Source organism: Bradyrhizobium sp. I1.14.4, assembly GCF_050435825.1.
In the GTDB taxonomy this organism is placed as follows: domain Bacteria; phylum Pseudomonadota; class Alphaproteobacteria; order Rhizobiales; family Xanthobacteraceae; genus Bradyrhizobium.
The window spans coordinates 224,829-280,314 of the sequence record NZ_JBNDLA010000009.1 but is presented as its reverse complement, the minus strand read 5'-3'; the positions used below and the strand labels follow the sequence as shown (position 1 = coordinate 280,314).

Sequence of the window (55,486 nt, the reverse complement as noted above, 5' to 3'; positions counted from 1 at the left end):
CCCTGCGAAAGCAGGGACCCATACTCCGCGGCGGGTGTTGTGTGAGCGCGACTCGTCGTTCCAACATCGCTCAACATGACCATTTGTGGTTATGGGTCCCTGCTTTCGCAGGGACGACACTGAGTTTGTTGCATGGCCTGTGAGTCATACGTCCGCATTCTCGCGACACAATCTGTCCGAGCTGTGCTCTTCGTTCCGCCCTCTCTTCAAACAGAGGGCGCAGGGAAAGCCGGGTGCCGATCGCACCGATGGGCCCCGAGCAAAGGGTGGAAAGCTCGGGGATAGGACCACAGGTGTAACCGGAGTAATCCGGCTTTCCCTGCGCGATGGTTACGGCTTACTTCGCGCTCTCCCCGGCGAGATTTGGCTTTTTTGTCACCGCCTTCGCAAGACGCTTGCGCGCTTGACGAAAGCACACCTGCCACCAGGGCGTCAGGCCACACGACTTCACCGTCCGCTTCCCATGCCCTCGTCAGTCGCATGCTCGGCGTCCGCCGTATCTCACCGCAACACCCGTGACGATCGCGAAGCGCCCCTCGATCGGGTGAGATGGCCGCTTCTATATCACTAAGCGTCCTACTCCAGTGTGAAGCCGACGCGCAGCGCCACCTGATAGTGCCGGACCTTGCCGTCTTCGATATGACCCCGGGTCTGCACCACCTCGAACCATTTCATTTCCCGGATCGTCTTCGACGCACGGCTGACGGCGTTCTCGATCGCCGCCTCGATACTCTTGTCCGATGATCCGACCAGGTCCAGGATTTTGTAGACGTGATCCTTGTCGTGCGTCGTGGGCATGTCGACCTCCTTGAGTGGATGCGCGATCCGGACAATTTGCAGTTCAATCCGGACAGTCCGTCGTCCGATGCGGACCGGCGGTTGGCGAATGGACCAATGCTGCGCGGCAACACACCGGACGAATTGAATCAACGTGTCCGGGCGCCTTTGGTGCCAGCATGCATTTGGTGCCAGCTGTGCACCCGCCCTTGTCCGCGCGGTCACCTATGGTAGCATGGTTTGGCCAAGCATTCGGGAGCGATATGATGTCCACAGCGTCCAGCTCACCCGCCACACCTCCTCACAGCCTCGGATCCGGGCTTGCCCACCTTCGCGCGAAGTGGGGCTGGATCACAGCCCTTGGCGTGATCTACCTGATCGCAGGCGTGCTCGCCTTCGGCAGCGTGTTGTTCGCCACCGTCGTCAGCGTGCTGTTCGTCGGCGCCATGATGATCGTCGCGGGCGCCGCCGAGATCGTGAACGCCTTCCAGTTCAAGACCTGGGGCAAGTTCATGTTCTGGCTGCTGCTTGGCGCGCTCTATGTCGTGGCTGGCTTCGTCACCTTCGAAAACCCCCTGCTCGCCGCGGCGACGCTGACGCTGTTCCTCGGCATCGCGCTGGTGGTCTCCGGCATCGTCCGGATCTTTCTGGCGTTCGGCATGAACTCGGCCGCGCCGTGGGGCATGGTCGCGATCTCCGGCCTGATCACGCTCGTGCTCGGCGCCATGATCCTGGCGCGCTGGCCGGTGTCGAGCCTCTACGTGCTCGGCATCTTCCTCAGCGTCGACCTGATCTGCGCCGGCGTAAGCTGGATCAGCATGGGCATGGCGCTGAAGCGGAGAGCGTGAATTCGCAGGGCTCCGCGCGATTGTAGGGGCGGGTTGGCGTTAGCGTAACCCGCCATGGCTTTGTCGGCACAGGGACGGCGGACTACGCCTTCAGCTAGGCCGCCCTGCAGTTCTCAGGGCTGCGCGAGGTGCCAGGCGCCGTTGAGAAAACCGTCGCCGGTGATGTCGCCGGCCTTCTGGTCCTTGGCGAAGGTATAGAGCGGCTTGCCCTTGTAGGCCCACTGCTTGGAGCCGTCGTCGCGGGAGATGATGGTGTAGCCGCCTTCGGCCTTGTCGCCGGCTTCCGCCTTCAGCACCGGCCAGTTGGTCGCGCATGGGCCGGTGCAGGCCGACTTGCCTTCAGTGTCCTTGTCGAAGGTGTAGAGCGTCATGCCCTTGGCGTCGGTGAGCACCGAACCCTTGGCGGTCGAGCCGGTTTTAGTCGGCGGCGCCGCAAAGGCGGCAGACGCGAGTGCGAGCGATATGGCGATAGCGAGCGTTGTCTTCATGATGTTCCTCTTCGAATGCAATTGGCTTGCATGCGTAGGACGCCCGAGGCCGCACTATATTCCGCGCCCGGCGCGCGAAGAATTTTCTCAGCGGTCTCTCATCGCAGCGGAATAAAACGAAAGGCACGTATCAGTACCGGCGGTGTAGCCGGAGATGCCCCGGATACCGTTTCGCTCATCCGGGCTAGCGCTACCGCCTGATCTCCTCGGCCGCGCGCACCAGCGGCCGGTCGGAAAGCTGGATCGGGCCGGAGAACGGCGTGCTCATTTCGAGGATCAGGTAGATCGCGGCTGAGATCAGCGCCGCTGCGGCGATATAGGTCGAGACCACGACCGCGTTGCGCGGCGCGCGAAAGCCAAGCGTCGCGAACATCAGCGTCAACCACCCGACCAGGATGCAGATCAGCGGCGACGGAAACGAACTGTCGGACTGCTCGACAAAGGTCCAGCGCTGCTGCACCGCCTGCCGATAGACGGATCGGGCATCATTCCACAGCGCGACCTTCTGCTCGTCGTCGAACCGCAGCTCGCGGAGACTGTTGCCGACCTCGTCGAGCAGGCGCTCGGACACCGCGCTGGCCCGCGAGATCGGAACATCCTTGAGTGCCTGCTCGACATAGGCGAGCAGCCGCCGGCGCGGTTCGTCGGCGCTGGGGCCGAGCGGCCGCATGCTGCGGTCGAGCAGGATGATGTCGGTGGCGAACACATGCATGTTGCGGTCAACCGCCACATAGGTGTTGGCCGCACTGTTCATCATCAGGCCGAGCAGCAGCGACGGCATGGTGACGAACAGCGTCGCCACCAGGCGAACCGAAGTATTGGTCTCGTCGCTGCGGTGATGTTCCCCGAGCCGGACATGGACTGCCATGGTCGCAAGCGCGGCGCTGCTCAACAGCATGAAGATCAGGATGGCGACGACGAATGCGACCACGGCTTGCGAAGACCTGCGAGAAAAGAAGACCTGTGAGAGAATCAGTCCGCAGGATAGCAAGTGCCACGCAGCGGCGCATGTCCGGTTGACTGGCCTTCCCCACGCGCTATCCAGTTCGGACCGTTTTTTGGGCCTCCGGCGCCCGAGGCGGAGCGCAAGGGCGCCCGAGGAGAGAAACACGTGCATTTTGTCGACGACAGCGAGGTCAACCGCGTCCTGACCTTTCCGATCCTGATCGAGGCGATCGAGGCCGCGCACCGGCGGCCGAAGATCGCGGTGCGCGACGGCTATCTCGGCGACGACAACGGCCAGCAGCTGGTGACGCGCAGCGCCGTCGATGCCGGCCGCTTCATGATGACGAAGCTCTACACCAGTTTCCCGGGCAATCTCGCGCACGGCAAGCTGCCGGCGGTGCAGGCGGTCTGCGTGCTGTTCGATGGCAATGACGGGCGGCCGCTCGCGGTGATGGACGCCGCCGAGATCACCCATTGGAAGACCGCCGCGGACTCCGCGCTCGGCGCCAAGCACCTGGCGCGGCCGGATGCCGAGACGCTGCTGGTGGTCGGCGCCGGCGAGATGGCGCACTGGCTGGTGCGCGGCCACCGCGCGGTGCGGCCGCAGCTGAAGCGGGTGCGGATCTGGAACCGGACGGTCGAGCGCGCGCAGGAGCTCGCCACGCTGCTGGAAGGCGACGGCATCACTGCGGTGGCCGTCACCGATCTCGACGCCGCGACAAGCGAGGCCGACATCATCACCACCTGCACCCGCTCGCGCGAGCCGCTGGTCAAGGGCGCCAATTTGCGGCCCGGCACCCATCTCGACCTGGTCGGCGGCTTCACGCCTGACACCCGCGAGTCCGACGACGACGCGGCACGGCGTTCGCGCATCTTCGTCGACCGCCGCGAATCCGCCTTCGACGGCGTCGGCGACATCCTGCAGCCGATCGCAAGCGGCGCCATCAAGGAGAGCGACGTGCTCGGCGACCACTACGACCTCGCTGGCGGCAAGGTCAAAGGCCGGCAGTCGGAGGGTGACATCACCTTCTTCAAGAACGCCGGCGGCGGGCATCTGGATTTGATGACCTGCGAAACGGTGTTTCGGCAGTTGGGGAAGGAGTTAAGGTGAGCATCGCTGCCCTGTAGGGCGGGTTAGCGTCAGCGTAACCCGCTCGACACTAGACTCCTCCGCTCAAGCGCTTCAGCGACACCTCTAGTGGCTCAGCACTGGACAGAGTGCTCACGATGCCCTCGCGATCGACAAATATCAGCCCGTTTCCGGCGAGTGCAAAACCAAGATCGCCGGATTCGACGTACTGCCTGCTGTTGTAGAAGAACACCCAACCTTCGGGGGTCTCGATCGTCTCACGATGAATGATTGCAAATTCGAGGTCTGATCCAGATTCGGCGGCGATCGCCGTCAGCTTCCTTTCCGCCAGCGAGTTTGCGTCGTTAGATGAGATCGTCATCAATCCGTTCCAATAGTGCCGTGAGGCGGGGCCGAGCGCAGAACCGTAGGGCGGGTTAGCGCTAGCGTAACCCGCCGCAGCTCGATGTACGGAAAGATGGCGGGTTACGGCTTTCGCCTAACCCGCGCTACACTCTCTACTCCGCGGCCTGCTGCGTCGACGCATCCAGCTCCGCAACCACCTTCGGCGGCGACATCGGCAGGCTGTAAAAGCGCTTGCCGAGTGCGTTGTGCACGGCGTTGGCGACCGCGGCCATCACCGGCACCAGCGGGACTTCGCCGACGCCCTTGACGCCCTGCGGGTGCTTCGGGTTCGGCACCTCGACCAGCGCGCAGTCGAGCATCGGCAGGTCGGAGCAAACCGGCATGCGATAATCGAGGAAGCCGGGATTATCGACCTTGCCGTCCTTGTTGTAGATGTACTCCTCGTTCAGCGCCCAGCCGATGCCCTGCGCGACGCCGCCCTGGAGCTGGCCCTCGACATAGCTCGGATGCACGGCGCGGCCGACATCCTGTACGGCCGTGTAGCGGATGACGCGCACGATGCCGAGATCGACATCGACCTCGACGTCGCAAATATGCGTGCCGAAGCCGCCCTCGGCGCCTTGGGTGTTGAGCTGCACACTGGCGCCGATGGGGCCGCCCTGCGACGGCGCCTTCTCGGCAAGGTCCGCAAGCGTCAGGGGCTCGAACTGGCCGGCATTCGGGCTCACCGGATGCGCAGCCCCGTTCTCCCACTTCACCGCCTCAGGGTCGATCTCCCAGATCTTCGCGGCGCGCTCGCGCAAGGTCGCGATCACCTTGTCGGCCGCCTGCGTCACCACCATCGAGGATGCGAACAGCACGCGGCTGCCGCCGGTCAGGTTGGAGAAGCCGACCGTCTGGGTGTCGCCGATGATGACGGAGACGCGCTTGTAGTCGATGCCAAGCAGCTCGGCGCAGATGTTGGCGATGCCGGCGCGCGAGCCGCCGATATCGGGATGTCCTGTCGTGACGACGACATTGCCGTCCTCGGTGATGTTGACCTGCGCGGAGGATTCACCGCCGGCGTTGAACCAGAAGCCGGAGGCGACGCCCCTGCCCTGATATGTCCCGAGCGGCGCGGCATAATGCGGATGGGCCTTCGCGGCTTGCAGCGTCTCGATATAGCCGATGCGCGGGAACACCGGACCGTGCGCCGCCTTGGTGCCCTCCTTGGCCGCGTTCTTCAGCCGCAGCTCGAGCGGATCGATCTTGAGTGCCTCGGCGAGCTCGTCGAGCACGCATTCGACCGCATAGGCACCGATCGGCGCGCCGGGCGCGCGATAGGCCGCGACCTTGGAACGGTTGGAGCAGACGTCGAACCCCTCCGACAGCACATGCGGAATGTCGTAGGGCGCAAAGCTGCAACCGACCGCGCCGCGGATCGGCGAACCCGGGAACGCGCCGGCCTGCAGATAGAAGCTGCCGTGGGCGGCAACGATGGTGCCGTCTTTTTTGGCGCCGATCCTGACCGTGCTCTTCGAGCCCGAGGTCGGCCCGGTGGCGCGCATGACCTCCTCGCGCGTCATGACCATCTTCACGGGCCGGCCGGACTTCCTGGCGAGCAAGGTCGCGAGCGGCTCGAGATAGACGATGGTCTTGCCGCCGAAACCGCCGCCGATCTCGGCGGGGATGGCGCGGATGTCGCTCTGCGGGATGCCTGTCAGCATCGAGCTCATCGCACGCACCATGAACTGGCCCTGGCTCGACGACCAGATCGTGGTCTTGCCGTCGGCCGCAACCGAGATCAGGCAGGCGTGCGGCTCGATATAGCCCTGGTGCACGGGGCGCGTGGTGAAGGAGCGCTCGACGACGACCTCGGCCTCCTTGAAACCTTGCCCGATGTCGCCCTTCCTGGATTCGATGCGGCCCATGATGTTCGAGGGCTTGCCGTCGAATCTGTTGAACTCGTGCAGGATCGGGGCGTCAGGTTTGAGCGCGTCGTCGATCTCGATCGCCCAGGGCAGCACCTCGTAGTCGACCTCAATCAGCTTGCAGGCCTCCGCCGCGATCGCCTCCGTGGTTGCAGCCACGGCGGCGACGGGATGGCCCGGAAACAGCGCCTTGTCGCGCGCCATCACGTTGCGGCACATCCAGCGCATGTCCTGGATGCCGAGCATCACCGCGCCCTTCTCGATCGGGAAATCGACGATGTCACGCGAGGTGACCACCGCCTTCACGCCGGGCAGCGCTTCGGCCTTCGCGGTGTTGATCGACTTGATGCGGGCGTGCGGATGCGGGCTGCGCAGCACCTTGCCCCAGATCATGCCGGGCATGGTGGTGTCGGCGGCAAACGCCGCGCGGCCCGTCACCTTGTCGACGCCATCGGGCCGGATGGTGCGCTGGCCGATCCATTTGTTGTTGACGACGTTCATGGGCGAATCTCCTGGATTCCTTGCCGCATTTCAGCCGCGGTCTCCATCACCGCGCGGACGATCTTGTCGTAACCGGTGCACCGGCAGAGATTGCCGGCGAGCCAGAAGCGGACTTCCTCTTCGGTCGGATTTGAATTCTCGGCGAGCAGCGCCTCGGAGGCGACCAGCATGCCCGAGGTGCAGATGCCGCACTGGAGCGCGGCGTGCTCGAGGAATTTCTGCTGCAGCGGATGCAGCTTCTCGCCCTTGGCCATGCCCTCGATGGTCCCGATCTCGTGGCCCTCGGCCTCGGCCGCGAGCATCAGGCAGGAGCAGACCAGCCGGCCGTCGAGCGTGATCGAGCAGGCGCCGCAATCGCCGGACGCGCAGCCCTCCTTGGAGCCGGTGAGCCCCAATTGCCCGCGCAGCGCGTCGAGCATGGTCTCGTAGGGCTCGCACAGGAATTCGACCGGCTCGCCGTTGACGGAGGTGGTGACGTGCAGTTTCGGCATGGTGCTAATGTCCTCCGGCGCGCTGGGCGGCGATCGCGGCGGTGCGCTTGAGCAGCACGCCGGCAATCTTCGTGCGGTAGGCAATCGTGCCGCGCTTGTCGTCGATCGGGCGGCAGGCGGCGCGGCACGCTGCAGCGGCTGCTTCCAGCGCGGCATCCTCGAGCTTCGAGCCAACAAGCGCTTGCGCTGCCGGCGCAACCAGGAGCGCGGTCGGCGCCACCGCGCCAAGCCCGACACGGGCCGCGGTGCAGACTCCATCTTTCAACGTCAGGCTGACGCCGATGCCGACCACCGCGATGTCCATCTCGGTGCGCGGGATCATCCGCAAGTAAGCGTCGCTCGAGCCCTTGGGCCGCGGCGGCAAGGTGAAGCTGACCAGGATCTCGCCCGGCCTGAGGTTGGTGCGGCCGGGTCCGGCCGGCACATCCTCGACTTTCATCTCGCGGCGGCCGTTCGGGCCCTGCACGGTGACGACGGCACCCGCCGCGATCATCGCCGGCACGCTGTCGCCGGCAGGCGAGCCGTTGCAGAGATTGCCGCCGGCGGAGGCCCGGCCCTGCACCTGCTTGGAGCCGATCAGGTTCACGGCCTCGAGCACGCCGGGCCAGACTTCGCCGAAGCGCGCGTGGTCGGCGAGCTCCATGCCGGAGACGGCGGCACCGACCCGGAAACCGCCATCGGCGGTTTCGGCAATCTCGGTCATCTCGCCGATCTTCTTGATGTCGACGATCAATCCCGGCCGCACCAGGCCGGAGCGCATTTGCACCAACAAATCGGTGCCCCCTGCCATGATGCGGGCGGCACTCCCGGCGGCAGCAAATGCGCCGATCGCTTCATCAAGCGTGCGCGGTGCTACGTATCGGATATCGGTCATGACGGTTCTCTTGGTCTCCCTCGGCTGCTTGTTCCCTCGGGGGATATGGCCTTGTTGCCGGCCGGCAGGACCGCAAGCCTACACGGCGGATCAGGGTCCGAACAGCCTGTGAGGTGCGGTGGAAAGCGCAGGCTCCTATGCAGGATGCGCGCTTGTGCAGTGCCGACGCAGCCCGCGCGACGGTTGCGGTCATCGAAAGTTCACGTCACCGGTCCAGGCAAACCCGCCACCGGAATCCTGCAGATTGGCGGCATGGCCCTTGCTTGCTTTCAACAACAGATTGGTGAAGCATGCCGGTCGCTGTGGCATGCGTGCCGGCGCAACGACAAATCGGGAGACGGCGAATGGTCGATGTTTCGCGCAGAACGCTCCTCAAATTCGCGGCCAGCATGCCGCCAGCGATTGCGGCCCCGGCCATCTTCTCGCCGCGAGCCATCGCCGCGGCCAAGGGCAAGACCATCACGGCGGTGATGCATTCGGACCTGCGCATCATCGATCCCGGTTTCACCACCGCCTACATCACCCGCGACCATGGCTACATGGTCTACGACACGCTGCTCGGCATCGATTCAAGTTTCAAAGTCCGGCCGCAGATGGCGGACTGGACGATCTCGGACGACAAGCTCACCTACACCTTCACACTGCGCGACGGCTTGAAATGGCATGACGGCGTGCCGGTCACGGCGGAGGACTGCATCGCCTCGCTGAAGCGCTGGACCGTCGTCGACGGCATGGCGCAGAAGCTGGCCGAATTCACGGCCTCCCTCGAGGCCAGCGGACCGAAGACGATCGTGCTCAAGCTCAAGGAGCCGTACGGCCTGGTGTTGGAGTCGCTGGCAAAGCCCTCCTCCTATGTCGCCTTCATGATGCCGAAGCGGCTGGCGGAGACGCCACCGGGCAAGCAGATCGCCGAGCAGGTCGGTTGCGGCCCGTTCAAGTTCGTGCAGGCCGAATTCCAGCCCGGCGTGAAGGCGGTCTACGAGCGCAACGCCGACTACGTGCCGCGCAAGGAAAAGCCGGATTGGCTGTCGGGCGGCAAGGTCGCGAAAGTCGATCGCGTCGAATGGATCACGATGCCCGATGCGCAGACCGCGATCAATGCGCTGCAATCCGGCGACATCGATTTGCTGGAACAGCCATCGATCGACCTGGTGCCGGTGCTCGAGGCCAATTCCGATCTCACCGTGGCCGTGCTGAACAAGTTCGGCTTCCAGATCGAGGGCCGGATGAACTTCCTGCATCCGCCGTTCGACAACGCCAAGATCCGCCGCGCGGCATTCCTGGCGATGAACCAGAAGGATGTACTCGACGCCACCGTCGGCAACGCAAAATATTACGAGATCTGCGGCTCTTATTTCGCCTGCGACACGCCGCTCGCCAGCGATGCCGGCGCCGAGACGCTGATCAAGGGCAACGGCATGGCCGAAGCCAAGAAGGCGCTGGCCGCTTCGGGCTATGACGGCACCCCCGTCGTGATCATGATCCCCGGCGACGTGCAGACGCTGAAGGGGCCACCGACCGTCGCGGCGCAGCTGTTGCGCGCGGCCGGCTTCAACGTCGACGCCCAGGTGACCGACTGGCAGACTGTGGTGAGCCGCCGCGCCAGCCAGAAGCCGCCCAAGGACGGCGGCTGGAACCTGTTCTTCACCTTCACGGGCGCGACCGAGGTGATCAACCCGATCGTCAACAACCAGATCGCCGCCAACGGCAAGCGGGCCTGGTTCGGCTGGCCGGAGAACGCCAAGATCGAACAGATGCGCGACGCCTACGCGCGCGCGACGTCCGCTGAAGAGCAGAAGAAGCTCGCGGTCGAGATTCAGAAGGAAGCCTACGAGCAGGTGATCTACATCCCGCTCGGCCAGTTCCGCGCGCCGAGCGCCTGGCGCAAATCGCTCACCGGCGTGCTGGAAGGCCCGGTCCCGACGGTGTTCTGGAACATCGACAAGACTGAATAGCAATCGCCACCGCAGGAGGGCGCACTGCCAAAATATCGAAAACAACCCCATGCACAGTAGCCGTCGGCTGCCGGCGTTCGACTTGGCCACTTGACACGTCGGGCAAATCAGCGGCACAATTCCATTATTCCGAAATTGGCAAGCGCCCTCTCACCCCGCTGTGGCCCGAGTGGCGCACGACAATCACCTTCTCAGGAGCAATGTCGATGTCAACAATTATTGACGCTACCGTACAGAATCCAACGACCGGGGTAGTCGACTTCTTGCGCTTTGACGGAACGTCCCTCGTCGCCAGCTACGCTGCAGACTACGGCCTTGGCTCACATTGGAAAGTGGTCGGGAGTGGAGACTTCAACGGGGACGGGAAACCTGATCTGGTCGCTCAGGAGCGGGGCGGCGGAATGATCGACTTCCTGTTCCTTGACAGTTCTGCTCATATGATAGGAAGCTTTATGACGTCGAGCTCTGTTCCTGAAGTACATGGAACGGGCAACTTCGGCTTGGCGAACGGCCAAGTTGGTCCGACTCTCATTAGCCAGACTGCCGACGGCTCTTTCGATCTTCTCGGATATAAAGCCGGCGAACTCATATGGTCTGATTTGATTGCCGGTACGGCTGGCGCAGCACCTGTGGTTGGGGCGGGGGACACAGGAGTGCCTGTCCAGCACTCCGCCTCTCCGAATACTCAAGGGGGAGGATCTTTTGGTTCCAATTTCGTCGTTACGGGACCTGTAGACGACATCATCACACAAGCATCCAACGGAGAGTTGACTGTCTACGGGTTCGACGGAAGTTTCGCAGCGTCTCCGGGGCTAATCCTTGCAGGCAGCAGTGTGGTGCCGGACACCGTTGGTTATCCGCACATCGGAGAGGTCAATCCGGCCGGGAGCAACTACGGCAGCTTCTTTCTTTTGAATACGTCTCCGTTTCCCGGCGGGCCGCCAGCAGGTTATTCCGAGTTGACCAGCGGCGATCATGTCGAGCTAATTGCAGGTACTCCGAACGGTCTGATCGATGGGGTGTTTCTGGATGCCACTTCCTCGTCGCCGACCGTCGCGTATACGAACCTCGAAGACACTCTTATCCCGGGCTGGGAGATCGTCCCTGGTGGGCAGGTCGCAACTCATCTTTTCTTCGACACGTATTTGACAGCTTTTCTCTAGAGCATGATCCGGAAAAGTGCGAAGCGGTTTTCCGAAAAGATCATGCTTTGACAACAAGCTAGAGCGTGATGACGATTCAACCTAATCTCATCGCGCTCTAGTTGCGCGATTTCGAGAGAGCCGCCGAGCGGTTTCAGTGCGCGCCGAGGCCGCGCCGGCGCCCTGGTTTGGGATCACCAGCACGTCAAAGCCGGCCTCCCGGATTGCGCGCCGTCGTGCGGCAGGATCAGTGCCGCCTATGTCGAAGTAGGCCCGGGTCTGCATGAGCGGGTCGCGCGGGACGAACGTAATCCGCCCTGCTCTTACCCTTCGAGCAGGCCCTTGGCGTAGTACGCGCCCTCGACCACAGTCCGAAAAACGCCGTTCCAGACCCAATCGTATTGGCGCGGGTGGCCATTTCGCTGGCGCTCGTGGTCGCCGCCCCAGACTCTAATTCGGTAGCCGGCTCCGTTTGACGTTGCGGCGGAAGCGGTGTCTCAAGGCATGGACGCCAGTCCGTATCAAGAGCGCACCGCTTCCGGTTTACCAATGTGCTTCAGTTCGTCACTGGCCGTTGGTCCGGCGCGCCGCTTTCGGCGCCTCGTCCTTCAGCTTCTCCAATGCGCCGGGCATCATCTGCCCGAACATCGAGCTCAGCATCGCGGTCGGGATCAGGCCCGCGCTGTTGCTCTCCGTCCCCTGCCCGCCGGACATCAGGAATTGCGGCACCAAGGGCTGATTGATCCGCGTCAGGGCATCCGCGAATTTTGCAAAATTCTGCTCGGCCAGCCGGTACTCCGGCCCGCCATAGGCATCGACCGACAGCTTGGTCGCCTGCGCGTTGGCGGCGCCGACGGCCAGCACCCGGTCGGCCTCGCCCTGGCCTTCGAGCCGCGACTGCTCGCCGACCGCGGCCGCCGTCACCTTCCTCGTCTCGGCATCCTTCTGTGCACGGGCGAATGCAGCTGCGCCCTCGTTCTCGTTGACCTTGACCTGGATCAGCGACTGCGTCAGCGCCGTCTGCGCCGCCGCCGTCGCCTTGGCTTCGTTGAGCGCGCGCTCCTGCACCGCGGCCTTCTCCTGCTCCTGATAGGTCTCGATCTGCTCGCGCGCGATCTGGCGCGAGCGGAGCTGGATCAGGATGTTCTCGATGGTGTGGTCGCCGGCGGCCGCGCGCGGCGTGCCGATCAGGACTTCCTGAAGGTCGAGCGAATAACCCTCGAACTTCGCCTTCATCACGGCTGCCGATTCCTCCTGAATTGCGGCGCGGTTCTGCAGCAGCTCGATCAACGTCATCTTCTGCGCGATGTTCTTGAAGAACGCGCTGACCATCGGGTCGAGTGTCTGCTCGACCAGCTTCTTCACGTCGCCGAAGCGCTGGATGATCATCGGCGCCTTCTTGTAGTCGATATGCATCACCACCGAGAGCGGCAGCGTCGGCTCGAACGCATCCTTGGTGATCAGCGAGATCTCCGACAGGTTCTCGTCGAGCTTCATCGCGCCGACCTCGCCGCGCACCCATTTCAGGATGAAGTTGACGGTCGGGATCACCTCGATCTTGCCGGCATAGGTGTTGAAGGCGTACTTGCCCGCCAACAGCGGATCTTTCCAGACGCCGCGGCTGCCGTTGAGCACCAGCTCGCCATGGCGATACTGCTCGCCCGAGACGTCGTCGGTGCGCGGGCCGGTGTAGAAGATCACGACGCCGACATTGCCGACCGGGATCACCGTCTTCGGCACCGCCTCGACGGTCGCGAACAGGCGGTTGATGTACCAGGTGCCCTCGACGATCACCTGGAGCTGCCGGCCGCGATAGCCGCCGGCGCTCAGGAATTTCTCGGGCTCCTGGAAATTGTTGTGGAAGGTCGCCGCGTCGCGCAGATCGATACCGACCTCGGGCGCGATGATCTCGCCCGGAGGCAGCGACGGGCCGTCATGCACCGTGACGATTCCGACCAGGTCGTGATCGGCCGCCAGCACGACGGGCGCAAAGCCCCAGCGCTCGGCGATCGTGAGCTGCATGCTCTCGAGCACGCCGCGCTCGCGCTCGCTCAGCGCGTGCCCGTAGACGCGCTCGTCGGTGATGACCGCGAACTGCGTCGTGTTGATCGCATAGGTGCCTTCGCGCAGGATCTTGCGTTGCGGCCCCTTCTGGCCGCCGCCGAGCAGGAAGCGGCGCGCGTCCTGGAAGTCCGACTTGTCTTCCGTGTCGTTGGCGCCCAGAACTTGCGAAGGCTCCAGCGCCGCGCCGTCACGTGCGAACACGTAGGCGATCTTGCCCTGGCCGACGGTCACGAGGTCCGAGCGGTGGATCCGGTACATGAAGGGAAACATCACGTGCAGGCCGCCGCGCAGCACCTCAGGCTCGTAGCCGGCTTCGCCGTTCAGCGCGATGAAGCCGCCCTCGATCGAGCCCTTCAGCGCCCACAGCTTCTCGACGATGCCGACCTGGTTGTTGGGAATGTAGCGAAATACGTTCGATATGCGCAGCAGGATCACACATGCGACCGCTGCAGCGATCCAAATGGCAGGCTGGGTTAAACCTGAACCATTAAGAAAACCGAGGAAGTCCATAGTCCATCTCCACAATTCGCAACTGGGCGGTTTGGGAGCCCAAACCTGCACCCAAGAATTGCGGTGCGGAGATGTGGTGCGAGGCCTAGGAGCCGCAAGGCGTGAACATTATTCGCGCTGCCAATCTTTTTTTGATGACAGCATGAACCGCAGGACTAGTCCCGCGACATTGATGCGCGCGAACAATTGCTGCGATTGCACATCATTCGCAGCACCGCCGCGCGAATGACTTGCGCGATGACTGGGCTGTGGACTCATCAAGGGTCCGCTTTCTGAGGGTGAAGTGGCAGTTGCTGGGGTCGGTTGCCATCGACGCCTTTTGACCCACAGCGGACGACACGAGAACCGGCGAATCGCAGCGCCCCGCACAACGATGGCGTCGAGACCTGCGCCCTCTATCAGACCTTTTTTACGCCGGGAGGCTTCCACGTCCCTTCGCCCGCCGGCAGGATCGAAGGTGGCGTAGGCTTCGGCCAGTATAGCCGCATCACGAGATAGATTTTGTCATCCGGCGCCGGAAGCCAATTTGCTTCCTTGTCAGCGCCGGGGTTGTCTTTTTGAATGTACAGCGTCAGCGAGCCGTCCGCGTCCTTTTTCATCGCCGGCAACATCGGAGAGTTGATGAGGTAGCGATTGATCGGGTTCTTGACCAGGAGCTGGCTCTTGCCGTCGTACATCGTAACGGACCAGAACGCATTCACTGGCGGCAACTGGCCGGGTGCGAAGGTGATGGTGTACTTGTGCTTGCTGCCGTCGAGCAGCTCACCGGTCGCGTCCGTTCGGGTATAGGGGTACATGGCTTCTACGCCATCGTTGCCATAGATGCCGCCCTTGGCAGCTCCGGCCCGCATCAACCAGTCGCCGTTGTAGAAGGCCTCGTCGCCAAAGAACGAGCCGACGCTCCAGCCGTTGATGTTCTTATTTCCGCCGGCCAGCCATTTGTCGACCTTGTCGTCACCCTGTTTCATGGCCACCAGGATTTCGGCTTTGTGTTCGAGCGATAGATCCTTGAACTCGAACGTCTTGCCGGGACCGATGCCAATCTTCGCAAGTTTCGCGCGAATCGCCTTGTCCTTGGGCGTCTCAGGGACGAATTGCAGGGCCGCGTCGAGATATTGGAAGAAGTTATCCTTGATCCCGGCCGTGGTGGCGGGCAGGAAATCGATCTTCGGCGCGGCGGGCGGGGCGGGTTGTTTAAGGAAGCCAGAAAGCGGCTGCGCCTTGTAGCCGGACTGAATTTTCTCGACATTCGGCATGTCGCCGGGATTGAGGAGTTGAGTGCGGACCACCGCGAGCGTGAACGGCGTCGTCGATCGGAAGACCTTCTTGATCCCGCTGGGCGTTCCACCTTTCCAGTCGGGGCCGACCACCAGATAGTCGCCCGGCTCGGTCCCAGTGGCGCGCACGCCGATGTAGCCGAAATTGTAGGTGTTGCCGTCGATGAGCTGAACCGAGTAGTAGCGGTCCTTCTCGATCGTCGGCACCGAGATGACCATCGGTTCAGCGCGCAAATCCAGCCAGAGCACCGAGTAAGGGGTATCGCTGTTCGGCGTGATGACTGCCGTATCCTCTGGCGTGGCGACGTGGTGCAGATTTTTGATTTCGTTGAACGGCGCCTTGAACTGCCCCGAATTCTTGTCCACGGCATACTCTTGCATCACCGCATAATTCATCACCAGCGGTAAGCCGTAGATGAAGCCTTCCTCCGCGATGTCCTTGGCCTCCAATAGCCTGGGCCAATCGACTTTGTTCTGCGCAAGTGCCGCGGACCTCGCCGTTGTGACGGCGAGCAACGTCATGGCAGTAGAGCGAAGCAGATCGCGTTTCGTAAGCATCTGAATGGCTTCCTTCCGGCTCGAAACTCGTGATCGATCCCGTGTGGGTAGCAGGAGAAGGTTAAACGACCTGCGCGAGCTTGGCTATGTAAAAACGGTCGGTCCAAACCCGCTGGATGTCCGCCTTCTGGCTCTTTTCGGACCAGCCTGTTAGGTCTGATGAAGTCCGGTGTAGACCGGAGCTGGTTGGCCGACGGTCAAACCGACGCGATTGACCCGTTAGAGACATCAAGAGCGGGGTTGATCTCGACTTTTCCGGCGGCAACAATGGATCGGACCTGAGGTTCGCCCGATGACCGACTTTATATTGCCCGAGACGCGGTACGCCCAGAGCGGCGATTTCAGCATCGCTTACCAAGTGATGGGCGATGGACCGATCGATTTGATTTTCGTTCCCGGCTTCGTCTCGCATATCGAGTTTGCGCATGAACTAACCGGTTTCACCAACTTTTTGCGGCGGCTGGCGAGCTTTGCTCGTGTAGTGACGTTCGACAAGAGAGGACAGGGTTTGTCCGATCGCATGTCCGGCGCACCGTCGCTGGAAATGCGGATGGACGACGTGCGCGCGATCATGGATGCGATCGGCTCGAAGCGCGCTGCTTTGGTTGGGTTCTCCGAAGGCGGTTGCATGAGCATCCTTTTCGCCGCGACATATCCTGAGCGCGTATCGCATCTTATTTTGATTGGCTGCTTTAGCCGATCCGCAGATCGGTTCTCGCATGATGCGTGGGAGACACGTATCGAACAGATCGTAAGCCGTTGGGGTGCCGGGGAATTGATCAAGACGGTCGCCCCCAGCGAGGCAGGCAAACCTGCGGCAATTGCACAATTCGGGAAGTTCGAGCGGCTGGGAAGCAGCCCCGGCGCGCTGCGAACGATCCTGCAGCTCAACCGTCAGATCGATGTTACCGCAATTCTGCCGACATTGCAGGTGCCGACGCTGGTGCTGCATAGCAAGGCCGATCTTCAAGTCCCGGTCGAATTCGGCCGTAAGCTCGCGGCGGCGATTCCAAACGTGAAGTACATCGAATACCCAACCGGCGACCACGCGTTCTGGACCGGCGATCCCGAAAGCAAGCTCGGTGATATTGAGGAGTTTGTTACCGGCCATCGCGATCACGGCACGGCCGAGCTTGAGCGCGTGCTCGCGACCGTTCTGTTTACCGACATCGTCGAATCTACGCGAAGCGCCGCGGAGATGGGTGACTATCGCTGGCGCCACCTGCTCGACGAGCACGACCAACTCGCACAGAAGATTGTCGACAAACATCGTGGCCATCTGGTGAAAAGCACCGGTGATGGCATTCTAGCGACTTTCGATGGGCCGGGCCGCGCGGTGCGCTGCGCACTCGCCTTCGGCTCTGCGGCGAAGGAGATTGGCCTGCCGCTGCGCGCTGGTTTGCACACTGGCGAAATCGAGATCAGGGGCACCGATATAGGCGGCATCGCCGTGCATGCTGCCGCGCGTGTCATGTCACATTCCAGCTTCGACGAGGTGCTGGTGTCGCGTGTCGTCACCGACCTCGTCGCAGGCGCTGGGCTGAGATTCGCGGAGCGCGGTTCGTTCGAGCTGAAGGGTCTTCCCGGCCGTTGGGACCTGTTCGCAGCCAGTGGTTAGCCGTTGAATCGAAAAACCGCCTTTGGCCCATAACCGACGCGTTACGTGCTCTTGTCCGACTTCGGCTTCTGACCCAATCCGGACCTAAGCGGTCGTTCCTGTTGACGGCAAGCGGTCTCATCATTCGGCAAGCCGCGTGGAAGCGCGAGGCGGCGCCATAGCGAGACGCCCGGACATTGACCTAGCGTAGCCGTCCGCGTCTCACGCTAGCCAAAATATCCGCCGACCTCGAAGACGCAGCTCGGCTAGTGTGGTATTTTTAGGCGGGAGACGCCTTAGAATTAGACCTTGAAACTTCATTGCATGGGTAGAGCGTCTAGGGGCATTGGAGCCTGATATGGCCCACTTTGTTATGCCGCAAACTCAATATGCGCGCAGCGGCGACATAAGCATTGCGTACCACGTCATTGGCGACGGACCAATCGATCTTATGATCGTGCCTGGCGCCATCTCTCATCTGGAGCTTATTCACGAACTGCCGGGCGTAAGCAGCAATGTGCAGCGGCTAGCTCGCTTCGCCCGGATTATAGGTTTTGACAAGCGTGGCGTAGGCTTGTCCGACCGCGTATCGGGGGTACCATCATTAGAAGAACGCGTAGACGACGTTCGTGCGGTGCTGGATGCGGTGGGGTCCCGCAAGACGGTTTTGCTGGGTTTCTCAGAAGGCTGTCCCATGAGCCTTCTGTTTTCCGCCACTTATCCGGATCGTGTCTCACACCTGGTTCTAGCGGGCGGGTTCATTCGAGCCGACTACTCGGTCCCCGAAGCTCAGTTTGAGGCGATTGCTGACCAGATAGTCGCCGGCTGGGGCTCCGGGCAAATGATGAAGCGCGTCGTCGGGATAACGGAGGGGACAAAGGAGCAGCTAGCAGCGCTCGGTAAGTTCGAACGGATGAGTTGCAGCCCCGGCGCGTTCAAAGCGGTCATGGTGATGAATCGACGCATAAACGTCGAACCGATTTTGCAAAGTGTACGGGTGCCGGCTCTTCTACTGCACAGCAAGATCGACGCTGTCGTTCCCGTATCCGAGGGACGGAAGCTGGCGGATGCGATTGTCGGAGCAAAATACATTGAGTATGATGATCTTCCGCACGGTCTCCTCCTTACGCTGCAAGCCGAAGAGGTGATCAACGACATTGAAGAGTTTGTCACGGGGCACCGCCCCGACGCTTCGGACGACGTTGATCGTGTGCTGGCGACCGTGCTTTTTACCGACATAGTCGACTCAACGACGAGAGCGATCGAGCTTGGAGATCGCCGTTGGCGCGACCTTCTGGACACTCATGATCGCTTGGCAGCTCAAGTCGTCGAGAAGCATCGAGGAAAGATGGTGAAAAGCACCGGCGACGGAATTTTGGCCGTGTTCGATGGCCCCGGACGCGGGGTTCGTTGTGCTTTGGCGCTTGGTGAAGTCGCGAAGCAGATCGGCCTGCCCTTGCGTGCGGGGCTGCACACGGGCGAGGTCGAGATGCGTGGCAATGACATAGGTGGAATAGCGGTTCACGTCGCCGCCCGGATCATGGGACGATCGGGTGCAAACGAAGTATTTGTGTCGCGCGTTGTTACCGACCTGGTTGCAGGTGCCGGACTAAGGTTTACGGACCGCGGTTCATTCGATCTGAAGGGGCTGCCGGGGTCATGGGATCTGTTCGCGGCCAATCAATAGCTCAAATACCTCGTATGTTTGCTTCTGGCCCTTTTCGGAAGTGCTGCGCTGGCTGTCAAAAGTCCGGTGTCGAGGTTTAAGCGGACGTCACGGTTGCGCCCTCCGACTTCCGCGTTTGACCCGGAACGGACATGCGACCACCGGCGTCTCGATCGCCAAGTATGCCTTAGGGTGGCGCTTCGTCCTGGCCGAGGTTGGGGTCGTTGCCAAGCGGCCATAGCGGACGCCACGCCCGGCGATAGTACGATCGGCGAAGTGCCTACACGTTTCCGCTTGATACTTGAGAGCGGTCACCTCCACGCAGCTCTCATCGGGGCAAAGCGGACGTTGCGGTTTTGCGCGCCGTGTCCGGAAATGACTGCCGGACACATTTAACGGCGCGGTGCTCTGAATCTGCAAATTGCGGTGTGGCTCCCTCAAGGACACGTCACAGCGATCCTATTGGCAACCTGGGTCCAGGTCTGGCGAGTAATCGCGATTTTGCATTGGCTCGGCGGATTGATAAGCTCAACTGGTGCCTGCTCGGCAAGACGGATATCGACGAAATAGCTCGGATCATAGACCTCGAGCTCAAGCGTCTGCCCCGTTAGCGGTGACCGGAACGACAACGTGAAATGCAAAGTCAAAACGCCGTCCTCAGACTCGAGCCGATAGCCGGCGGGAGGTTCAAACTGTTGCTTGACGCCGTTCACGGTTGCGTTGGTGAAATAGTCTGAAGATTTGAGCGACGCCACTTGCGCCTCTGCCAGTGAGGCCAACTTCTCGCGGCTAAATATTCCCTTCTGTCTGTCCTCGGTTCCAAGTGCGATGTAAGCAGAGGACATTTCATCGAATGTCCACCTGTATCTCACCCCTGTTGTCGAGCCGTCCGCACCGAAAATTATCTGGCATTTCATCGTCACCCATATATGCGGGTGGGCGTGTGAGACTTCAACGCTGAAGGTGAGGAGAACGCATGCAACGAGTCTGCGCCAACCTTTACCCATGCTCTCCCTGCCAAGGGTTAGTGAAGAGCGACCGCGAAGTTCGAACGCGCTAGGCAATCGTTGCTCTAGCGCTTCGCTACCTCATAGGGCGCGGGATCATCGAGAATCGATCGTACAAACTGCTTGGCTGCTTCCCTCTGGAAGCCAGCCTTTTGGTAGACTTCGTAGATTTTGAAATCTCCCACGCGGGAAAGGATAAACCAGGCCAGCTTATTGGCTTCACGCGAATCCGGCTTCAAGCCGAGATCTTTTGCGGTCTCGTCCAGCAACTCAAAGGCAAATCTCGCCGCGACCATTGTCGAGAACGACCAAGCCTCATCTGTAAAGGTGACCAACCACCACTCGGCCATGCGCTCCTCCGGCTTCATGACAGGCGCTGGTTTCTTCGCGATTTCCGCTGCCTCGCGCAAAGCCGGGTTCATCCCTTCGCCGTCTTTCTCAAGAGCCCAATACGGATCGAAGTGAGCTGATGCGGCTGAGAAGAGAAGTTCCGTCGGTAACCCGCGAGCGATCAGTTCGGCGTACAGCACAGCCCCGTGGCCGCCCATCCATTTCCAATTGGCTTTGGTGCCCCACGCCTTTGGATACCAGTCGGGCTCCCGTATCTTCCCGCTAGCGTCATCGAATAAGAACCACAGCTTTCCCCAATCATGGAGGATTAACCCGGCAACGATGAGATCGCGATTCAGCTTGACGCTGTAGACTCTTTCCCAGGTATCCGACCACGCCAGGGCTACCTCTACCCATTCCAGGTTATGAACCGAGAGGCCACCCGGATAGGCGTGATGGCTCTTCCACCCGCTGCCCGGAGAGGCCGACCATGATTGCGTCGCTGCTTGTCCGAACGCGGTCGCTTTGGGGTTAAGGACAAATTCCAGGACGATGTCGCGAATCTGTTTGTTCTGCATGCGATAGATGTGGGCGAGTTGCGCCTCATATGCGCGCTTTGTAAATGCCGACGTTGCAGCCATGTCCTCCGCGCTCATGTCAAAAATGGCTTGGAGCCGCTGCTGCAATGATGCCGGCGGCGCGGTTTGAGCGCCGGCCGAAACCAATAATGCACCAAGAGCTATCGCGGCGCACAATGGGCGCATCAATCGGCTCGCGTCCAATCTTTTCACGAAGACGAAGCTCCGCTGGAAGTTCGAAAGCCGAGCAAGCCCGGCCAAGACCTGGATGACAAAAGACATTGTGTTACCTCGCAGCCGACTATTTCGCGGGCGCTTCACGCAACGTACCGATCCCTGCCAATGTTGGCATTGAGATAGTCTTGATTTTTCTTGAGATTGGGCGGAAACATCTTGAGGCAAACTGACGGTGGGGCTGTAGGTGATCTACAGATTCGAAGCATACACGCTCGACGCCGACCGATACGAACTGCGGCGGGAAGCCGATCTTGTCCCAGTTGAACCGCAAGTCTTCGGTGTTCTGCTTCATCTTGTCCGGAGTCGCGGCCGCATCGTTAGCCGGGACGATCTGATTGCTGGCGTCTGGGATGGCCGCATCGTTTCGGAATCCACGCTCAATAGTCGGGTCTCCGCAGTTCGTCACGCGATCGGGGACGACGGCGAGCAGCAGCGCCTTATTCGTACTCTGCCGCACAAGGGATATCGTTTCATTGGCCTTGTTCAGGAATCAAACGAAGCTGGCAAGGACGGAGTACAGGGCTGCCGTGACGCGACACAGTCGGCGCCGTGGTGCGCATCATCCCCGTCTCGCGATAAGGTTTCCATTCTGGTTTTTCCGTTTGCAAATCTTTCAGCGGATGTCGAACAAGACTATTTCATCGACGGTCTCGTCGATGATATCACCGCCGCGTTGTCTCGGTTTCGCCATCTGCTGGTAATCGGCCGCAGCGCCACTCAGAGTCACAGGCACCAGACACTGGACCTTAAACAATTGGCAGCTGAGCTGGATGCGCGTTATGTCATCGAAGGAACCCTGCGCAAGGAAGAAAGTCGCATTCGCATCGCGGCTCAGTTGATCGATTCGTCAACCATGGCTTGCCTGTGGGCTAGCCGCTTCGATGGGAACCTGAGAAATATCTTCAATCTGCAAGACCAAATCACCGCCAGCGTGGTGGGCGCGCTCGTGTCGAAGCTCGAACAAGTGGAAATCGAGCGTATCAGGCTCGGGCCGAAGCGCGGGCTTGATGCTTACTCGTGCACTCTGCGGGGGCTGGACAACCTGCATCATTGGACAAAGGGCGGTATTGGCGAGGCACTTGGTCTTTTTCAGAAGGCAATTGAGATCGAACCGGAGTTCGCATCTGCATACGCCATGGCGGCGTATTGCTATGTGCAGCGACAGTCGTACGGATGGATAACCGATCGCCCGGGAGAAACCGCCGAGTGCGTCGAGCTGGCACTACGGGCGGCAGAGTTCGGCAAGGATGATGCCCTTGCCCTTGCCAAGGCCGCACACGCAATTTCGGCGGTTGGTGGAGACGTCGAGGGCGGCGCCAGTTTGATCGCGCGGGCAATCCGGCTTAACCCTCATCTAACTGCGGCGTGGTACGTCAGTGGCTGGATCATGCTCTTCCTTGGCAAGCCGGAAACGGCGATCAGACAGCTAGAGCATGCTATGGATTTGAGTCCATCCGATCGATTGGTCTTCAAGATTCGCGCTGCCATGGCATACGCTCATTTTTTCTCCGGGCGCTATGATGCTGCCGCCGCTTCGGCAAGCGAAGCGCTGCGTGAGCGGCCAAATTATCTTACGGCGTTGCGAGTTGCCTCAGCCAGTCACGGGCTGGGTGGTCGATTGATTGAAGGTCGGCAATTGATGGCGAAAATGTGCCAACTCGATCCCGGGCTACACGTCTCTGGCCTGGCCGACCGGCTACCGTTTCGCAGAGAGAAGGATTCCGCCAAGTGGGCAGGCGCTCTGCAGAGAATGGGGCTGCCCGATTAAGTGTGCGCGGCCCCCGGCCGATCTGCGTCCAAACACGTTTACCCCAGTTGCGCTTGTCTAGCTCCTTCACGCCATCGCATTTTGTCCGTTGAATGTCTCCTGTTGGCCCATCGCCGGCATTGATTCAGACCGGCTTCGATGTCGCCTTCTTGAGGGCAAAGCGGACGCGGGTCCTGCGAGTACGCCCTATCTCGGATGCCACCAGCGGCCGCCGATCACGACGCCTTCGGATGCGATCTTGCGATCGCCGGTCAGGTGCTCGCCGACCACGTCGACATAGTCGAACTGCCCTTCCCTGATCGAGATCAGCGTGGCGTCGCCGACGCTGCCGGGCTTGAGGCTGCCGAGCTCCGGCCGCCGCAACGCCATCGCAGCATTAACGGTGGACGCCGCGATCACGTCCGGCAGCGGCATCCCCATGCAGAGGAATTTCGACATCGTCGTCACCTGGTCGAAGGCCGGGCCGTCGATGCAGAGCTGATGGATGTCGGAGGAGATGGTGTCGGGATAGAAGCCGTTGGCGAGCATCGCGCGCGCGGTCTTGAAGGCGAACGAGCCCTTGCCGTGGCCGATGTCGAACAGCACGCCGCGCTCGCGCGCCTCCAGCACCACCTTCTTCACCGTGCCCTGCGCGGTCGCGGGCGTGTTGGGGAACGGACGGAACGCGTGGGTCAGCACGTCGCCCGGGCGCAGGCGCGCCAGCACCTCCTCATAGCTCGGCGGCGGATGGTCGATATGCGCCATCAAGGGCATGCCGACCTGTTCGGCAACCTCGAGCGCGATCTCGAGCGGCACCAGCCCCGAGGTGCCCGAGGCGAACAGGCCGACGCGCACCTTGATGCCGACGATGACGTCGCGGTTCTCGTCGGCCACGCGCGCGGCGTCGACCGGATTCATCAGCCGCAACTCCTCGCTCTCGCCGACCATCACGCGGTCCGAGAAGCCGAAGATGCCGGCGTGCGAGACATGCAGATAGGCCAGGATGCGGACCTGGCTCGGCTCGATCACATGCTTGCGGAAGCCGGCAAAGTTGCCGGGGCCGGCGCTGCCGGTGTCGACCGAGGTGGTGACGCCGGAGGCGCGGCAGAATTCCTCCGCGTCGATGCCGAGCGAGGTGCCGCCCCAATAGACATGGGTGTGCAGGTCGATGATCCCGGGCGAGACGATCAACCCGGAGACGTCGCGGATCTCGGTCGCGGGATCGGCTTTCAACTCCCGGCCGACCGCGGCGACCCTGCCGCCGGCAAAGGCGACGTCCGTCACCGCATCGAGCTTTTGCGAAGGGTCAACCACCCGTCCGCCGCGCAGAATCAAATCGAAAGGCATCGCCATCTCCGGATTTCAGTCCGGCACGATGGTCGACTTCGCGGGCGCCTGCAAGCGGCTCAGCCGACGACGCGGGCCTGATGGGAAACCGGCGCGGTCACTGTCGCCGCCTGATCCGCGCTCTTGTCCGCGGCCACGTCTGCGCCTTTGGCCGACGGGACGATGGCCGCGATCGCCGGGCTATGCGCCGCCTCCGATGCGGCAATGGTCTCTTGGGCCCACCGGTACGAGGATTCGAAAATCTCCTGATGGCGGTCGAAATCGGTCACGTCGATGCCATCAGGCGTCGGTGGGCGCATCACCATGTCGAGCGGCGTGGTCGGCAGCGTGTCGTACCGTTGATGGGCGACAAGACTCCGCCACAGCACGTTGACGGCGCTCGGTGCGGCCGGAAGCGATTTTCTCCGGAACGGCATCAGCAAGGATGCAAGCAGCTCGAACCTTCCCGGCAGCGCGGCATAGTCGACGTCGAACATCTCGGTCGCCGGCTCGCCGAAATGGACCACCACATTTGGCCCGCTCTTCATTTGATGCATTTGCGCCAGCGGAACGTTGTCGACGAGACAGCCGTCGACCAGCATCGAGCCGTCTTTGGTATAGAACGGGGGCAGCAGGCCGGGGATGGCGCTCGATGCGCGCACCGCCTGCCAAAGCAGGCCGGTTCGGATCAATTCGAGACTGTGCGTCGACAGATTGGTCGCGACCGCCGCGAACGGCCGCCAGCAATCCTCGATCCGGCAGTTGTGGCCGTACTGATCGGCAAGCGCCGCATCGAACGCCTTGTGGTCCAGCAGCGCGTAGCGCGGCCAGGTCGGGCGACGGAAGCTGCGGCTGGAGACAAAGATCTCATGCGTGCCGCGCTCGAGATGCTCGGCGTCGTAGTTCTTGGCAAAGCCCGCCGCCATCGCCGAACCGACGCTGGTGCCGACAAAGATGTCGAACATCGCGCCGCGCTCGCGAAACGCCTTGTAGACGCCGAGATGCGCGGTGCCAAGGCTGCCGCCGCCGGCGGCGACAAACCCGACGGCGCGGCCGCACAGGAAGCGCACCAGGCTATCGATATCGATCTGGTCCTCGAGCGCAACATGATGGTGCATGAAGCAAGGCAGCCGCGCGAGCCACGCCGCGGTGCCGCTGACCTCGTGGTGCCTGATATCATGAACACGAACCAGCCGCCGCGCCGACGCGGGATGCACCCCGCAGGCGAAGCTCTCGATCTCGGAGAGAACCGGCGGGGGAGCATCACCGCGGCAGACGAACACGACGAGGTCGGCCTGGCGAATGGTTTTTCGCGCCCATTCCGATGCTTCAGACCCACCGAAATAGGCCACCAGCGGCGCGTCGTACTCGATCCTGTTGAGCCAGTCGGCGACTTCGGATGCATCCAGCGCGCGGCCGGGAAACCTGCCCTGAACGCGCGCGAGATCGACGATCTCGGCACCCGCAGCGGCAAGGCCCTGACGCAGGCGCTGTTCAAAGGCAACAGGCACCGGCTCCCGTCCGCCCGAGATCAGCGCGACGGTGCGTGCCTTCGGTGACGTCCGGACGGGCAACAGCCGCGCGGTCTCGCTGGCAAAGCGCCGCGCAAGCGCAGCCAGCAGCGCCTCGACGATGGCCGGCGCTTCCTGCGCCAGCTTCGTATAGGCCGCGCGCGTCAACACCAGCACGCTGGCATCGCGGATCGCGATCACATTGGCCGTACGCGGGATGTTGGCAAAGAAGCCGATCTCGCCGACCAGCTCGCCGGCGCGAAGCTCCGCAATCGGCTCGGGATGATTGGTCCGGTACACCGCGAGCGCGCCGTGCAGCACCAGGAACAGCGCGTCCGAGGCGCCGCCCTGCTCGACCAGGAGCTCGCCGCGCACCAGGTCGCGCCGGGTCATCGCGCCAAAGGCGATCAGCCGCTGCTCAGCGCTGAGCGTTCTGAACAGCGCGAAGTCCTCGGACACGCTTCCCCACGCAAACGTTGCGCTCGGCGGCACACGGTTCGATTGCATGCCGCAATGTTAGCGCCGGGCCGCCGTCCCGGCGAGCGATATCAGGGCCATGCGGGCAGCACCCTGGCCGCCATTGTTTGGACGCACTGCAACAGGAACAGCAATATCATCCGACCAGCTCCGGCCACGGCACGATGGTCGACTTCACCGTCTTCATTGCCATTGCGTCGGCGACCGCGCGCGCCTCCGTCCTCGATGAATCGAGCCAGGGATACGTGTTGCGCGTGCGGTAGAGCATGTCGACGCCGAGCGGCAGGTCGTTGGCCAATGTCCTTTCAGATGTGCAAGTCAGATATGCCGGTCGGTTCCGCAGGCGCCGACCTTGATCACGGCCGCCTTTTTGCCGACTTCCGGCCATGGCACGGTCCGGATTACGGGCTTGGCTCCAGGTCCGTCATGCGTGCAGACGCGGATCTGCTCCATCGGTTCGTCCTCCCTGTCCCTGTCGTTGGGCCGGGTTCGGCCGCGCCGACATGAGGTCAGGACAATCGGAATGTCATGAAGGCAGCCTAGAGCGAATAGGCTTGTCACATTGCAGGGAACGACACCATGAATCCTGGTATCGAAGGTATCGTTGACATGTATGTCAAGTTGGGCGAACTCGGCACGCTGCAACGAATGAAAGAGCACCGGCAGAGCCTGCTGGAGCAATGTGTCGATACCGCGCACTTCAGCTTCGATGTGACGAGATCGATCTACAAGAGCGACCTCGAGGTGATCGAAGCCGGCATCGAAAGGCTCTCAGGCGAGATCACGGGCCATGTCGACGTTGTCAGCGAGAACAGGATCGCCGGCTGGGCCCTGTACGACCAGCACCCCGACAAACGGGTCACGATCGACATCTACTTCAACGGCAACCTCGTTGCCGAGGTCGTCGCCGATCAGTTCCGCAAGGATCTGCTCAAGCTCAACAAGGGCGACGGGCACCATGCCTTTATGTTCGAGCCGCCAAGCGGGTCCTTTCAGCCGCCCCTGCAGCTCGAGATCCGCGCGGCGAAACGAAAAGTCCTGAAAGCGGTGACGGTCGAACCGGCCATGGACGCCGAAGCCAGATAACACCGCGGCACGGCTTCCTCACCACGTCCCTTTCGCATGCCCCGGATCCAGAGAGCGCGAGTCTCGGTCGCATGGTCGAAGTCGCCGGAGATGCCTATGCCTGCTGCGACATGACGGACCGCATAGCGGATTGACAGCAAGGGCCGCTCCATCCCAACCTGCGGCACAACCTCAGGTAACGGAATGAAGCTGCAGCCCGGGTCCGATCGAATCTGCGCGGACGAGCGCACCGACCCGCTGGACGGGCGCGTGCAATGGGCGCCGGCGAAGTCGTTGTGGCTCGGCGGCATGACTGCGGTCGCGATCGTGCTGGGGCCGCTGCTGTTCTCGTGGAGCGCGTTCGCGCTGTTCATCGTGACCAGCGCGATCACGCTGTGCTTCGGGCATTCGGTCGGCATGCACCGGCGCCTGATCCATGCGAGCTTCGACTGCCCGCTGTGGCTCGAGCGGCTCTGCGTCTATCTCGGCACCCTGGTCGGGATGGCGGGCCCCTACGGCATGGTGCGGCTGCACGATTTCCGCGACTGGGCACAACGCCAGGCGGCGTGCCACGCCTACTCCTGCCACGGTTCCGGCTTCTGGCGCGATGCCTGGTGGCAACTGCACTGCAGGCTCGTGCTGAGACACCCGCCGGTCTTCCGGCTCGAACCGCGGCTCGCCGATGACCGCTTCTATGCTTTCGTCGAGCGAACCTGGATGTGGCAGCAATTACCCTGGGCGATCCTGTTCCTTGCGATCGGCTCGTGGAGCTGGCTGGTCTGGGGCATCTGCGTCCGGGTCGCCGTCTGCGTCACCGGTCACTGGCTGATCGGCCACTACTCGCATCGCAAGGGCGGACAGACTTGGATCATCGACGGCGTTGCAGCCCAGGGCTACAATGTCGCCGTCGCCGGGCTGATCAGCATGGGCGAGAGCTGGCACAACAATCACCATGCCTACCCCAACTCCGCGAAGCTTGGGCTGTTGCCGGGCCAGGTCGACCTCGGCTGGTGGCTGATCCGAACGTTCGAGGCCGTCGGGCTCGCGAGCAACATCAAGACGCCGGACAACCTTGCACCGCGCCCAGGCTCGCGCCGCCTCGATGGCCCTGATAACGCGGATGCGGTCGCCGGGACGTAGCGACGGCGCGCAGTTCCCTTACCCGCCGCGCCTGTTGCAGGTCCGTCGCCTTGCCGCTATATGGCCCCTGTCGGAAAAGGCAGACTTGGTTTGGTAAGCCCAAGTCCTTTCGCAAACGAAGTCCTTTCGAAAACGAAGTCCTTTCGAAAACGAAAGCTCTGATCTCCTGCCTCGTGCATGAGATCCCCACGACGAACACCGGACGCCGCCCAAGCGCCCATTGTGTTCGTCCGTGTGGTTCTCAACCCGACGAACCGCTCCGGTCGAACACCGACCAAGGAGCAGTTCATGCACAGCCACCACCCCATTGCCCATGATGTCGTGATTGCCGGCGCCAGCCCCGTCGGCCTGCTGCTTGCCTGCGAGCTGCGGCTCGCAAAACGCTCGGTGCTGGTGCTGGAGCAGGCCGCCGACCCGCATTCGCCGTTGAAGCGGCTGCCGTTCGGCATGCGCGGCCTTTCGGCGCCGACCATCGAGGCCTTCCACCGTCGCGGGATGCTGGACGACATCGCGGCGCCGCAGCGCGCGCAAGATGACCCGGGCCGCAAAGCGTGGAATGCCGCGCATCTGCAGCCGCAGATGCGCCGCCCGGCCGGCCATTTCGCCGGCATCCAGTTTTACCACGACGATATCGACACGTCGAAATGGCCGTTTCGCCTGCCGAGTCCGGCCGGCACCAGCATGGCAGTCGACATAGCGTCGCTCGAATCTGCGCTGGCCGCGCGCGCAATCGCGATGGGGGCCGAGATCAGGCGCGGCCTCGGTGTCGAGGCGTTCGATCAGTCGGATGACGGCGTCATCGTTCGCGCCGGTGGCGAGACGTGCCACGCACGCTGGCTGGTCGGCTGCGACGGCGGCCGCAGCATGGTGCGCAAGGCAGGCGGCTTTGAGTTCGTCGGCAGCGATCCCGAGTTCACCGGCTATTCGGTCGAAGTCGAGATCGCCGATCCGGACCAGCTCCGCGCGGGCCGCCACTACACGCCGACAGGCATGTATACCTACGCGCGGCCCGGCACGATCGCGATGGTCGCGTTCGACGCCGGCGCTTTCCACCGAACCCGAGAGATCACGCGCGAGCATATGCAAGCGGTGTTGCGCCACGTCTCCGGCACCGACGTCACGTTGACAGCCCTTCAACTCGCTACCACCTGGACGGATCGGGCCTGCCAGGCGACGGCTTACCGGAAGGGGCGTGTGCTACTCGCCGGCGATGCCGCGCACATCCACTCTCCGCTGGGCGGACAGGGGCTCAACCTCGGACTTGGCGATGCAATGAACCTCGGCTGGAAGCTGGCTGCCACGATCCGCGGCGACGCGCCGGCGGATCTGCTCGACAGCTATTCGCGTGAGCGGCATCCGGTGGGCGCGCAGGTTTTGGACTGGTCACGAGCCCAGGTCGCGCTGATGCGGCCGAGCCGGAGCTCGCGCGCGGTCGAAGCCATCATCCGCGATCTCATCGCGACGCCCGATGGCTCGACCTACTTTGCCGAGCGGGTGTGGGGCGTTTCGCTCCGCTACGATCTTGGCGGCGGCCATCCGCTGGTGGGCCGCAGTGCGCCCGACTTCGAACTCGCCTGCGGGACGAAGCTCGGCGAGTTGCTCAGGGACGGGCGCGGCCTGCTGCTGGACTTTGACCCGCGCTCTCCCCTGCGGGCGCTTGCCGATCGCTGGCGTGGGCGGATCAGCTATGTCGCAAGCGACGCCAGGGACCGGTTGGGCTTGAACGCCGTGCTCGTGCGCCCCGACGGCTTCGTCGCCTGGGCCGCTGACACTGCCCCTCAGCTTGAGGAAGCGGCTCGGGCTGCGGCGCGATGGTTCGGCGAACCCGACGAGGCGCATGAACCCGCCCAAACCCCTTGAGACGCCGCGCGGGAGCTCCGCTGGCCTCCCTTGCACCGTGTACGGGTTCCCCGCCTCAACCGTAACGCCCCGTTAACCCTGTCAGCCTTAGGGTCGTCGGGGCTCCGGATGGACGGTGGCCGGGTTTGGTGTGATGTCGTTTGCACAGAAGAAAACTACCGTCGTCCCAGTAGCCGAGGAGCGGCGGCGCTTCCAGCGCGTCAAGGTGCACCTGCTCGGCCGCTACATGCTGCCCGACCGACGTGAGTTTCCCTGCCAGATTATCAACATGTCCCCGGGTGGCCTCGCTTTGCTGGCGCCGGGCATCGGCAATGTCGGCGACCGCGTGATCGCCTATCTCGACCATATCGGCCGGGTCGAAGGGCGCATCACCCGCATCATCGACAACGGCTTTGCGATGACGATCGGCGCCACCGCGCGCAAGCGTGACAAGCTTGCCGCCCAGCTCACCTGGCTTGCCAACCGCGACATCCTCAATCTGCCCGAGGATCGCCGCCACGATCGTATCGTGCCGCGCAACCCGATCGCGCTGCTCACCCAGGAAGACGGCACGCGGATGACCTGCCGCATCATCGACCTTTCCTTGTCCGGTGCTGCGATTGCCGCGGAGAACCGCCCGCTGCTGAAATCGCTCGTGATGCTTGGCAGGGTGCAGGCCCGCGTGGTGCGAAATCTCGAAGAAGGCTTCGCGCTCGAGTTCGTCCACGAGCAGTCCGCGGAAACGCTCGAAGAGAGCGTTACCGCGAGGTAAAGCGACAAGCCACTCAACACCCCGCTTTCAGCCCGCGAAGGCGGCCTCCGAGACACAGGAGGCCGCCTTCGACGCGTTTGGCGCGGTGAAATCCGCGGTTAACGGCCGCGGCGTTTGGCGCAGCAAACCGCAGTGGCGCAGCGCCTGGCGTGTTAATGCATAAAATTTGAATCAATTGCAGATGTTTCAAATTTTACGCGAATTCGATTCAAGTACAGATCGAATTCGCCGCAGGTTTTACCAGTATTCGCGTCAAATCTACTTTGCACACTTAGCGGCGGCGAAAAAACTTTGTGCGAAACGTGGTCCCAACAAGAAGAACGGGGGCCATGATGTTTGGGTTCAGGGGACAGGGGAAAGGTTTGGCGGTTGCCGCCATTCTGTTTGCAACGTGCGTGTCGGCCAAGGCCGGCGACGTGGTCTACGCCAGCCTTGGTGACGTCGCGCGTTCGCCGATCGGCTGGGTCGAATTCTGCGCCGACAATCCCGCCGAGTGCCGCGGCGGCCATACGCAACCACGCGACATCGTGCTGTCGCAGACCGCCTGGCGCGACCTCGTGCGGGTCAACAAGTGGGTCAACGAATCCATCAAGCCGATGACCGACATGGATCATTGGGGCGTGATCGAGAAATGGTCGCTGCCATCAGACGGTTACGGCGACTGCGAGGACTACGTGCTCCTGAAGCGCAAGATGCTGATGGATGCCGGCTGGCCCCGCGAGGCGCTGTTGATCACGGTGGTCCGCGACAAGAAGGGTGAAGGCCACGCGGTGCTGACGGTGAAGACCGACAAGGGCGAGTTCGTGCTCGATAACCAGAACGAGAGCATCGTCGCCTGGACGGAGACCGGCTACCGCTTCGTCAAGCGGCAATCGCAGGGCGATCCCAATGTGTGGGTCTCGCTTGGCGACAACCGCCCCGCAGTTTCAACGGCAAGCTCGCGCTGAGCAGAAGCAAGGATTTTCGAGTTCGCGACCCGGTCACATCCCCACCCCTCCCCGTCCCAGACCGGTTCGCGCGCGGCCAGCCTTCCCCCAAAGGCTGGCCGCAACCTTTTTGAGGGCATGAAAAACCCCGATGAAAAAACCCGATGAAAAAACCCGAGATGCCCGATGAAGTGAGGCCCGCAGGCCGGCGGCGCCGTCCTTATGCGAATTGCGCGACGAACCAGGTCACATAGGCGAAGTTCAGCGGCGGAAGGAACATCGCGGCGCTCTTGATGACCACACCGGTGCACGCGACGGCGCCACCGCAATCACCCCAACTGCTCGACAGGCTGTGACCGGCGGCGAAAAGTCCCAGCGCAAACGAGATGCTCTTCCTTTCATCTGTCGCCATCACTGCATTGTCGATGGCATCGAGCGTCCGCCCCAAACCGTTCGCGACCAGCCACCAGACCGGCCAGATGATGGCGTATACGATTTGCCGAACGCCCACACTCCCACTGCGCTCGCGGTAGAAGTGGCCGATCGTGAAGATGCAACCAAGCATGTACGTAATCAAAAATGGCAGTAGAGGCTTGCCCGCCACCATCGATTCCCCCCGTTTCTCTTATGGAAAACCTTAGCAAGGCATACTTCGAAAGCTTCATGAAAAAAAGTAGTAAGCGGCCAGCATGTTAACCGCAGGTCGAAAGCGGACTGCCGAGTTCCGATTCACGACGCGCACGCTATTGGATACATCGAGTGACCCTTCTGTGAGACCCTCCCTTGCCGGTATTCCCCCTCCGGATCCGCGTGACGTCATTGTCTGGCAATCGCACCTCAGAAGAAGCGCTCGAGAAAGGCCGCCGTCTCGTCCGTGATACCGACGATCTTGTTGGTGGCCTGGCGATAGAACTTGAAGTTGAGCTCGGTCTCGGGCCGGCCGTCGTCCCAGTCCTTGAAGCGCTTGAGCTGGTCGCGCTTGAGCTGGTCGCGCCCGAGCGGACGCGTCGCCAATGCGGTGCGCCTGACCTCGATGCTGACGCGCGGCGTTTGCCTGGCGACGCCGACCTTGCGGGGCACCGCCTCGGCCGAGGTAACAGTCGCGCGGGCGATCAGGTCGTTGCCGCCCTCGTTTTCGCTCGCGAATACGAACACGACGTTTCCGGCGGCGATCAGCTTGCCGCCATACAGGGTCTTCTGCGCCCTGAAGGCGAACGCGTTCGCCCGCGGATCGGAGATCTCGGTCTTGATCGCAAACGCCATCCCCCGCCTCTCCGCCCATCGCCCGGCCCACGCCGCCACCTTGACATCCTAGCGTCCGGGCTATTGAATTGAATTCAATTCAACCAACGGATGGACGATGACCGTCGCCAACCCTGGAACGCGGGAACGGCTGCTCGCCGCAGCCCGGGACGAACTGATCGAGGGGCTCGGGCATCTCGAGATGCAGGCCGTCGCCCGGCGGGCGCAGGCCTCGGTCGGGCTCGCCTATCACCATTTCGGATCGAAAGCCGGCCTGATCGCCGCCGTCGTCGAGGAGTTTTATGAGCGGCTCGATCAGGCAGCCTTCGGCGGGGCCAGACTGCCGGCGGCAGGCTGGGCGGACCGGGAGAAGCAGCGGATCGGCGCCTACGTCGCGTTTCACTACGAGCATCCGTTTGCTCCGCTCGTGATCGGACCGCTGAGCCGGTCGCCCGAGGTGCTGGATGTCGAGACCGCCTTCACCACCCGGCAACTCGCGGCCGGTGCCCGGATGCTCGAGGCGGCGCAGCGCGACGGGATTGTCGCCACAAACATCGACCCTCACCTCACCATCGCGCTGATGATCGGCGGCATCCGCCAGGCACTGATCGGTGCGCTGACGGGCGAACGGCGGCCCGATCCAGCTGGCCTCACCGACGACATCTGGGCCTTCATGGCCGCGGCGTTGCGACTGCCTGCCGAGGCCCGGTCCGAGAAGTCAAAAGCCAGGCGGCGCAGCCGCAGCTAAGGTTCAACTATAACCCCAAGGTTGGTAGCCATCTTGTTCAACCCGCACGATTTTCACACGCCGCAACCGTCCTACACCAGGCAGGATCTGCTGCAATCGAGCGCGGGTGGCTATTTCGGTCCCGGCAATGCGCAGCTGCCGGCGCCGCCGATGCTGATGATGGATCGCATCACCGAAATCAGCACCGAAGGCGGCGCCTTCGGCAAGGGCCATGTCGCCGCCGAGCTCGACATTGCGCCGGACCACTGGTTCTTCGCCTGTCACTTCGCCGGTGACCCCGTGATGCCCGGCTGCCTCGGGCTCGACGCCCTGTGGCAAATCATCGGCTTCTGGCTGGGCTGGTCGGGCTCACCGGGCAAAGGCCGGGCGCTCGGGGTCGGCGAGGTCAAGTTCAGGGGACACATCACGCCGGACGTCAGGCTCGTGCGCTATGAGGTCGACATGCGCCAGGTCAGACGCGGCCGGCTGGTGCTGGGCATCGCCGACGGCCGGGTGATCGCCGACGGCAGCTGCGTCTATCTGGCGAAGGATATGAGGGTCGGGCTGATCGCGCCCGCGCGTTGAGCCCCAAATGGCGCGTCCGATGGTCCGGCCTTGGGCCAGAAGCCTCGGAATTTGCGGCGAATTTTACAGACCCGGTGCCGCCCGCTCGAATCCCCGGGTTTTGCCCGCGCCGAGGTTGTGCTATTCGGAATCTTTCAATTGATGTCCGGTTCTGGTCGCATGGTCGAACTTGCCCCCCGGAATTCGCAAGCCAGTAGCCTGACAGGCGTGCAGCCGATCGCGATCGGCGCCGTGGCACTGGTGCTCGTGCTGTTCGGGATCGGCTCGATTGCGCTGTGGCGCGCCTTTAGCGGCAACGTGCCGGAGACCGACCGGATGGTCGCCGCCCGTCTATTGCAGGCGCGGACCGCGCAGGTCTCCGAGGCCCTGGTGGAAAAGACCAAGGGGATGGAGGCGACCCAGCAGGAATCCATCGACCAGTTGCAGGAGGTGCAGGACCAGCTGCAAACCATGCGCAAGCAGTTCGCCGCGCAACAGGCCGACGCCAAGAAGCTCTCCGACCAGGTGGCCGCGCTGACCGAGCAGGTCGAAGGTCTGCGCCAGTCCCTGGCGAGCGCGCAGGCCAACGAGCCGGCCGCCGAACCCGCGCCGCGCAAGCGCTCGAAGGCGACCCGCAGCGCCAACCGGAAGCGTCACCGATCGCGCGGTTGACGGCCCCGGTGCGCAGCGACCCGCGCCATAAAAATGCGCCAAATCCCGAACAACATCAGGACCTAACGTGGAACTTTGCGGGCTCCGGGCTGTCGGCGGCAGCCTCGCATGAGTACCCGTTAGCGTGAATTAATCCGGACTTTGTGAACTGGTTCACATATCGGCCCTCGAATCCGAGTCATCTTTCAATGACCGGATGGCGTGAGCCGATTTCAATATCCGGGGCTGGCAAGGTCGTTGACGGTATACTACGTCGACGGCCTTGTTTTTTTGGCCCTCGAATCTCCCATCTCGGAACTGCCCGGCAAGCTCCAGGCATCGAGAGCGCCCTCCACACGACGTGGCTGAGGAATTAAGGGCATGCTCCGGGTTGGCGAATCCATGCGCGCAACGTCGCCGCGGCCAACGCCGCAGCGAACCGCATTGCCGGGCTACTTGGTGCGATCGCGCAAGACGCGATCGCCTCTCAGCCGCAGCCGTGCGAGCTTCGGCTCGAGCTCGTGGAGCATGTAGATCAACGCAATGGCAAGGCTCGAAACAACCACGATGAACAGCAATGTCAGATCAGGAATGGTCAGCATCTCTGATATCCTCTGAGGCCCGGCCCCCACCGCAGCCGGGCCATTTGTTTTCGCGACGCGCTCATGCACAGACTGCTGCGATGCGATGCAAGCTGCATACCAATGCGCGACGGCCCCGGCATCAAGACACCGAGGCCGCACCAATCATTCCAAGACCATCAGCATGGCGATCGAATGGACCGGCCATGCGTCAGCGGATGGCTCAATTGCAAACCTGCACGGGCCGGACCTGCCAGCCATACGGCGTCAGCATCCGACGCCGAACGACGTAGCAGCCGCCGTCGCTATAACCATAACCGTAGCCGTAGCCATCGTCGTAGCCATAACCGGCGTAATAAGGATTGCCGTAGTAGCCGTCATAGTAGTCGTAGGCGCCATAGCCCAGCCCGAAGCCGACCGCTGCGGCAGCGAACGGATAGCCCCAGCCGCGGCGATAATAGCCACCGCCGCCGTGCCAGCCTCCACCATGCCAGCCGCGGCCAGCCCAGCCGCCACCGATTGCGGCCGACCGGAAGCCACCGCCGCCGCCCATGGCCCGAAAAGCGCCGCCGCCAAATCCGCCGCCGCGGAAGCCGCCACCACCATGGAAGCCGCCGCCGCCACCGTGGAAGCCGCCACCGCCGCCGAAGCCACCGCGTGCCGACGCGGCGTCGACCGTGAACAGGCCGACCGAGGCCGTCGCCAGCAAGGCAATCATCGTTTTACGCAACATCACCCGTTACTCCTCTTTCCAAGGCTTTTCGTTTCAAGCCTCCTCCGCCGCGTCCCGCGCATGCTAACTCAATCTAGGATCGCAGCTTCCGACGTGCGCCTATGTCGCGCTCACTTCTGCGCGACCCACGTTCATCGAACGTGCAGTCGTCAAAAGTTAACAGCCGCGGCAGATGCCTTTTAGCCGATGGTCGACCGACTTGTTCTCGTCGGCGATCGCCTTGTCGAAGCTTTCGCTCGACGCCGAGCCGGTGGTGACGCCCTCGCCGGAGTTGAGCCGGCCGGACGATTGAGCGGTGCCGGCACTGTTGGTGCCGCGCGGCGGCGATGTCACTTGCGGCGAGGTCGGGCTGGCTGACGAGGGGTTGCCGGTCCCAGTACCGCTCCCGGTGCCGCTCCCAGTGCCTTGGGCGACGGTAACCGTGGGCGCCAGCAGAATCGCGATTGTCGCGAATGCGGCGGTGACAGATAATTTGCGCATGGCAATTCTCCCTTGCGGACACCAACGAGTCCGCAAAACGCCGGTTCCCGCAGGCATTGGAGCAATGCAATTTGCGCAAGCTGATCGAGTTCGACGACGATACTTTCGACAAGCTGAAGCAGCTTGGGCGCGACCGGATGGCGACCTTGCAGGAGCTCGCGGACGAGGCCTTCGCCGACCTGCTCAAGAAGCACGGTATTCCGATCGACCTGAAGGATGCGCTGCGCAAGAGCGCAAGACTGCAGGAAGCAGCAAAATTGCAGGAGGCGGCAAAACCGGCCGCCGCGGCACCGAGGGGCGCGCGCAAGCGGGGCCGGAAGCGCTGAGGGCTCAGCCGATCTTCTTCAGTCCGGCTTTGTACTGCGGGCCCCTGATCGCGTAGGACTTCGCCGGCCGCGACAACGCCTCCGCCTGCGCGCCGTCCAGCGTGCGCACCACGCGCGCGGGCGCACCGATGATCAGGGAATTTTCCGGAAACTCCTTGCCCTCGGTGATGACGGAGCCGGCGCCGACGACACTGCCGCGCCGGATGCGCGCGCCGTTCATCACGATCGATCCCATCCCGATCAGCACGCCGTCCTCCAGCGTGCAGCCGTGCACGATCGCATTGTGGCCGATGGTGACGTTGTTGCCGATGGTGAGCGGAAAGCCGGGATCGACATGCAAGGTGGAATTGTCCTGGACGTTGGAGCCCTCGCCGATCTCGATCCATTCATTGTCGCCGCGCAGCACGGCGCCGAACCAGACGCTGGCCGCGGACTTGAGACGGACCTTGCCGATCACAACAGCATTGTCGGCGATAAAGTAGCTGCCGTCAGCGGGAAGATCGGGCGCCTGCCCGTCGAGTTCGTAGATCGCCATGAAGGTCTCCTTGGATCAGGTGACCTTGGCACAGCGGACGACGCGGTTTCAAGCAAGCACGCTCATGATCCGGACACGGATCAGGATCCGGCGTGGATCACCCGACCACGCCGGCAGCGCGCAGCGTCATCATGAAGAAGGTGCCGGACATCAGACTCCAGAAGCCGGAGATGACGGTTGCCATCATCACGAACTCGAAGCGGCGGCGCTCGATGCGTGCGCCGCGCAGCGTGTTGCGCATGATGATGAACGGTGCGGCGAAGACGAGGAACGGGACTGCGGCGAAGGTCTTCGGCGCCACGCCCTCCTGCAGCAGTCCGAACCCGGCCGGGCGCTCCGCCATCGCCTGATAGCCGCTGGCGAGCGCGCCGGCGAGCGCGAAGCCGATCAAGAGCGAGAACAGGGAATTCAAGGTATCGGGCGACATCGGAACTTCCGCTACGCAACGGGCACTCGCCGTGCTTCGCAGAATTGGCGGCCGGCCGCCACAGCATCCTTAAGAAAAGGTTAACCGGCGGCGCCCGGCGCGGCATTTGCGCATGGCCATTCGCTCAGGGATTCCATTGGAATCGTACGGAAATTCCGCGTCACGTGGCATATTCGGCAAGTGATTCGGCCACTCCCGACCTGCTCTCAGCCTCAATCATGACGCTTCTCTCGACGGCCCAGCATCTCGCCCGCGACACCCGCCGCAACCCGCGCGCGCATCTCGTTCCGATCATCGCCTCGGCAATCATCGCGGCCGGTGCGATTGCGCTCGTCGCCTATCTGTTGTGGCCGACCTACACGACCGTCCCGCCGAGCGACCCGTCGCGGCTCCCGGTGAGCGTCGGCGGCACGCTGTTCAACGTGCCGACCATGGCCGTGCGCATGAAGATCCAGCGCCATTCCGGGCCGCAGGAGCGTGTCGATTTGAGCTTCCTCTATCCGTCGCTGGAGGCGCCTGCCGCGCCGAGGCACTACAGCGCCGACACGGTCGAGGACAAGGTGCAGCCGATCGACAGGATCTTCGTGTCGATCGCGGCGCACCATGATTCACTCGCGCCGGACATGCGCCTGCGCACGATCTATCCGCGCTATCTCGACGAGCGCGCGAACACCGATGACGGCTTGACGGCGCGCGCGTTCCGCGACGGCACGCCCTATGGCGGCGAGGACCTGTTCACCGCGACCGAGCCGCAGCTGATCGCGCGCTGCACGCGCGACACGTCAACGCCCGGCATGTGCCTGAGTGAGCAGCGCATCGAGGGCGCCGACCTGACCTTCCGCTTTCCGCGCAGCTGGCTTGCGCTATGGCGCGACGTCGCCAGCGCGATGGGCCGCCTGTCCGCACAGATGCACAGCGCGAAGGGGTAGCTTGCTCGTCATTGCGAGCCACCCGGTCGGCGCGAAGCGCCGCCGGATGACAGGCTCCGCGAAGCAATCCACCGAGCCGCTAATGCGGAAATATGGATTGCTTCGTCATGGAGCCTGTCATCGGGCGCGCATGCGCGCGACCCGTTGGCTCCTCGCAATGGCGCGCCGAGACCAGCCCGCTCAGCCCTGCTCGCTCAGATCTTCTTCCAGGATAGCCATCTGGAACTGGAACGAGCGGTCATCGTCCTCGTCGTCGACGAACAGCACGCCAATGAACTCCTCGCCGATATAGACCTCGGCCGAGTCGTCCTTCTTGGGCCGCGGCACCACGCGGATCTTGGGATTGCTGAACACGCGTTTGAGATACGCGTCGAGCTTCCTGACTTCCTGAACGTCCACGGCCGTCTCCAATCGGGTCGATGATTTTCGGGGGAGTTTTAGGACGAGACGGCAAAGATCGCCAGAGCCTTTTCAGGCTTTGGCGACGTGATGTTGCGCACACGATTCTGGTTTTGGCGCGTTTTCTTGACGCAAACCGGTGTCCACTTCGCTCAAAAAGGCGCCGCGATCAGAAAGCGAATGAAATCAAAGCCCGCGAAATCAAAGCCCGATCGCGTTGAGCATCTGGTCCATGGTGCGCGACGGCTCGGCACAGCCGGCCTCGCCGACGATTTTCGCCGGCACGCCCGCAACCGTGACGTTGTGCGGCACGGGCTTGACCACGACGGAGCCCGCCGCGATGCGCGCGCAATGACCGATCTCGATATTGCCGAGGATCTTGGCGCCGGCGCCGATCAGCACACCGTGGCGGATCTTCGGATGGCGATCCTCGTTCTCCTTGCCGGTGCCGCCGAGCGTGACGCCATGCAGGATCGAGACGTCGTCGTCGATGACGGCGGTCTCGCCGCAGACGAAACCGGTGGCGTGATCGAGGAAGATGCCGCGGCCGATCCTGGCGGCCGGGTTGATGTCGGTCTGGAACACCGCCGACGAGCGGCTCTGCAGATAGAAGGCGAAATCCTTGCGGCCCTTCTGATGCAGCCAGTGCGCGAGACGATGGGTCTGCAGCGCGTGAAAGCCCTTGAAGTAGAGCAAGGGATCGATGAAGCGCGAGGTCGCGGGGTCGCGGTCGTAGACGGCGACGAGATCGGCGCGGAAGGCGTTGCCGATATCGGGCGCGTCGCGCAATGCCTCGCCATAGGTCTGGCGGATCAGGTCGCCGGACAGCGCGGCGTGATCGAGCCGGTCGGCAATCCGATGGACCACCGAATCCTCCAGGCGCTCATGATGCAGCACGGTCGCATAGATGAAGGATGCGAGCTCCGGCTCGCGCCGCAGGATATCTTCCGCCTCGCCGCGGATCCGATCCCAGATCGGATCAAGCGCCGCCAGCTTGCCCCCGTGCGGATTGACCTGATGAACTGCCATAGCTGCTCTCGCAATTCGGTTGTTCTGATGTGCGTTATAGCACGATGGACCCAGCGCGTCCCGGGAAGGCTCAGTACGTAAACCTAAGCCGAACACCCCGGGGCCGGCGTCTAGGGGAATTGGTCGGGATTTTGCCGAAATCAAGCCGTGCTTCTGCAACTATTGGCGGATTTCGTCCCCCGTGTGGTTTTGGGCATGGTCAGCCCCAATAAATGGGGGAAACATCATCAATACCCGGAGTTTAGGCGCCCGCCGGACCGACGCACGGTCGGTCTGGATCGCCACCATTGCCATCCCCCTCCTCCTGCTCGCCCCTGCCTTCTGGAACGGCTATCCGCTGCTCCAATGGGATACCGGCGGCTATCTGGCGCGCTGGTATGAGGGTTATCTGGTGCCGAGCCGGTCCACGGTGTTCGGCATCTACCTCCATCTCGGCGAGACCTCGGGCTTCTGGCTCAACCTCGGCATCCAGACCCTGGCGACGCTGTGGATCCTGCAGCTGACGCTGCGCGTGCTCGACCTCGCCCGCCCGGTCCGCCTGATTGCGATCAGCCTCGCACTGATCGCGACCACCGCGCTGCCTTGGCTCGCGAGCATGCTGCTGACCGACATCTTTGCCGGCCTTTCGGTGCTCGCACTCGTGATCCTCGTCCTGCACGGCGATAGGATTTCGACGCTGGAGAAGGCGGTGCTGTTCGGGTTCATCGCGTTTTCGGCCGCAACGCACAGCGCGACGCTCGCGGTGCTGCTTGGCCTGTGCTGTGTAGGCTGGCTGCTGCGTCCGTGGCTCGGCCGGCGCATCCCGGTCGCCGGCCTGGTGCAGGGCAGCCTGACCATCGTCGCGGGGGCTGCGATGCTGCTGGCTGCAAATTTCGCGCTGTCCGGACAGCTCGCCTGGACACCCGGTGGCGTCGGCGTCGCCTTCGGCCGCATGCTGCAGGATGGCATCGTCACGCAATATCTGCGCGACCACTGCGCGAAGCAGAAGTTGAAGCTCTGCCCCTATCGCAACGAGTTGCCGCCGACCGCCGACGACTTCCTGTGGGGCCACAGCATGTTCGACACGCTCGGCCGCTTCCAGGGACTGAATGACGAGATGGGTTACATCGCGCAGCGTTCGCTGGCCGAATATCCGGGATGGCAGGCCAAGGCGGCGCTGACCGCAACCGCCGACCAGCTGATGCATGTCGCGACCGGTGAAGGCAGCAATGGCTGGATCCCGCATACCTACGGCATCATCGAGCGCTATATTCCCAAACAGATCGCGCCGATGCGCGCCGCGCGGCAGCAGCGCGGGCACCTCGACTTCACCGCGATCAACCGTATTCACGTGCCGGTCGCACTGGCCTCGATGCTTCTGGTCGTGATCCTGTTCGGCCGCGGGCTATGGCAGCGGCGCCTTGACGATCTGACGCTGCTGGCGGGCACGGTCATGCTCGCTTTGCTCGGCAATGCCGTCATCTGTGGCGTGATCTCGGGGCCGCACGACCGCTACGGCGCGCGCATTGTGTGGGTCGCGACCTTCGTGGTGCTGATCGCGGCCGCGCGCGCCTTCGCCAAAGACGATGCCGACGACGATGCCGAGAACGAATCCGACGAGCTATTTTCGACGCGACAGGAAGTCGATGACGCCGGTTTTGTAGACCTTGTCGCCGACCGCCCGCATGTGGTCGCGGTTCGGAATGTCGAGCACCCGCGAACCCGGAATGATCCGGCCGAGCGCTGACGCCGAGCCCGCGATCTCGTCCTTGCTGCCGACCGCGATCAGAACAGGCACGCGGATGCCGGCGGCCTCCTCGCGCGTCATCAGGCGGCGCGAGCCGCGCAGGCAGGCGGCGAGCGCGCGGCGGTCGGAGCGGGTCTGATCGGCAAAGGCGCGGAAGGTGCGGCCGACCGGATCGGTGACATCGTCGAGCGACGGCGCCTCCAGCGCCAGCGCGACGGCCTCGCCGGGTCCACCGCCCTCGATCAGCCCGATGCCGATGCCGCCGAGGATCGCCGAACGCACCCGATCGGAATTTTCATGCGCCAGGATCGCCGTCATCCGCGAACCCAGCGAATACCCCATGATGTCGGCGCGCGCGATTCCGAGATGATCCATCAGCGCGATCACGTCGCTTGCCATGGTCGCAATCTCGTACTGCGCGGCGTCGTAGGGCTTGGCGGATTCACCGTGGCCGCGATTGTCGAGCGCGATGACGCGCCGGCCGGCCTTGACGAGCTCCGACACCCAGGTCGGATAGATCCAGTTGACGTTCTTGCTTGAGGCAAAGCCGTGCACGAGCACGATCGGCTCGCCCGCGCCTTCGTCGATATAGGCAATTTCAACATCGCCGTGATGGAAACTCGGCATCATCGATTCCGTTTTTTCTTGCGACTTGCGACTCGGGATTGGGGATTGGCGATCGACCGGCGACCGCAACCTTAGCCCTGGGCGGGCATACTCGCCAGCGCGGCCTGCGCGGTCGTCTGCCGCTTCAGGCGCAGCGCCTTGCTTCGTCTGAGCCACCACGCTGTGGTTCGTTCGGTGGTGGCCTTGATCGACGACAGGAAGCCGAACAGCGCGAGCAGCGCGCCGAACAGCCACATGGTGAGATTGAACGTGCCGGCCGCCAGCAGCAGCGCACCGCGGCCGAGCAGCTTGATGATCGCGCGGGTCTGGCCGCCCTTCACGTCCGCGATGCGGGCCGCGCGCGCGATCTCCCGCGGGTTCTCCGCGACCTTGAGCGTGTCCCGCGCGGCACGAACCCCGGCCGCCTCGCCGATGCGCCCGACGTCCTTGGCGACGCGCACCAGCGCGCCGGCCTTCTCGGCGCGGAATGCCGCGCGGATCGCGGTTGCGGTTTCCGCCGGCCGCAGCACGGAGCCGGACGCGACCGCCTCGCGCAGCGCCGGCTGATCGACCACCTCGCGGGTCGAGCGCCCGGCCCATTCGATCATGCCCTCACTCAGCCGTCCGGCCTTGCGCGTATCCTTGACCAGCGTCAGTCCGGCGCGCAGCGGCGCGGCGCCGCCGACCGACACATAGGTGGCCGCGGCCACGGCGAGCCCGGCGGCCGCAAGGCCAAGCACCAGCTGGTCGGTGTCCTCACCCATCACGAAATGCTTGCCCTCGCGCACGACGTCCCTGACGTCACCGAACACGAACAGGTCGCCGGCGACCGTGCCGGACAGGCTTGCGACATCGTCGGCATTGCCGGTCACGAGGCCGGTGGCAAACCCCTTGGCGAAATGAGCGGTGGACGACTGCTCGGCGCGCGCGTCGTCGACACGCTTTGTGAGTTCATCACTGAGCGCGATGTTCTTCTCGCTTGCGAGCGCGACAAAGCTGGTCGCAAGATCGGCATCTCCGGAGGCGAGTGCCGCCTCGATATTGTCCGATATCAACGCCGGGTTGTTGCGCAGCACGGAACTGAGCCTCATATCGGCGAGCGCGGCGGGATCGTCCCGCGCTGACAGCACCGTGCCGGCGTCGCGGGCGTGTGGCCAAATAGCCGCGCCCATGGCAGCACTTACTGCCAGGCCAGCTACCGCAACGCTCAGGCGCACCCCGTTCATTCCGCTAAAAACCTCCAGTTTTATTCGCCTTGGAAATAGTGTGCCGTTTTTGCGACACAACGGCTCCGACCAAAGGAGGGCTTCTCTGGGACGACAAGATTGTGTCGAATTTGCATGAGCAAATGAGCCATCGGGGCTCTAGGAATCAACTGTTCCCGCCAGTATGGTGCGCGGCATTTCGCGATGCCGCATGCTGTTGTTGCGTCTGCCCGTCGTTGCCACCAAGGTGAGAATATGTCCGACCACGTCGTTCCGCACTTCCATAACGATGCCGGTGTCTCGGTAATCGAAATCGGATCGCAGGAGTTCATGTGCGTCGGCGCCAACCCGCCGTTCGACCATCCGCACGTGTTCCTCGACCTCGGCAACGACAGCGAGATCATCTGCCCGTACTGCTCGACGCTCTATCGCTTCGCCTCCGACCTCGCTGCCGGCGAAGCGCGGCCGCCGGAATGCGTGCTGAAAGACAAGGTCGCCTGACCGCTCCGTGGCGCTGACGCGAACCGTCATCGTTGCAGGCGCCGGGATCGGAGGACTGACGGCGTCGCTGACTTTGGCGGCACAAGGCTTTCGCGTCGTCGTGCTGGAGAAAGCCGAGCGGCTCGAGGAAGCCGGCGCCGGCATCCAGCTCTCTCCCAATGCCAGCCGCATCCTGGTCGACCTCGGGCTCAAGGAACCGCTTGCGCGGCGCGCGGTCACGCCGGAATCCGTCAACATCCTGAGCGCGCGGGCCGGTGGCGAGATCGCACGGATGCCGCTTGGCCAGGCGGCCGAATTCCGCGCCGGCGCACCCTATTGGGTGATCCACCGCGCCGATTTGCAGGCCGCGCTGCAGGCCGCCGTCAACGACCATCCCGATATCGATCTGCGGCTCGGCTGCCAGTTCGAGGATGTCACCAAGCACGCCAAGGGCCTGACGGTGGTGCAGCGCCGCGGCAACGCACGGCAGCAGGAATTGGCCGTTGCGCTGATCGGCGCCGATGGCATCTGGTCGTCGGTGCGCGGGCATTTGTTTCCGGATGTGCAGCCACAATTCTCCGGCCTGATTGCCTGGCGCGGCACGCTGGACGCAACAGCCCTGCCGCGTGAATACACCGCACCGCGCGTGCAGCTCTGGATGGGACCGGACGCACATCTCGTGGCCTATCCGATCTCGGCCGGACGCCAGATCAATGTGGTCGCGATCGTATCCGGCACCTGGAACCGGCCGGGCTGGAGCGCGCCCGGCGACATCAACGAGATCAAGGGCGCGTTCGCCACCGCGCGCTGGCCCACCACGGCGCGGATGCTGATCGGCGCGGTCGACGGCTGGCGCAAATGGGCGCTGTTCACCCTGCCCGACATCGGCCGCTGGAGCGAAGGCGCGGTGACGCTGCTCGGCGACGCCGCGCATGCGATGTTGCCGTTTGCCGCGCAAGGCGCCGGCATGGCGATCGAGGATGCGGCCGTGCTTGCCAAGGCATTGAGCGACAGCACCGGTGAAAACACCGCGGGCATTCCCGCCGCGCTGAAGCGCTACGCGAAGATGCGGCGCACGCGCGTGCTGAAGGTGCAGCGCATGGCGCGGCAACAGGGCCGCATCTATCATTTGAGCGGACCTGCGGCGATCGCGCGCGATCTTGCGATCCGCGCGATCGGCCCGCAGCGCATGCTGGCGCGGCAGGACTGGATCTACGACTGGCGCGCCTGAGATATCAGCCGAGCGCGCCTTACGCGCGAACGACAACCGGTTGGTCCGGAAATGCTGACTTAGTGGACGAGGCCCCGTGGCGCCCGCGGGCCCTTCGGCGCCGGCGTGGGGGCTGCGGGTGCAGCGGCCGCGGGGGTATCCGGCGGGCTTTCATGGCACTTGCTTTTGCGCCAGGCCTCATCCGCAAGCTTCTGCTGGGAGTGGATCGCGATCAGCTCGTTGCGATAGACCATCTCGGAGACCACGGTACCGCCGACGCCGGTCTCCGCCTTGGCCATCAACTTTTCCTGATCCGCCGCGCGGGTCTTGAGGCTCGTGCGCTCGGTCTCGAGCTGCTTGCAATCATACAGGTCGTATTTGGCGGGATCGGCGAACGCCGATGGCACGCTGTCGCCGATCTGTGCGCAACCGGAAACGCCCGCGGCCGAGGCGAGCAGCGCAACGACGGTTGCCGCGCGCAACAGATTTGAGCGGCGTGGAAAACGAACAGACATTCAGCTTTCTTAGTCCGACAGTGTTGAGATTGCCTAAAGCAGCCACCGGTGTCCGGATTGAGGCTCAATCGCGGCGGCGGGCCGCTTATCCCAACGCTCGGCTGCCGAAGCAATTGGAATTGCGGGCCGGAGCGTAAGCCTTTGAAAGCTCGCCCGTTAGCACCGGATAATGACAATTCCACTCTGCGCCCAAACGCGCTAGATATCGGCGCGCCTGGCGCAACGCGGACGTGGCGGAACTGGTAGACGCAAGGGACTTAAAATCCCTCGATGGCAACGTCGTGTGGGTTCGAGTCCCACCGCCCGCACCAGCCTTCGCTCGCGAAGCGAACGAAGCGCCGCACCGGAGCAAAGGCGGGGACGGTGCGCTTGTCCGCGAGCTACGGCTCGGCAAGCCACATCGCGCCGCGAAGGATGTCCCAAACAGGACGCCGCGAACGGCGACTGCGGTGGGTAACCGCACGCGGCAAAGCGACGCCACGCAGCTGCCCGCGCACGAAATGCCCTGCACTATTTTAGGTTGATTGTGCAAAAATTCACACTTGAACGATCACGGCTGGCATATTCTTCACACGGCCCGCAGCGATGGATTACGACGACGGTCCCCGGTGCGGCGCCGCTATTTTTTTGCGACGATACACAATCCTAGATTGTATTTCAAAACACTTCCCCAACGCCTCGCGGGGCGTTGCACCATGGAGACAGAGAGATGCCCTTCTCGCGCCTGCTCGCCAGCGCCGCGATCGCGCTGATCGCGGCCAGCCCGGTGTTTTCCGCCCGGGCGACCAGCCTCAAATTCCCGATCGAAGCTCCGCTGGAGAAACCGCACAATCCCGCAACCAAGCGCGGCCCCGCCGGCTGGGCTAACCTTCCGGACGGCGCCACCGACCAGGACGGATCGCTCGATGAAATCCGCGACGTGCTGGGACAGGGATACAATAGCCTGTCGCGCCAAAAGGTCAGCGACTGCGTGACCGGCTGGATCAGTGCGCAAGCGCCGACCGGCTTCAGTCCGACCTACTACCTCAATCTCATCAAGAGCTCCGAGCAACTCAAAGACGAGATGAGCGCCGAGGCTTCGGTCTCGGGATCGATTGCGGGCTGGACCGCAAAAGCCAGCGCCAAATACACGTCCGAGCACGAGAGCAACAGCAACCATGAGTTCCTGCTGGTGAAAGTCAAGTCGGTGTCGTCGCGGAAGATTCTGCTGCACCAGGCGAAGGTGACCACGCCGGTGGCCACGGCGCTGGCGGATGAAACCCTGAGCCCGGAGGCCGTGAAGGCCGCGCAGGCCAAGTTCTTCCAGGGCTGCGGCGACAGCTATGTCAGCGGGGCCGAGATCGGTGGAGAATTCGTCGCGCTCCTGACCTATACGGCGAAGGACGAGACCGACAAATCGTCGTTCGAGGCCGCGTTCTCCGCAAGCGGCATGGGCTTCTCGGCCGACGCCGATTTCTCCAAGAAGGCGTCCGCTTTCCGCAGCCAGATGGGTCTTGCCATGGAGTCGACCCAGGTCGGCGGCAGCGGCGGGCCGACCGCCAACACGGTGGACGCGATCATGGAATACTCGCTGAAATTCAACAGCACCCTGAAGCCGGACAATGCCGCCCTGATCGGATTCCAGACCGACAAATACAGCAAGCTCGGCATCACCACCGCGGACTATGATGACCTCAAGGCGCAGGTCGACAGCCTGCGCACCGCGCAAGGGCAGCGGGATCAGTACATCCACCTGATCGACGGCCGCCAGCCCACGCTCACACACTACGGAATCGGCGACGTCCACAGTGCCGATCGCCAGCGCCTCGCAAGCGAGTTCGATCAAGGCAACGCGCTGCTCGCGACCTGCGCCAAGACGCCGGCGTCCTGCAGGATTCCAACATCGCTGTCACAGTTTGTTGCACCAGCTGTGTACGACGTTCTGACCAACGATGTGGGCGTCTTCGGCAATCAGGCCGGCTGGAACGTCGATCACCCCAAGCGCCATTTGGCGGTCTCCGGCATCTACTGCTTCGGAGGAGACAGCTGCTTCGTCAACGGCATCTCGAAGGACGATCCCAATGTCTGGGTCGCGGTCCAGATCGACGACGGTCCTGTGCAACGCTACCTCGGGCCGATCGCGCTGCCCGACCCGAAAGACGGAAAGATCGTGCGGGTCATCGTCAAGGCCATCGATACCAACTACTCCGACAACAGCGGTTCGCTGACTGCGGTCCTCTACTGATCTCGTCATGAAAGCCGCGCCTGCGCTCCGGCCGCCGCCGGCCGGAGCGCCAGCCGGCGGTACCGTTCATTGTCATCGCAAAGGAGATCGCTCGTGTCCAAGGACCGACAGCTTTCAGCCGCAACACCTCGTCATGTATTGGTGCGAGGGAAAACCTTGTGCGCCCATACGTCAATTCCGACCATGCTGCTCCTGCTATCGGCCCTGACCGTGCCACACCATGCACAGGCGGCGTGCGGCTGCACGGGCATCACCGTCAGCCACACCGACGGCCAGACGATGAGCATCTGTTCGAATGCGGATATCAATGTCACGGATCCGGATAACGGCTTCCCTGAATGCAAGAAGATCCCCGGTCCGAACCATCAATGTGGAAAATACAGCTTTCGCTACGACTGCCCGATCGGGGTGAACTCCGTCTCAAACCAACCCAAGATCATGCAACGAACGGGATTCCTAGTCGATGCGCAACTGACGGGTACTCCGAGCCAATGCAAGAGCGGGCACGCCCTGCAGCTTACGATCACGGGCGACCAGGTGAGCCGTCCTAAGGTCCATGGTACCCCTGACCACGACGTGTCAATCGGCGGGGTGAATGCAGCGATCGTCCATGACCAGCGTCGCCTCGTTCCCGAGCTCGGAGAAACGTCAGGCAAGCAGGATCTGTTCGGCGCCGACAGCTACACCGATCCAAAAGCCACCGATTCTCTGATCCAGCAAGACGCCGGCAGCACCAAATGGTGGGACAACACCGATCAACGCAAAGACGATCACACCGAGCACGCGACCTGGGCCTATCGATACCTGTCCTACATCATAGGAACCGACAGCAACGACTCTTGCGCCTGCGTCTACGACATCAAGGTCGATTGGCAGCCCCACAGCAAGGGTGCCAAGACCACGTGGGCCAAGGACAACAAGAAGAGCAGCCACTGCACGGTGACACCCTGAGCCAGGCCGCGTTCGCACGTCGGACACACAATGACTCCGGCGCACCGTGCGCGGCGGCGAAGAAGCTCAATCCATCATCGAAGGAAGATCGCCATGCATCATCTCACGCGAAGGAATATCGTGATCGGGTCCGCCGCCGTTGGCGCCAGCCTGGTGTCGGGTTACGCCCGGGCGGAGCAGCTGTCGGCGGACCAGTTTATCGGATTGGTGAAGGCCTGGCGGGCCAGCAAGACACGCGAACTCAATACCTGCTGGACCACAAAAGGCGGATGGGAGGGTTGGGCGCAGTGCGATCTTGCGATCATGCTGCTGTTTCAGAACAGCACCTATGAAGTCGAACGCGAGATGACGTCGGTCTACGCCGGCAGGGATCGTCCGGACTTCGTCATCAACAACAGCAAGTCCGGTCACCAGCGAATCATTGTGGAGCTCAAATGCGAGTCGTTCAACAACATCGATAACTTCGTGAAGGGCCTCAACGACGACGTCGCGCAACTGGCGCAAAAAAACCTCGTCGGCGATTACAAGAACGCGACCCGGCTTTCGCTGGGGCTGTTCACCACGCCCGCAAAGCTGCCGGACTACACGATCTACCCTGGGTCCTCCACAAGGGGGGAGACCAAGCAAAACTCGACCGTGCAGGACTTCTACATGTGCTGGAGGTTCGCCACCGCATAGCAGCCGGCCGGGCGATGAGCTTGTGGACGTGAGGCCGCGCGTTCCGAACCATGCCGCGATGCTCGCCGACACGCCTCACGCGAACCCCAGTCCGATCCGCCGCTCCTTCTTCCAGATCACCTGGCACGCGTGCCGCTGGCCGTCGACGGTGAGGACGAAGCTGTCGGGATACCACAGCGGCGAGTTGACTTCGATGCAGGCACCCTGAGGCGAGAGGTTTCGCACCGTGCAGGGGATCGCTTCATTGCCGAACTCGATCGCGCCCGACTTGAGCACGCGGCGACGGGAGCCGGCACGCCGCTGGTCGGTCGGCATTGGCTGCTGCGTGTTGGCTGATGCGGGCCTGGGATGGTCGTCGGCCATGAACCGGTCGGGTTAGGGACACAAACTGGCGGCCAGCATACGACGCAATACTAACGGGGACCTTAAAATACTTCCCATCGGATTGGTATGCCAGCGCGCCGCCCGCGACCTGGGCCAGCACGTGCGGTATCACGATGCCCGCATCACCTCATCGTGTTTTCCGGCTGTGGCCGGGTTCACATGCCGCGATCGCGGCATGGTGTAGCCTTGCTGCATTGGAAATTCCGGCCGCAGATTTCGCGGCCGTCGCATTTTGAAATCAATTTTGGTCGGAGATCGGCGATGGTGATTGCTGACAGCAATCGGATTGCGAACAGCAATCGGATAGCAAATTGCGATCGGATTGCAGGCGACAAGGCGCGCGATCATGGCGCCTCCCCTCTCGAGCACGGCGACGACGCGGCTCATTGCAGCAATGGGCTCAACGTACAGAAATTCCGTGACGCAACGCCCGACGAGCGCGCGATCTACCGGCGATGGATTCGCGGCGCGATCATGCTGTACGGATTGCTGGCGCTTGCGGCCGGAGCGGTGGTCTGGATGAACGGCGGCAGCGTCGGGCAGACGCAGCTCACGAGCCTGTCTAGCACGAGCACCGTGAAACCAGGCCCGGCAGAATAGCAGCCGACGATTCGTAACCAGTGCGCTGCATCATTGTTGTCATGCCGCAATTGGAGCATGACGATGCCGAACGACCATCCAACCGCGCAGCGCGCGACCGACCAACGCGATCAGCGCAAGGACCGCCCCTCGCCGCCCCAGGGCGCGCCATACAATGGGCCGCCTCTTCACGGCGGACTCGAACAGCTCCGCGACAGTCACACCTGAAAAGCGACAGCGAAAAGAAAAATGGCCGGGACAGGTCCCGGCCATTTGCTTGCGTCGGACCGAGGCTCACTCGGACTTGTCGATGTTCCAGAAGATCGGCGTCGCCGGGCCGTCGAGGACACCAGTCAGCGATTTCCGCCAGGCGCTCGGCCCCTGATACTGCCCGAGGGGGATGTAGATGACCTGGTCGTAGGCTTCCTTCTGGATCTCGGCCGCGATTTTCTTCTGTTCATCGAGCGACGGCGCACGAACGAAGGCATCCTTCAGCTGTTCGATCTTGGCATCCTCGGCCCAGCCGAACCAACCGCCATTCTTGCCCTGGCCGCCAATCGAGAGGTTGGCGATCGGGTTGGAGACGTCGGCGCTCACCCAGTTGGTGAAGAACATGTTCCAGCCGCCGTCTTTCGGCGGCTTCTGGCTGGCACGACGGGTCACGACGGTCTGCCAATCGGTCGCCTGCAGGTCGACCTTGAAGCCGGCGTCGCGCAGCTGCTGGGCGACAACAATCGGCTGCGCCTTGAGCGTGGTGACGTCGCCGGGCGCCATGATGACGATCGGCGTACCATCATAGCCCGACTCGGCAAGCGCCTTCTTGGCCGCCGCCATGTCGCCCCCCTTCAACACCGTCTCGCCGCCGACCTCGGTCGCGAAAGGCGTGTCGCAGATGAAGAAGGCAACGCAGGTCTTGTAGTATTTGGGATTGCCAACCAGCGCGTCGAGCACCTGTTTCTGGTTGACCGCCAGCAGCGCCGCCCGGCGGACCTTGACGTTGTCGAACGGCGGATAGAGGAAGTTCATGCGGCCCAGCGTCTGGAATCCGGCCTTGTTCAGCGTCTCGATCTTGAGGTCCTTGTCGGCTTCGAGGACCGACAACGTGTCGAGCGACGGATTCTCCAGGAAATCGATATCGCCGGATTGCAGCGCATTCAGCGCGGTCTGGGCGTCCGCCATCGTGACCCACTCGACGCGATCGACCTTCACCACCTTGCCGCCCGCGGTCCAGCTTGCCGGCTCCTTGCGCGGCACGTAATCCTTGTTCTTGACATAGACCGCCTTCACGCCCGGCTGGAATTCAGCTTGCACGAACTTGAACGGGCCGGAGCCGATCTGCTCCGGAATCGGCTTGTCCGGCGGCGTTTCGGCCAACCGCTTCGGCATCATGAAGGCGACGCGCGACGACGGCTTGCCGATCGACTCCAGGACCAGGCTGTAGGGCTCCTTCAGCTTCAGCGTGATGGTCTTCGCGTCGGTGGCTTCGATGCTCGCAGTGAAGTCCATCAGCTTCTGGCCCATGCCGTCGACCTTGGCCCAGCGCTTCAGCGAAGCGACGCAATCTTCAGCGGTGACGGGCGCGCCGTCATGCCACTTCAGGCCGTCGCGCAGCGTGAACGTGTAAGTGAGCTTGTCGTCGGACACCTTCCAGTCCGCCATCTGCGGCTGGATCTTGAAGTTGGAGTCGGTCGCCACCAGCGTGTCGTAGACCATGTAGCCGTGGTCTCGCGTGATGTAGGCCGTGGTCAGGATCGGATCGATGACGCGCAGATCCGAATGCATCACCGCGGTGATGGTCTTGTCCGCGGCGATGGCCTGCGCTGCGAACGACAATACCTGCGGAGCGAACGACAACGCGAGCGCCGTCAACGCAGCCGCTAGCGTGCGGTGCTTCCAACGCGAGATAGGGAACATGCAATCTCTCCTGACGTGTAACTGGTCAAAGCCGGCTTATTCGTTATGCATGCGGTTCGTTATTTAGGCGAACTAACATGCTGTATGGCTTGTGAAATCGAGACTTGCATCAAGCGCAATGCGCGTCAATCGGTTTCGGGCGGGATCGAACGTATACGAATGAATGAACGACACGTTCGGCGCATTTGACTTTACAAAATCGTCGCCCGAGCTTTTCGTATGCTACGCGAACACGTACCGGCGCAAACAAGACAACAAGCGAGAAAAGACATGAACCCCGCCAATCTTCCTTTTGATTCCGAAGCGATGCTGCAGGGCCTGCGCGGCTGGGTGGAATGCGAGAGCCCGACATGGGATGCGGCCGCGGTCGAGCGCATGCTCGACCTCGCCGCACGCGAGATGGCGGTCATGGGTGCGACGATCGAACGCATCGCCGGACGCCAGGGCTTTGCCGGCTGCGTCCGCGCCCGTTTCCCCCATCCGAAACAAGGCCAGCCCGGCATCCTGATATCAGGCCATCTGGACACCGTGCACCCGGTCGGCACCATCGAGAAGCTGACGTGGCGGCGCGAAGGCAACAAGTGCTTCGGGCCCGGCATCTTCGACATGAAGGGCGGCAACTATCTGTCGATCGAGGCGATCAGGCAATTGGCGCGCGCCTCCTTTACGACGCCGCTGCCGATCACCGTGCTGTTCACGCCCGATGAAGAGGTCGGCACGCCCTCGACGCGCGACATCATCGAAGCGGAAGCCGCGCGCAACAAATACGTGCTGGTGCCGGAGCCCGGCCGGCCGAACAACGGCGTCGTCACCGGCCGCTATGCGATCGCGCGCTTCAATCTGGAAGCAACCGGCAAGCCGAGCCATGCCGGCGCGACGCTGTCCTCCGGCCGTTCCGCGATCCGCGAAATGGCCCGGCAGATCATTGCCATCGACGGCATGACCACCGAAGACTGCACCTTCTCGGTCGGCATCGTGCATGGCGGCCAATGGGTCAATTGCGTCGCAACCACCTGCACCGGCGAAGCGCTCAGCATGGCCAAGCGCCAGGCCGATCTCGACCGCGGCGTCGAGCGGATGCTGGCACTGTCGGGTACCGCCAACGACGTGACATTCAAGGTGACGCGCGGCGTCACCCGCCCGGTGTGGGAGCCGGATGCCGGCACCATGGCGCTCTATGAAAAGGCAAAAGGCCTCGCGGCGGCGATGGGCCTTGATCTGCCGCACGGCAGCGCCGGCGGCGGATCGGACGGCAACTTCACCGGTGCGATGGGCATCCCCACGCTCGATGGCCTCGGCGTTCGCGGCGCCGATGCGCATACGCTCAACGAACATATCGAAGTCAACAGCCTCGCCGAGCGCGGCCGCCTGATGGCGGCGCTGCTGGCGACGCTGGACTGACATCGATTTGCACTGCACAACACGTTGGCACTGCCGGGTCGAAATTTAGCCTTGTCCATTTTTGAGGCTTCGCCTACGGTCCGGCCGTCCAACGCGACGATGCGGGAGAGATCGAAGCGACAACATTCGTGTTGTTGGCTTCGGCGCCGACGGAGCAACCGCCCCGGAAACTCTCAGGCAAAAGGACTGTATCGTCAGGACGATCTGGAGAGAGACGGACACGGCCGCACATCAAGGGCCGTGACGTCCACCGAAGGGGATAGTCCGCTTTTGGGCCCAGGCCCGATGCGGATCAAGCTCTCAGGTACCGTGACAGATGGGGCGCCGATGCCGGTTTCACCGGCGGTTCGGCGACTCTAACCCACGGGAGCCTGAAGACCATCATGCCTCACATTGCGATCATTGGCGCCGGCATCACCGGCGTGACGACGGCCTATGCCCTGCTCGAACGCGGCTATCGGGTGACTGTGCTCGACCGGCATCGCTACGCCGCGATGGAGACCTCGTTCGCCAACGGCGGACAGCTTTCCGCCAGCAACGCGGAGGTGTGGAACAGCGCGGCAACCATCCTCAAGGGGCTGCGCTGGATGCTCAGGAGCGATGCGCCGCTGCTGATGAATCCGAAGCCGAGCTGGCACAAATATTCCTGGATCGGCGAGTTCGTCGGCCACATCGGCCGCTATCGCAGCAACACCATCGAGACCACGCGGCTCGCAATCGAAGCGCGCAAGCATCTGTTCTCGATCGCACAGCGCGAGAATATCGCCTTCGATCTCGAACGCCGCGGCATCCTGCACGTCTATCACGACAAGGCCGGTTTCGATGCCGGCCTGCGTGTCAACACGCTGCTCCAGCAAGGCGGGCTCGACCGCCGTCCGGTGACCCCGGACGAAATCCGCAGCATCGAACCCGCGCTGCAGACCGCCTGCTATGGCGGGTTCTTCACGCCGTCGGACGCGACCGGCGATATCCATAAGTTCACCCGCGGGCTCGCCGA

General features: G+C 63.1%; 53 protein-coding genes, 1 tRNA gene, 2 pseudogenes and 2 riboswitches (1 of these 58 running past the window's edge). Of the genes and pseudogenes, 27 read left to right on the top strand and 29 right to left on the bottom strand.

Features of this window, described 5'->3' with window-relative positions; translation table 11 throughout:
• Positions 1–576: 576 nt before the first annotated feature.
• Positions 577–798, bottom strand: a complete 222-nt coding sequence (locus tag ABIB78_RS20790) for a dodecin (protein ID WP_429027965.1) — start codon at positions 796–798, stop codon at positions 577–579.
• A gap of 245 nt (positions 799–1,043) precedes the next feature.
• Between ABIB78_RS20790 and ABIB78_RS20785 the strand changes: the two genes are divergently transcribed.
• Positions 1,044–1,625 carry an HdeD family acid-resistance protein gene (locus ABIB78_RS20785; RefSeq protein ID WP_429027963.1) on the top strand — a complete coding sequence of 194 codons (582 nt, stop codon included), beginning with the start codon at positions 1,044–1,046 and terminating at the stop codon, positions 1,623–1,625.
• 113 nt (positions 1,626–1,738) lie between these two features.
• On the opposite strand, the gene ABIB78_RS20780 is transcribed toward ABIB78_RS20785, so the two are convergent.
• Together ABIB78_RS20780 and ABIB78_RS20775 are read right to left on the bottom strand one after the other, a co-directional pair.
• Positions 1,739–2,113, bottom strand: a complete 375-nt coding sequence (locus ABIB78_RS20780; protein WP_429027961.1) for a COG4315 family predicted lipoprotein — start codon at positions 2,111–2,113, stop codon at positions 1,739–1,741.
• 190 nt (positions 2,114–2,303) lie between these two features.
• Positions 2,304–3,044 (bottom strand): hypothetical protein, encoded by a 741-nt coding sequence (locus ABIB78_RS20775; protein ID WP_429027960.1) that lies wholly within the window; start codon positions 3,042–3,044, stop codon positions 2,304–2,306.
• 180 nt (positions 3,045–3,224) lie between these two features.
• Here ABIB78_RS20775 and ABIB78_RS20770 point away from each other — a divergent pair, with 180 nt between their 5' ends.
• Positions 3,225–4,169: an ornithine cyclodeaminase family protein gene (locus ABIB78_RS20770; protein WP_429027959.1), complete on the top strand. Its 945-nt coding sequence runs from the start codon at positions 3,225–3,227 to the stop codon at positions 4,167–4,169.
• A 49-nt stretch (positions 4,170–4,218) separates the two neighbouring features.
• Here the strand turns inward: ABIB78_RS20770 and ABIB78_RS20765 are convergent, their stop codons facing one another.
• The 4 genes from ABIB78_RS20765 to ABIB78_RS20750 form a co-directional block, all read right to left on the bottom strand.
• Entirely contained in the window at positions 4,219–4,509 is a 291-nt protein-coding gene (locus tag ABIB78_RS20765; protein ID WP_429027956.1) for a YrhB domain-containing protein, read from the bottom strand.
• Positions 4,510–4,645: 136 nt separating this feature from the next.
• Positions 4,646–6,904: a xanthine dehydrogenase family protein molybdopterin-binding subunit gene (locus ABIB78_RS20760; protein ID WP_429027955.1), complete on the bottom strand. Its 2,259-nt coding sequence runs from the start codon at positions 6,902–6,904 to the stop codon at positions 4,646–4,648.
• The gene (locus ABIB78_RS20755) at positions 6,901–7,395 is read right to left on the bottom strand and encodes a (2Fe-2S)-binding protein (RefSeq protein ID WP_429027952.1); all 495 of its coding nucleotides are present in this window, start codon (positions 7,393–7,395) and stop codon (positions 6,901–6,903) included. The genes ABIB78_RS20760 and ABIB78_RS20755 overlap by 4 nt, the downstream gene beginning before the upstream one ends.
• Positions 7,396–7,399: 4 nt before the next feature.
• On the bottom strand, positions 7,400–8,260 hold the full coding sequence (locus ABIB78_RS20750; RefSeq protein ID WP_429027994.1) for an FAD binding domain-containing protein: 861 nt from the start codon (positions 8,258–8,260) through the stop codon (positions 7,400–7,402).
• A gap of 398 nt (positions 8,261–8,658) precedes the next feature.
• Between ABIB78_RS20750 and ABIB78_RS20745 the strand changes: the two genes are divergently transcribed.
• Together ABIB78_RS20745 and ABIB78_RS20740 are read left to right on the top strand one after the other, a co-directional pair.
• Positions 8,659–10,224, top strand: coding sequence for an ABC transporter substrate-binding protein (locus ABIB78_RS20745; protein WP_429027992.1), 1,566 nt, complete (start codon positions 8,659–8,661; stop codon positions 10,222–10,224).
• 206 nt (positions 10,225–10,430) lie between these two features.
• Positions 10,431–11,387, top strand: coding sequence for a hypothetical protein (locus ABIB78_RS20740; RefSeq protein WP_429027950.1), 957 nt, complete (start codon positions 10,431–10,433; stop codon positions 11,385–11,387).
• A gap of 543 nt (positions 11,388–11,930) precedes the next feature.
• On the opposite strand, the gene ABIB78_RS20735 is transcribed toward ABIB78_RS20740, so the two are convergent.
• Together ABIB78_RS20735 and ABIB78_RS20730 are read right to left on the bottom strand one after the other, a co-directional pair.
• On the bottom strand, positions 11,931–13,940 hold the full coding sequence (locus tag ABIB78_RS20735; RefSeq protein WP_429027948.1) for an SPFH domain-containing protein: 2,010 nt from the start codon (positions 13,938–13,940) through the stop codon (positions 11,931–11,933).
• 398 nt (positions 13,941–14,338) lie between these two features.
• Positions 14,339–15,775, bottom strand: coding sequence for a DUF1254 domain-containing protein (locus tag ABIB78_RS20730; protein WP_429027946.1), 1,437 nt, complete (start codon positions 15,773–15,775; stop codon positions 14,339–14,341).
• 292 nt (positions 15,776–16,067) lie between these two features.
• On the opposite strand from ABIB78_RS20730, the gene ABIB78_RS20725 reads away from it, so the two are divergent.
• Complete coding sequence (locus ABIB78_RS20725; protein WP_429027944.1) at positions 16,068–17,393, top strand: adenylate/guanylate cyclase domain-containing protein; 1,326 nt, start codon at positions 16,068–16,070, stop codon at positions 17,391–17,393.
• Positions 17,394–17,730: 337 nt separating this feature from the next.
• The gene (locus ABIB78_RS20720; protein WP_429027942.1) at positions 17,731–19,059 is read left to right on the top strand and encodes an adenylate/guanylate cyclase domain-containing protein; all 1,329 of its coding nucleotides are present in this window, start codon (positions 17,731–17,733) and stop codon (positions 19,057–19,059) included.
• 416 nt (positions 19,060–19,475) lie between these two features.
• Here ABIB78_RS20720 and ABIB78_RS20715 read toward each other — a convergent pair whose 3' ends face one another.
• Positions 19,476–20,045 carry a DUF1007 family protein gene (locus ABIB78_RS20715; RefSeq protein ID WP_429027941.1) on the bottom strand — a complete coding sequence of 190 codons (570 nt, stop codon included), beginning with the start codon at positions 20,043–20,045 and terminating at the stop codon, positions 19,476–19,478.
• A 65-nt stretch (positions 20,046–20,110) separates the two neighbouring features.
• Entirely contained in the window at positions 20,111–21,235 is a 1,125-nt protein-coding gene (locus ABIB78_RS20710; protein WP_429027939.1) for a hypothetical protein, read from the bottom strand.
• 139 nt (positions 21,236–21,374) lie between these two features.
• Here ABIB78_RS20710 and ABIB78_RS20705 point away from each other — a divergent pair, with 139 nt between their 5' ends.
• Positions 21,375–22,958 (top strand): winged helix-turn-helix domain-containing protein, encoded by a 1,584-nt coding sequence (locus ABIB78_RS20705; protein ID WP_429027937.1) that lies wholly within the window; start codon positions 21,375–21,377, stop codon positions 22,956–22,958.
• A 186-nt stretch (positions 22,959–23,144) separates the two neighbouring features.
• Here the strand turns inward: ABIB78_RS20705 and ABIB78_RS20700 are convergent, their stop codons facing one another.
• The 4 genes and pseudogenes from ABIB78_RS20700 to ABIB78_RS20685 all read right to left on the bottom strand — a co-directional run.
• A complete protein-coding gene (locus tag ABIB78_RS20700; protein ID WP_429027934.1) occupies positions 23,145–24,284 on the bottom strand; it encodes an amidohydrolase/deacetylase family metallohydrolase in 1,140 nt (379 codons plus the stop codon).
• Positions 24,285–24,343: 59 nt separating this feature from the next.
• Positions 24,344–26,233 carry a patatin-like phospholipase family protein gene (locus ABIB78_RS20695; protein ID WP_429027932.1) on the bottom strand — a complete coding sequence of 630 codons (1,890 nt, stop codon included), beginning with the start codon at positions 26,231–26,233 and terminating at the stop codon, positions 24,344–24,346.
• 154 nt (positions 26,234–26,387) lie between these two features.
• Complete coding sequence (locus ABIB78_RS20690; RefSeq protein ID WP_429027930.1) at positions 26,388–26,549, bottom strand: hypothetical protein; 162 nt, start codon at positions 26,547–26,549, stop codon at positions 26,388–26,390.
• 23 nt (positions 26,550–26,572) lie between these two features.
• Positions 26,573–26,704 (bottom strand): annotated as a pseudogene (locus tag ABIB78_RS20685) (sorbitol dehydrogenase); the annotation flags it as partial.
• Between the two features lie 168 nt (positions 26,705–26,872).
• Here ABIB78_RS20685 and ABIB78_RS20680 point away from each other — a divergent pair.
• From ABIB78_RS20680 to ABIB78_RS20660, 5 genes are all read left to right on the top strand, one after another.
• Positions 26,873–27,337, top strand: coding sequence for a hypothetical protein (locus tag ABIB78_RS20680; protein ID WP_429027927.1), 465 nt, complete (start codon positions 26,873–26,875; stop codon positions 27,335–27,337).
• Between the two features lie 183 nt (positions 27,338–27,520).
• The gene (locus ABIB78_RS20675; protein WP_429027925.1) at positions 27,521–28,456 is read left to right on the top strand and encodes an acyl-CoA desaturase; all 936 of its coding nucleotides are present in this window, start codon (positions 27,521–27,523) and stop codon (positions 28,454–28,456) included.
• Between the two features lie 288 nt (positions 28,457–28,744).
• A complete protein-coding gene (locus ABIB78_RS20670; RefSeq protein ID WP_429027924.1) occupies positions 28,745–30,316 on the top strand; it encodes an FAD-dependent monooxygenase in 1,572 nt (523 codons plus the stop codon).
• 133 nt (positions 30,317–30,449) lie between these two features.
• Positions 30,450–31,067, top strand: coding sequence for a PilZ domain-containing protein (locus tag ABIB78_RS20665; protein WP_429027990.1), 618 nt, complete (start codon positions 30,450–30,452; stop codon positions 31,065–31,067).
• A gap of 332 nt (positions 31,068–31,399) precedes the next feature.
• Positions 31,400–32,014 carry a transglutaminase-like cysteine peptidase gene (locus tag ABIB78_RS20660; RefSeq protein WP_429027988.1) on the top strand — a complete coding sequence of 205 codons (615 nt, stop codon included), beginning with the start codon at positions 31,400–31,402 and terminating at the stop codon, positions 32,012–32,014.
• Between the two features lie 199 nt (positions 32,015–32,213).
• Here ABIB78_RS20660 and ABIB78_RS20655 read toward each other — a convergent pair whose 3' ends face one another.
• Together ABIB78_RS20655 and ABIB78_RS20650 are read right to left on the bottom strand one after the other, a co-directional pair.
• Positions 32,214–32,600, bottom strand: a complete 387-nt coding sequence (locus ABIB78_RS20655; protein WP_429027922.1) for a hypothetical protein — start codon at positions 32,598–32,600, stop codon at positions 32,214–32,216.
• 230 nt (positions 32,601–32,830) lie between these two features.
• Positions 32,831–33,256, bottom strand: coding sequence for a hypothetical protein (locus ABIB78_RS20650; RefSeq protein WP_429027920.1), 426 nt, complete (start codon positions 33,254–33,256; stop codon positions 32,831–32,833).
• Positions 33,257–33,353: 97 nt separating this feature from the next.
• Between ABIB78_RS20650 and ABIB78_RS20645 the strand changes: the two genes are divergently transcribed.
• The 3 genes from ABIB78_RS20645 (at position 33,354) to ABIB78_RS20635 (ending at position 35,198) form a co-directional block, all read left to right on the top strand.
• Positions 33,354–33,983 (top strand): TetR/AcrR family transcriptional regulator, encoded by a 630-nt coding sequence (locus ABIB78_RS20645; RefSeq protein ID WP_429027918.1) that lies wholly within the window; start codon positions 33,354–33,356, stop codon positions 33,981–33,983.
• 33 nt (positions 33,984–34,016) lie between these two features.
• Positions 34,017–34,547 (top strand): bifunctional 3-hydroxydecanoyl-ACP dehydratase/trans-2-decenoyl-ACP isomerase, encoded by a 531-nt coding sequence (fabA, locus tag ABIB78_RS20640; RefSeq protein ID WP_429027916.1) that lies wholly within the window; start codon positions 34,017–34,019, stop codon positions 34,545–34,547.
• A gap of 159 nt (positions 34,548–34,706) precedes the next feature.
• Complete coding sequence (locus ABIB78_RS20635) at positions 34,707–35,198, top strand: hypothetical protein (protein WP_429027913.1); 492 nt, start codon at positions 34,707–34,709, stop codon at positions 35,196–35,198.
• A 431-nt stretch (positions 35,199–35,629) separates the two neighbouring features.
• On the opposite strand, the gene ABIB78_RS20630 is transcribed toward ABIB78_RS20635, so the two are convergent.
• The 3 genes from ABIB78_RS20630 to ABIB78_RS20620 form a co-directional block, all read right to left on the bottom strand.
• Entirely contained in the window at positions 35,630–35,779 is a 150-nt protein-coding gene (locus ABIB78_RS20630; protein WP_429027911.1) for a hypothetical protein, read from the bottom strand.
• A 202-nt stretch (positions 35,780–35,981) separates the two neighbouring features.
• A complete protein-coding gene (locus ABIB78_RS20625; RefSeq protein ID WP_429027909.1) occupies positions 35,982–36,491 on the bottom strand; it encodes a hypothetical protein in 510 nt (169 codons plus the stop codon).
• Between the two features lie 156 nt (positions 36,492–36,647).
• Positions 36,648–36,971 carry a hypothetical protein gene (locus ABIB78_RS20620; protein WP_429027907.1) on the bottom strand — a complete coding sequence of 108 codons (324 nt, stop codon included), beginning with the start codon at positions 36,969–36,971 and terminating at the stop codon, positions 36,648–36,650.
• Between the two features lie 71 nt (positions 36,972–37,042).
• On the opposite strand from ABIB78_RS20620, the gene ABIB78_RS20615 reads away from it, so the two are divergent.
• Complete coding sequence (locus tag ABIB78_RS20615; protein ID WP_429027906.1) at positions 37,043–37,297, top strand: hypothetical protein; 255 nt, start codon at positions 37,043–37,045, stop codon at positions 37,295–37,297.
• Positions 37,298–37,301: 4 nt separating this feature from the next.
• Here ABIB78_RS20615 and ABIB78_RS20610 read toward each other — a convergent pair whose 3' ends face one another.
• Positions 37,302–37,832, bottom strand: coding sequence for a gamma carbonic anhydrase family protein (locus tag ABIB78_RS20610; RefSeq protein WP_429027903.1), 531 nt, complete (start codon positions 37,830–37,832; stop codon positions 37,302–37,304).
• A 97-nt stretch (positions 37,833–37,929) separates the two neighbouring features.
• Entirely contained in the window at positions 37,930–38,259 is a 330-nt protein-coding gene (locus ABIB78_RS20605; RefSeq protein WP_429027901.1) for a DUF6949 family protein, read from the bottom strand.
• A 218-nt stretch (positions 38,260–38,477) separates the two neighbouring features.
• On the opposite strand from ABIB78_RS20605, the gene ABIB78_RS20600 reads away from it, so the two are divergent.
• Positions 38,478–39,188 carry a hypothetical protein gene (locus ABIB78_RS20600; protein WP_429027899.1) on the top strand — a complete coding sequence of 237 codons (711 nt, stop codon included), beginning with the start codon at positions 38,478–38,480 and terminating at the stop codon, positions 39,186–39,188.
• A gap of 180 nt (positions 39,189–39,368) precedes the next feature.
• Here ABIB78_RS20600 and ABIB78_RS20595 read toward each other — a convergent pair whose 3' ends face one another.
• Positions 39,369–39,587 (bottom strand): DUF3126 family protein, encoded by a 219-nt coding sequence (locus ABIB78_RS20595; protein WP_163161378.1) that lies wholly within the window; start codon positions 39,585–39,587, stop codon positions 39,369–39,371.
• 201 nt (positions 39,588–39,788) lie between these two features.
• Complete coding sequence (cysE, locus tag ABIB78_RS20590) at positions 39,789–40,616, bottom strand: serine O-acetyltransferase (RefSeq protein WP_429027897.1); 828 nt, start codon at positions 40,614–40,616, stop codon at positions 39,789–39,791.
• A 181-nt stretch (positions 40,617–40,797) separates the two neighbouring features.
• Between cysE and ABIB78_RS20585 the strand changes: the two are divergent.
• A pseudogene (locus ABIB78_RS20585) lies at positions 40,798–42,189 on the top strand (hypothetical protein); the annotation flags it as partial.
• A gap of 27 nt (positions 42,190–42,216) precedes the next feature.
• Here the strand turns inward: ABIB78_RS20585 and ABIB78_RS20580 are convergent.
• Both ABIB78_RS20580 and ABIB78_RS20575 read right to left on the bottom strand, forming a co-directional pair.
• Positions 42,217–42,969 (bottom strand): alpha/beta fold hydrolase, encoded by a 753-nt coding sequence (locus ABIB78_RS20580; protein WP_429027895.1) that lies wholly within the window; start codon positions 42,967–42,969, stop codon positions 42,217–42,219.
• Positions 42,970–43,040: 71 nt separating this feature from the next.
• Positions 43,041–44,174, bottom strand: coding sequence for a hypothetical protein (locus tag ABIB78_RS20575; RefSeq protein ID WP_429027894.1), 1,134 nt, complete (start codon positions 44,172–44,174; stop codon positions 43,041–43,043).
• 234 nt (positions 44,175–44,408) lie between these two features.
• Here ABIB78_RS20575 and ABIB78_RS20570 point away from each other — a divergent pair, with 234 nt between their 5' ends.
• Together ABIB78_RS20570 and ABIB78_RS20565 are read left to right on the top strand one after the other, a co-directional pair.
• Complete coding sequence (locus ABIB78_RS20570) at positions 44,409–44,654, top strand: zinc-finger domain-containing protein (RefSeq protein WP_092115185.1); 246 nt, start codon at positions 44,409–44,411, stop codon at positions 44,652–44,654.
• A 7-nt stretch (positions 44,655–44,661) separates the two neighbouring features.
• A complete protein-coding gene (locus tag ABIB78_RS20565; protein WP_429027890.1) occupies positions 44,662–45,864 on the top strand; it encodes an FAD-dependent monooxygenase in 1,203 nt (400 codons plus the stop codon).
• 59 nt (positions 45,865–45,923) lie between these two features.
• Here the strand turns inward: ABIB78_RS20565 and ABIB78_RS20560 are convergent, their stop codons facing one another.
• Complete coding sequence (locus ABIB78_RS20560; RefSeq protein ID WP_429027889.1) at positions 45,924–46,358, bottom strand: twin-arginine translocation pathway signal; 435 nt, start codon at positions 46,356–46,358, stop codon at positions 45,924–45,926.
• Positions 46,359–46,582: 224 nt separating this feature from the next.
• Here ABIB78_RS20560 and ABIB78_RS20555 point away from each other — a divergent pair.
• The 4 genes from ABIB78_RS20555 to ABIB78_RS20540 all read left to right on the top strand — a co-directional run bounded on the left by ABIB78_RS20555 (position 46,583) and on the right by ABIB78_RS20540 (position 50,211).
• Positions 46,583–46,669 (top strand) — tRNA-Leu (locus ABIB78_RS20555).
• A gap of 398 nt (positions 46,670–47,067) precedes the next feature.
• Positions 47,068–48,582, top strand: a complete 1,515-nt coding sequence (locus ABIB78_RS20550) for a hypothetical protein (RefSeq protein ID WP_429027886.1) — start codon at positions 47,068–47,070, stop codon at positions 48,580–48,582.
• Positions 48,583–48,675: 93 nt separating this feature from the next.
• Entirely contained in the window at positions 48,676–49,533 is an 858-nt protein-coding gene (locus ABIB78_RS20545) for a hypothetical protein (RefSeq protein ID WP_429027883.1), read from the top strand.
• A 93-nt stretch (positions 49,534–49,626) separates the two neighbouring features.
• The gene (locus tag ABIB78_RS20540; protein ID WP_429027880.1) at positions 49,627–50,211 is read left to right on the top strand and encodes a hypothetical protein; all 585 of its coding nucleotides are present in this window, start codon (positions 49,627–49,629) and stop codon (positions 50,209–50,211) included.
• A gap of 75 nt (positions 50,212–50,286) precedes the next feature.
• Here the strand turns inward: ABIB78_RS20540 and ABIB78_RS20535 are convergent, their stop codons facing one another.
• Positions 50,287–50,574, bottom strand: coding sequence for a PilZ domain-containing protein (locus ABIB78_RS20535; RefSeq protein ID WP_429027877.1), 288 nt, complete (start codon positions 50,572–50,574; stop codon positions 50,287–50,289).
• A gap of 282 nt (positions 50,575–50,856) precedes the next feature.
• Here ABIB78_RS20535 and ABIB78_RS20530 point away from each other — a divergent pair, with 282 nt between their 5' ends.
• Complete coding sequence (locus tag ABIB78_RS20530; RefSeq protein ID WP_429027876.1) at positions 50,857–51,195, top strand: hypothetical protein; 339 nt, start codon at positions 50,857–50,859, stop codon at positions 51,193–51,195.
• A gap of 273 nt (positions 51,196–51,468) precedes the next feature.
• On the opposite strand, the gene ABIB78_RS20525 is transcribed toward ABIB78_RS20530, so the two are convergent.
• Positions 51,469–53,088 (bottom strand): ABC transporter substrate-binding protein, encoded by a 1,620-nt coding sequence (locus ABIB78_RS20525; protein WP_429027873.1) that lies wholly within the window; start codon positions 53,086–53,088, stop codon positions 51,469–51,471.
• A gap of 270 nt (positions 53,089–53,358) precedes the next feature.
• Here ABIB78_RS20525 and ABIB78_RS20520 point away from each other — a divergent pair, with 270 nt between their 5' ends.
• Positions 53,359–54,489: a M20/M25/M40 family metallo-hydrolase gene (locus tag ABIB78_RS20520; RefSeq protein WP_429027872.1), complete on the top strand. Its 1,131-nt coding sequence runs from the start codon at positions 53,359–53,361 to the stop codon at positions 54,487–54,489.
• Positions 54,490–54,581: 92 nt separating this feature from the next.
• A riboswitch (glycine riboswitch) is annotated at positions 54,582–54,688 on the top strand.
• A 3-nt stretch (positions 54,689–54,691) separates the two neighbouring features.
• Positions 54,692–54,807: riboswitch (glycine riboswitch) on the top strand.
• A gap of 65 nt (positions 54,808–54,872) precedes the next feature.
• Positions 54,873–55,486 carry the beginning of a D-amino acid dehydrogenase gene (locus tag ABIB78_RS20515; RefSeq protein WP_429027870.1) on the top strand. Its footprint extends 694 nt past the window's final position, so only the first 614 of its 1,308 coding nucleotides appear in the window; its start codon is at positions 54,873–54,875; its stop codon lies beyond the right edge, outside the window.

Bases quoted from the DNA above. Each gene is read 5' to 3' on its own strand.
- ABIB78_RS20790 (WP_429027965.1), bottom strand. From the start codon at position 798: ATGCCCACGACGCACGACAAGGATCACGTCTACAAAATCCTGGACCTG.
- ABIB78_RS20785 (WP_429027963.1), top strand. From the start codon at position 1,044: ATGTCCACAGCGTCCAGCTCACCCGCCACACCTCCTCACAGCCTCGGA.
- ABIB78_RS20780 (WP_429027961.1), bottom strand. From the start codon at position 2,113: ATGAAGACAACGCTCGCTATCGCCATATCGCTCGCACTCGCGTCTGCC.
- ABIB78_RS20765 (WP_429027956.1), bottom strand. From the start codon at position 4,509: ATGACGATCTCATCTAACGACGCAAACTCGCTGGCGGAAAGGAAGCTG.
- ABIB78_RS20760 (WP_429027955.1), bottom strand. From the start codon at position 6,904: ATGAACGTCGTCAACAACAAATGGATCGGCCAGCGCACCATCCGGCCC.
- ABIB78_RS20755 (WP_429027952.1), bottom strand. From the start codon at position 7,395: ATGCCGAAACTGCACGTCACCACCTCCGTCAACGGCGAGCCGGTCGAA.
- ABIB78_RS20745 (WP_429027992.1), top strand. From the start codon at position 8,659: ATGCCGCCAGCGATTGCGGCCCCGGCCATCTTCTCGCCGCGAGCCATC.
- ABIB78_RS20740 (WP_429027950.1), top strand. From the start codon at position 10,431: ATGTCAACAATTATTGACGCTACCGTACAGAATCCAACGACCGGGGTA.
- ABIB78_RS20735 (WP_429027948.1), bottom strand. From the start codon at position 13,940: ATGGACTTCCTCGGTTTTCTTAATGGTTCAGGTTTAACCCAGCCTGCC.
- ABIB78_RS20730 (WP_429027946.1), bottom strand. From the start codon at position 15,775: ATGCTTACGAAACGCGATCTGCTTCGCTCTACTGCCATGACGTTGCTC.
- ABIB78_RS20725 (WP_429027944.1), top strand. From the start codon at position 16,068: ATGACCGACTTTATATTGCCCGAGACGCGGTACGCCCAGAGCGGCGAT.
- ABIB78_RS20720 (WP_429027942.1), top strand. From the start codon at position 17,731: ATGGCCCACTTTGTTATGCCGCAAACTCAATATGCGCGCAGCGGCGAC.
- ABIB78_RS20715 (WP_429027941.1), bottom strand. From the start codon at position 20,045: ATGGGTAAAGGTTGGCGCAGACTCGTTGCATGCGTTCTCCTCACCTTC.
- ABIB78_RS20710 (WP_429027939.1), bottom strand. From the start codon at position 21,235: ATGTCTTTTGTCATCCAGGTCTTGGCCGGGCTTGCTCGGCTTTCGAAC.
- ABIB78_RS20700 (WP_429027934.1), bottom strand. From the start codon at position 24,284: ATGCCTTTCGATTTGATTCTGCGCGGCGGACGGGTGGTTGACCCTTCG.
- ABIB78_RS20675 (WP_429027925.1), top strand. From the start codon at position 27,521: ATGAAGCTGCAGCCCGGGTCCGATCGAATCTGCGCGGACGAGCGCACC.
- ABIB78_RS20670 (WP_429027924.1), top strand. From the start codon at position 28,745: ATGCACAGCCACCACCCCATTGCCCATGATGTCGTGATTGCCGGCGCC.
- ABIB78_RS20665 (WP_429027990.1), top strand. From the start codon at position 30,450: ATGTCGTTTGCACAGAAGAAAACTACCGTCGTCCCAGTAGCCGAGGAG.
- ABIB78_RS20660 (WP_429027988.1), top strand. From the start codon at position 31,400: ATGTTTGGGTTCAGGGGACAGGGGAAAGGTTTGGCGGTTGCCGCCATT.
- ABIB78_RS20655 (WP_429027922.1), bottom strand. From the start codon at position 32,600: ATGGTGGCGGGCAAGCCTCTACTGCCATTTTTGATTACGTACATGCTT.
- ABIB78_RS20650 (WP_429027920.1), bottom strand. From the start codon at position 33,256: ATGGCGTTTGCGATCAAGACCGAGATCTCCGATCCGCGGGCGAACGCG.
- ABIB78_RS20645 (WP_429027918.1), top strand. From the start codon at position 33,354: ATGACCGTCGCCAACCCTGGAACGCGGGAACGGCTGCTCGCCGCAGCC.
- ABIB78_RS20635 (WP_429027913.1), top strand. From the start codon at position 34,707: ATGGTCGAACTTGCCCCCCGGAATTCGCAAGCCAGTAGCCTGACAGGC.
- ABIB78_RS20630 (WP_429027911.1), bottom strand. From the start codon at position 35,779: ATGCTGACCATTCCTGATCTGACATTGCTGTTCATCGTGGTTGTTTCG.
- ABIB78_RS20625 (WP_429027909.1), bottom strand. From the start codon at position 36,491: ATGTTGCGTAAAACGATGATTGCCTTGCTGGCGACGGCCTCGGTCGGC.
- ABIB78_RS20620 (WP_429027907.1), bottom strand. From the start codon at position 36,971: ATGCGCAAATTATCTGTCACCGCCGCATTCGCGACAATCGCGATTCTG.
- ABIB78_RS20610 (WP_429027903.1), bottom strand. From the start codon at position 37,832: ATGGCGATCTACGAACTCGACGGGCAGGCGCCCGATCTTCCCGCTGAC.
- ABIB78_RS20605 (WP_429027901.1), bottom strand. From the start codon at position 38,259: ATGTCGCCCGATACCTTGAATTCCCTGTTCTCGCTCTTGATCGGCTTC.
- ABIB78_RS20600 (WP_429027899.1), top strand. From the start codon at position 38,478: ATGACGCTTCTCTCGACGGCCCAGCATCTCGCCCGCGACACCCGCCGC.
- cysE (WP_429027897.1), bottom strand. From the start codon at position 40,616: ATGGCAGTTCATCAGGTCAATCCGCACGGGGGCAAGCTGGCGGCGCTT.
- ABIB78_RS20580 (WP_429027895.1), bottom strand. From the start codon at position 42,969: ATGCCGAGTTTCCATCACGGCGATGTTGAAATTGCCTATATCGACGAA.
- ABIB78_RS20575 (WP_429027894.1), bottom strand. From the start codon at position 44,174: ATGAACGGGGTGCGCCTGAGCGTTGCGGTAGCTGGCCTGGCAGTAAGT.
- ABIB78_RS20570 (WP_092115185.1), top strand. From the start codon at position 44,409: ATGTCCGACCACGTCGTTCCGCACTTCCATAACGATGCCGGTGTCTCG.
- ABIB78_RS20560 (WP_429027889.1), bottom strand. From the start codon at position 46,358: ATGTCTGTTCGTTTTCCACGCCGCTCAAATCTGTTGCGCGCGGCAACC.
- ABIB78_RS20550 (WP_429027886.1), top strand. From the start codon at position 47,068: ATGCCCTTCTCGCGCCTGCTCGCCAGCGCCGCGATCGCGCTGATCGCG.
- ABIB78_RS20540 (WP_429027880.1), top strand. From the start codon at position 49,627: ATGCATCATCTCACGCGAAGGAATATCGTGATCGGGTCCGCCGCCGTT.
- ABIB78_RS20535 (WP_429027877.1), bottom strand. From the start codon at position 50,574: ATGGCCGACGACCATCCCAGGCCCGCATCAGCCAACACGCAGCAGCCA.
- ABIB78_RS20530 (WP_429027876.1), top strand. From the start codon at position 50,857: ATGGTGATTGCTGACAGCAATCGGATTGCGAACAGCAATCGGATAGCA.
- ABIB78_RS20525 (WP_429027873.1), bottom strand. From the start codon at position 53,088: ATGTTCCCTATCTCGCGTTGGAAGCACCGCACGCTAGCGGCTGCGTTG.
- ABIB78_RS20520 (WP_429027872.1), top strand. From the start codon at position 53,359: ATGAACCCCGCCAATCTTCCTTTTGATTCCGAAGCGATGCTGCAGGGC.